Origin of the sequence: Saccharothrix sp. CCNWYY140 (genome assembly GCF_037401995.1) — a bacterium.
In the GTDB taxonomy this organism is placed as follows: Bacteria; Actinomycetota; Actinomycetes; order Mycobacteriales; family Pseudonocardiaceae; genus Actinosynnema.
The window spans coordinates 56225-103659 of record NZ_JBBEGC010000014.1 but is presented as its reverse complement, the minus strand read 5'-3'; the positions used below and the strand labels follow the sequence as shown (position 1 = coordinate 103659).

At 72.3% G+C, this 47435-nt stretch carries 36 protein-coding genes (1 of these 36 cut by a window edge); 17 read left to right on the top strand and 19 right to left on the bottom strand.

From position 1 onward, the window contains the following. The 4 genes from WBN91_RS10730 to WBN91_RS10715 form a co-directional block, all read left to right on the top strand. The coding region (locus WBN91_RS10730) for an endo-1,4-beta-xylanase (protein WP_337725655.1) at window positions 1-888 on the top strand (888 nt) is incomplete at its 5' end. A gap of 257 nt (window positions 889-1145) precedes the next feature. Beyond that, on the top strand, window positions 1146-2420 hold the full coding sequence (locus WBN91_RS10725) for an ABC transporter substrate-binding protein (protein ID WP_337725654.1): 1275 nt from the start codon (window positions 1146-1148) through the stop codon (window positions 2418-2420). Further along, a complete protein-coding gene (locus WBN91_RS10720; RefSeq protein WP_337725653.1) occupies window positions 2417-3307 on the top strand; it encodes a carbohydrate ABC transporter permease in 891 nt (296 codons plus the stop codon). The genes WBN91_RS10725 and WBN91_RS10720 overlap by 4 nt, the downstream gene beginning before the upstream one ends. Beyond that, a complete protein-coding gene (locus WBN91_RS10715) occupies window positions 3307-4122 on the top strand; it encodes a carbohydrate ABC transporter permease (protein WP_337725652.1) in 816 nt (271 codons plus the stop codon). The genes WBN91_RS10720 and WBN91_RS10715 overlap by 1 nt, the downstream gene beginning before the upstream one ends. A 5-nt stretch (window positions 4123-4127) precedes the next feature. Here the strand turns inward: WBN91_RS10715 and WBN91_RS10710 are convergent, their stop codons facing one another. Then, window positions 4128-5381, bottom strand: a complete 1254-nt coding sequence (locus tag WBN91_RS10710) for an RNA-guided endonuclease InsQ/TnpB family protein (RefSeq protein WP_337725651.1) — start codon at window positions 5379-5381, stop codon at window positions 4128-4130. A gap of 308 nt (window positions 5382-5689) precedes the next feature. Between WBN91_RS10710 and yicI the strand changes: the two genes are divergently transcribed. Then, the gene (gene yicI / locus WBN91_RS10705; RefSeq protein ID WP_337725650.1) at window positions 5690-8008 is read left to right on the top strand and encodes an alpha-xylosidase; all 2319 of its coding nucleotides are present in this window, start codon (window positions 5690-5692) and stop codon (window positions 8006-8008) included. On the opposite strand, the gene WBN91_RS10700 is transcribed toward yicI, so the two are convergent. The 4 genes from WBN91_RS10700 to WBN91_RS10685 are packed head-to-tail and all read right to left on the bottom strand — an operon-like array spanning window position 7971 to window position 11363. After that, window positions 7971-8285, bottom strand: a complete 315-nt coding sequence (locus WBN91_RS10700; RefSeq protein ID WP_337729371.1) for an STAS domain-containing protein — start codon at window positions 8283-8285, stop codon at window positions 7971-7973. The genes yicI and WBN91_RS10700 overlap by 38 nt on opposite strands. Then, window positions 8282-9694, bottom strand: a complete 1413-nt coding sequence (locus WBN91_RS10695; RefSeq protein WP_337725648.1) for a SpoIIE family protein phosphatase — start codon at window positions 9692-9694, stop codon at window positions 8282-8284. Before WBN91_RS10695 ends, WBN91_RS10700 begins: the two co-directional genes overlap by 4 nt. Then, window positions 9694-10506, bottom strand: coding sequence for an alpha/beta fold hydrolase (locus WBN91_RS10690; protein WP_337725647.1), 813 nt, complete (start codon window positions 10504-10506; stop codon window positions 9694-9696). Before WBN91_RS10690 ends, WBN91_RS10695 begins: the two co-directional genes overlap by 1 nt. A 20-nt stretch (window positions 10507-10526) precedes the next feature. Next, window positions 10527-11363 (bottom strand): hypothetical protein, encoded by an 837-nt coding sequence (locus tag WBN91_RS10685; protein ID WP_337725646.1) that lies wholly within the window; start codon window positions 11361-11363, stop codon window positions 10527-10529. A 118-nt stretch (window positions 11364-11481) separates the two neighbouring features. On the opposite strand from WBN91_RS10685, the gene WBN91_RS10680 reads away from it, so the two are divergent. From WBN91_RS10680 to WBN91_RS10670, 3 genes are read left to right on the top strand one after another with little or no spacing between them, the layout of a single operon-like run. Next, window positions 11482-12543 carry an ATP-binding protein gene (locus WBN91_RS10680; RefSeq protein WP_337725645.1) on the top strand — a complete coding sequence of 354 codons (1062 nt, stop codon included), beginning with the start codon at window positions 11482-11484 and terminating at the stop codon, window positions 12541-12543. Beyond that, the gene (locus tag WBN91_RS10675; RefSeq protein WP_337725644.1) at window positions 12540-14159 is read left to right on the top strand and encodes a vWA domain-containing protein; all 1620 of its coding nucleotides are present in this window, start codon (window positions 12540-12542) and stop codon (window positions 14157-14159) included. Before WBN91_RS10680 ends, WBN91_RS10675 begins: the two co-directional genes overlap by 4 nt. 42 nt (window positions 14160-14201) lie before the next feature. Then, window positions 14202-14747: a calcium-binding protein gene (locus WBN91_RS10670; RefSeq protein ID WP_337725643.1), complete on the top strand. Its 546-nt coding sequence runs from the start codon at window positions 14202-14204 to the stop codon at window positions 14745-14747. 348 nt (window positions 14748-15095) lie between these two features. On the opposite strand, the gene WBN91_RS10665 is transcribed toward WBN91_RS10670, so the two are convergent. Continuing rightward, complete coding sequence (locus tag WBN91_RS10665; RefSeq protein WP_337725642.1) at window positions 15096-18197, bottom strand: BTAD domain-containing putative transcriptional regulator; 3102 nt, start codon at window positions 18195-18197, stop codon at window positions 15096-15098. A gap of 193 nt (window positions 18198-18390) precedes the next feature. On the opposite strand from WBN91_RS10665, the gene WBN91_RS10660 reads away from it, so the two are divergent. Beyond that, entirely contained in the window at window positions 18391-19722 is a 1332-nt protein-coding gene (locus tag WBN91_RS10660) for a M14 family zinc carboxypeptidase (RefSeq protein WP_337725641.1), read from the top strand. Between the two features lie 374 nt (window positions 19723-20096). Beyond that, on the top strand, window positions 20097-20804 hold the full coding sequence (locus WBN91_RS10655; RefSeq protein WP_337725640.1) for a DUF5995 family protein: 708 nt from the start codon (window positions 20097-20099) through the stop codon (window positions 20802-20804). Window positions 20805-20851: 47 nt separating this feature from the next. Here WBN91_RS10655 and WBN91_RS10650 read toward each other — a convergent pair whose 3' ends face one another. Both WBN91_RS10650 and WBN91_RS10645 read right to left on the bottom strand, forming a co-directional pair. After that, window positions 20852-21628 (bottom strand): tetratricopeptide repeat protein, encoded by a 777-nt coding sequence (locus WBN91_RS10650; RefSeq protein ID WP_337725657.1) that lies wholly within the window; start codon window positions 21626-21628, stop codon window positions 20852-20854. A 9-nt stretch (window positions 21629-21637) separates the two neighbouring features. Further along, on the bottom strand, window positions 21638-23437 hold the full coding sequence (locus tag WBN91_RS10645; RefSeq protein WP_337725639.1) for a tetratricopeptide repeat protein: 1800 nt from the start codon (window positions 23435-23437) through the stop codon (window positions 21638-21640). Window positions 23438-23585: 148 nt separating this feature from the next. Between WBN91_RS10645 and WBN91_RS10640 the strand changes: the two genes are divergently transcribed. Beyond that, complete coding sequence (locus WBN91_RS10640; protein WP_337725638.1) at window positions 23586-26261, top strand: RHS repeat domain-containing protein; 2676 nt, start codon at window positions 23586-23588, stop codon at window positions 26259-26261. Window positions 26262-26374: 113 nt separating this feature from the next. After that, a complete protein-coding gene (locus WBN91_RS10635) occupies window positions 26375-27328 on the top strand; it encodes a serine hydrolase domain-containing protein (RefSeq protein WP_337725637.1) in 954 nt (317 codons plus the stop codon). Window positions 27329-27338: 10 nt separating this feature from the next. On the opposite strand, the gene WBN91_RS10630 is transcribed toward WBN91_RS10635, so the two are convergent. From WBN91_RS10630 to WBN91_RS10620, 3 genes are all read right to left on the bottom strand, one after another. Next, window positions 27339-28490, bottom strand: a complete 1152-nt coding sequence (locus WBN91_RS10630; RefSeq protein ID WP_337725636.1) for a hypothetical protein — start codon at window positions 28488-28490, stop codon at window positions 27339-27341. Between the two features lie 64 nt (window positions 28491-28554). Then, on the bottom strand, window positions 28555-31941 hold the full coding sequence (locus WBN91_RS10625) for an AAA domain-containing protein (protein WP_337725635.1): 3387 nt from the start codon (window positions 31939-31941) through the stop codon (window positions 28555-28557). Between the two features lie 97 nt (window positions 31942-32038). Next, window positions 32039-32506, bottom strand: coding sequence for a peroxiredoxin family protein (locus tag WBN91_RS10620; RefSeq protein ID WP_337725634.1), 468 nt, complete (start codon window positions 32504-32506; stop codon window positions 32039-32041). Between the two features lie 128 nt (window positions 32507-32634). On the opposite strand from WBN91_RS10620, the gene WBN91_RS10615 reads away from it, so the two are divergent. The 3 genes from WBN91_RS10615 to WBN91_RS10605 are packed head-to-tail and all read left to right on the top strand — an operon-like array spanning window position 32635 to window position 37714. Further along, window positions 32635-32775 (top strand): hypothetical protein, encoded by a 141-nt coding sequence (locus WBN91_RS10615; RefSeq protein ID WP_337725633.1) that lies wholly within the window; start codon window positions 32635-32637, stop codon window positions 32773-32775. Then, window positions 32772-33266, top strand: a complete 495-nt coding sequence (locus WBN91_RS10610) for a hypothetical protein (protein ID WP_337725632.1) — start codon at window positions 32772-32774, stop codon at window positions 33264-33266. The genes WBN91_RS10615 and WBN91_RS10610 overlap by 4 nt, the downstream gene beginning before the upstream one ends. After that, on the top strand, window positions 33263-37714 hold the full coding sequence (locus tag WBN91_RS10605) for a tetratricopeptide repeat protein (protein ID WP_337725631.1): 4452 nt from the start codon (window positions 33263-33265) through the stop codon (window positions 37712-37714). Before WBN91_RS10610 ends, WBN91_RS10605 begins: the two co-directional genes overlap by 4 nt. Before the next feature lie 470 nt (window positions 37715-38184). Here the strand turns inward: WBN91_RS10605 and WBN91_RS10600 are convergent, their stop codons facing one another. Then, window positions 38185-38634: an Hsp20/alpha crystallin family protein gene (locus WBN91_RS10600; protein ID WP_337725630.1), complete on the bottom strand. Its 450-nt coding sequence runs from the start codon at window positions 38632-38634 to the stop codon at window positions 38185-38187. Window positions 38635-38738: 104 nt separating this feature from the next. Here WBN91_RS10600 and WBN91_RS10595 point away from each other — a divergent pair, with 104 nt between their 5' ends. Then, window positions 38739-39326 (top strand): HSP18 transcriptional regulator, encoded by a 588-nt coding sequence (locus tag WBN91_RS10595; protein ID WP_337725629.1) that lies wholly within the window; start codon window positions 38739-38741, stop codon window positions 39324-39326. Window positions 39327-39346: 20 nt separating this feature from the next. Here the strand turns inward: WBN91_RS10595 and WBN91_RS10590 are convergent, their stop codons facing one another. From WBN91_RS10590 to WBN91_RS10560, 7 genes are all read right to left on the bottom strand, one after another. After that, window positions 39347-40885, bottom strand: coding sequence for an FAD-binding oxidoreductase (locus WBN91_RS10590; RefSeq protein WP_337725628.1), 1539 nt, complete (start codon window positions 40883-40885; stop codon window positions 39347-39349). A gap of 145 nt (window positions 40886-41030) precedes the next feature. Beyond that, complete coding sequence (locus WBN91_RS10585) at window positions 41031-41372, bottom strand: ferredoxin family protein (RefSeq protein ID WP_337725627.1); 342 nt, start codon at window positions 41370-41372, stop codon at window positions 41031-41033. Then, window positions 41369-42916 carry an FAD-binding protein gene (locus tag WBN91_RS10580; RefSeq protein ID WP_337725626.1) on the bottom strand — a complete coding sequence of 516 codons (1548 nt, stop codon included), beginning with the start codon at window positions 42914-42916 and terminating at the stop codon, window positions 41369-41371. Before WBN91_RS10580 ends, WBN91_RS10585 begins: the two co-directional genes overlap by 4 nt. Further along, complete coding sequence (locus WBN91_RS10575; protein WP_337725625.1) at window positions 42913-43749, bottom strand: ABC transporter permease; 837 nt, start codon at window positions 43747-43749, stop codon at window positions 42913-42915. Before WBN91_RS10575 ends, WBN91_RS10580 begins: the two co-directional genes overlap by 4 nt. Continuing rightward, window positions 43746-44552, bottom strand: a complete 807-nt coding sequence (locus WBN91_RS10570) for an ABC transporter ATP-binding protein (RefSeq protein WP_337725624.1) — start codon at window positions 44550-44552, stop codon at window positions 43746-43748. The genes WBN91_RS10575 and WBN91_RS10570 overlap by 4 nt, the downstream gene beginning before the upstream one ends. Before the next feature lies 1 nt (window position 44553). Next, on the bottom strand, window positions 44554-45561 hold the full coding sequence (locus WBN91_RS10565; RefSeq protein WP_337725623.1) for an ABC transporter substrate-binding protein: 1008 nt from the start codon (window positions 45559-45561) through the stop codon (window positions 44554-44556). A 41-nt stretch (window positions 45562-45602) separates the two neighbouring features. Further along, a complete protein-coding gene (locus tag WBN91_RS10560; RefSeq protein WP_337725622.1) occupies window positions 45603-46934 on the bottom strand; it encodes an LLM class flavin-dependent oxidoreductase in 1332 nt (443 codons plus the stop codon). Window positions 46935-47271: 337 nt separating this feature from the next. On the opposite strand from WBN91_RS10560, the gene WBN91_RS10555 reads away from it, so the two are divergent. After that, on the top strand, window positions 47272-47435 hold the 5' portion of the coding sequence (locus WBN91_RS10555; protein ID WP_337725621.1) for a three-helix bundle dimerization domain-containing protein. 82 nt of this gene lie beyond the right edge of the window; 164 of the gene's 246 nt are visible here — the first part of the coding sequence; the start codon lies at window positions 47272-47274; the stop codon falls past the right edge of the window.

Here is a 47435-nt window from a genome sequence, read left to right as displayed (position 1 = left end):
AACTCCAACCTCCAGCGCACCGGCAACGACTGGATCGAAGCCGCCTTCCGCGCCGCACGAGCAGCCGACCCCGGCGCCAAGCTCTGCTACAACGACTACAACACCGACGACTGGACCCACGCCAAGACCCAAGCCGTCTACCGCATGGTCCAGGACTTCAAGTCCCGCGGCGTGCCCATCGACTGCGTCGGCCTCCAGTCCCACTTCAACGCCCAGAGCCCGGTGCCGTCCAACTACCAGACCACGCTCCAGAACTTCGCCAACCTCGGCGTGGACGTCCAGATCACCGAACTGGACATCGAGGGCTCCGGCTCCGCGCAGGCGACCAACTACGAGCGCGTGACCAAGGCCTGCCTGGCCGTCGCACGCTGCACCGGCATCACCGTGTGGGGCATCCGCGACACCGACTCCTGGCGCGCCTACGGCACCCCGCTGCTGTTCGACGGCAACGGCAACAAGAAGCCCGCCTACACCGCCGTCCTCAACGCGCTCAACGCGGCTCCGCCGTCGTCCACCACCACCACGACGACGACCACGACGACCACCACCACTACGACCACGACGACGTCCACCACGACCACCACCCCGCCCCCGGGCGGCTGCACGGCGACGGTCGCCACGCTCGACCAGTGGAACACCGGCTTCACCGCCCAGATCAGGATCAAGGCGGACTCGGCGGTCAACGGCTGGTCGGTGTCGGTGGCGCTCCCGTCCGGCGTGACGGTCGTGAACTCCTGGAACGCCAACCGCAGCGGCAACACCGGCGCGGTCTCGTTCACCAACGTCGCCTACAACGGCAGCATCCCGGCGGGCGGCACGACCGAGTTCGGCTTCCAGGGCGACGGCCAGGCGGGCACCCTCTCCCCCACCTGCTCGGCCAACCGCTGAGCCACTCCGCTCGGCCCCGCTGAGCACCCTGCTCGGCCCCGCTGAGCACCCGCGACCCCGGTGACCGGTCTCCCCCGGCCACCGGGGTCGCGCCCGTCACGGCGTCGAAGCGTTTCACCGAATTCGACTGTCGAACGGTTCGACGAATCCGGACATTCGCGCACGTCCCTCGGAAGGCTGTTGCGCTCCCACCAGTCGACCTTCTACGGTGCACAATCGAAGCGCTTCGACAGCTCACCGTGGAGGGGACCCCAGCGATGCCCAAGCGACTCTTCGCGGCGATCGTCGCGGTCCTGCTCGTGGTGGCCGGGTGCGGCGGCTCGGACGGGGCGTCCGACAACACCTTCAAGCTCTGGCACTTCGAAGGGCCGGACAGCGCGATGGGTGTCGCGTGGGCCGAGGCGATCAAGCAGTTCGAGGCCTCCCACCCCGGCGTCAAGGTGGTGTTCGAGGAGAAGGGCTTCGAGCAGATCCAGAAGACCGGCCCCCTCGTCCTGAACTCCAAGGACGCGCCGGACCTGATGGAGTACCCCAAGGGCAACGCCACCGCCGGGCTCCTGTCCAAGCAGGGCCTGCTCACCGACCTGACCGACGAAGTAGCCAAGCGCGGCTGGGACAAGAAGCTCGGCCCCGGCATCGACACGACCGCCCGCTACGACGAGCGCGGCGTGATGGGCTCCGGCAAGTGGTTCGGCATCCCCAACTACGCCGAGTTCATCACCGTCTACTACAACAAGGACATGTTCGACCGGCAGGGCCTGGCCCTGCCCACCACGCTGGACGAGCTGACCGCCGCGATGGACAAGTTCGTCGCCGCCGGCATCACCCCGCTGGCCACCGCCGGTCAGGAGTACCCGGCGCAGCAGGTGCTCTACCAGCTCGCGCTGACCAAGGCCGACCGCGGCTGGGTGGACCGCTACCAGCGCTACACCGGCGACGTCGACTTCCACGACACCGCCTGGACCTACGGGGCCACCACCTTCGCCGACTGGGTGCGCAAGGGCTACGTGTCCCGCGACAGCGCCGGTCTGAAGGCCGAGGACATGGGGCTGGCGTTCATGCAGGGCAAGAGCCCGATCATGGTCAGCGGCACGTGGTGGTACGGCCGGGTGCGCGCGCAGGTCAAGGACTTCCAGTGGGTGTCGGCGCGGTGGCCGGGCATGACCGCCGGGTCCAGCGGGAACATGTGGGTGGTGCCCAAGGGCGCCAAGAACAAGCAGTTCGCGCACGACTTCATCGAGATCACCCTGTCCCCGGCGGTCCAGGACAAGCTGCGCGACGCGGGCGGCGTGGCCGTCGCGCCCGGCGCGTCCCCGGCCGCCGACCCGGCGATCAGGCAGCTCAACGACGACTACCGGGCGTTGCGCGACGCCGACCAGCTCGCCTTCTACCCGGACTGGCCCGTGCCCGGCTACTACGACGTGCAGGTCTCGGCGGTCCAGAAGCTGATCACCGGCGGCGCGGACCCGCGGCAGGCCCTCGACGAGCTGGCCGGGCCGTACCGGGAGCACCTCGCGAGCATCGGCAAATGAGGGCGGTCCGCGAGCGCGGGTCCTACCTGCTCTACCTGCTCCCCGGCGCACTGCTGGTGCTCGCCGTCATCCTCGTGCCGTTCGGGATGAACGTCGGCATCAGCTTCACCGAGTGGTCGGGCGTGGGCGAGCCGGAGTGGACCGGGCTGGACAACTACGGCCGGCTGCTGTCGGACTGGACGTTCTGGGCGTCCTTCCGCAACAACCTGGCACTGGTGGTGGCGATGGCGATCCTGCCCACGCTGGCCGGGCTGGTCGTCGCGGCGGCCCTGGTGGACCACATCGGCAAGCACTTCGGCTCACGCCACGCGGCCGTGCTGCGCGCGTGCATCTACCTCCCGCAGGTGCTGCCGATCGCGGTGGCCGGGATCGTGTGGGGCTGGATCCTCGCTCCCCAGGACGGCGCGCTGAACGAGGCTTTGGGCGCGCTCGGGCTGGACACGGTGGCGCGCAACTGGTTGGGCGACCCGGACCTGGCGCTGTGGAGCCTGATGGGCGTGCTGCTGTGGATGCAGCTGGGCTACCCGGTGGTGATCTTCATGGCCGGGATGAGCCGCCTGGACCCGGCGCTGCACGAGGCCGCCGAGCTGGACGGGGCGTCGTGGTGGGGCCGGTTCCGCCACGTCACCGTGCCGGGGCTGCGGCCGGAGATCTTCGTCGTGCTGCTGACCTGCACGATCGCCGCGCTGAAGGTGTTCGCGCCCATCTACGTGCTGACCCGGGGCGGACCGGGCGGCGCGACGAACGTGCCCGCGTACTTCTCGTTCCAGAACTTCTTCGAGCGCACGCGGGTCGGGTACGGCGCGGCGATCGCCACCGTGCTCGCCGTGCTGGTGCTGGTCCTCACGGCGGTGTTCCTGCGCGTGCAGCAGCGGGGTGAGCGCTGATGCGGCGGCACGCGGTGCTGTGGTCGGTGGTCGTGCTCGCGGTGGCGATGCTCGTGCCGTTCCTGATCGTCGTGCTCAACGCGGTGAAGACGCCCGAGGAGTACGCGACCGGCGGGCCGTTGCGGCTGCCCGAAGGGGTGTCGCTGGAGGGCGTGGTCGCGTTCTGGGACCGCGTCGACTTCGGCGAGAAGCTGCTCAACAGCGCGATCATCAGCGGGTCGGTGGCGGTGCTGGCGGTCGTGGTGTCGGTGTGCAACGCCTACGCGCTGGGCATCGGCCGGGTGCGCGGCCGGACGTGGGTCCTGGTCGTGTTCCTCACCGCGAACACCCTGCCGCAGGAAGCGCTGGTCTACCCGCTGTACTACCTGGCCGACGCGGTCGGGCTGTACGACACCAAGCTCGCGGTGATCATCGTGTTCACCGCGATCCAGTCCGCGTTCGGCACCTACCTGCTCACCTCGACGCTCAGCGGCTTCCCCCGGGAACTGCTGGACGCCGCGCGCATCGACGGCGCGTCGAAGTGGCAGGCGCTGGTGCGGGTCGTGGTGCCGATCAGCAGGCCCACCCTGGGTGTGCTGTTCGTGTTCTTCTTCATCTGGACCTGGAACGAGTTCTTCCTGCCGCTGGTGCTGCTGATCTCCAACGAGAACCAGACCGTGCCCGTGGCGCTGGGCGTGCTCCAAGGCCAGCGGCTGATGGACGCGACCATGACCAGCGCCTCGGCGCTGCTCGGGGTCGTCCCCGCCATCGCCTTCTTCCTCCTCTTCCAACGCGCGTTGACCCGCGGTATCACGGCAGGAGCGGTCAAATCATGATCCCGTCACCGGAGGAACGGGCTTGTCGCCCGAACCTGCCGCTCCGGGGTGCCGATAGGCTTGCTGCTGCCGTCCTGGCCGGCTGCCAGGGTGGGTGCCGCGTGTGGACGCACGACTTCGCCCCAGCACACAACCCCGCGTTGAGCGATGTTGCGTGCCGCGTTGTGGTCGGCGTGCCCAACGAAGCCGCACCGGCCACAGGTGAACGACGCTTGCGAGCGCCGGTTCTTCTTGTCCACCCATCCACATCGGTGGCATTGCTGCGATGTGTAGGCGGGATCGACCTGCACGATCACCACCCCGGCCTGCCCGGCTTTGTAGGCGAGGAACCGGCCGAGTTGGGCGAACGCCCAGGAGTGCAACGCGGCCCGTTGGGGCTTGCGAAGCCGTACCCGGTCGCGGATGCCTGTCAACTGCTCGACGGCGATACCGCGTCCGGTGCGTTCAGCCTCGGCCACGATGCGTTTGCTGATCTGGTGGTTCACGTCGGAGGCGTACCGGGCTTCCTTGCGGCGGAGCTTCTTGAGCAGCCGTCTCGCGGAGGAGGTCTTCTTGGCCTGCAACCGTTTTCGGATGTGTTGCTGCCGTGTGCGGTAGCGGTTCAGGTGCGATCCGGACATTCGGTCACCGTCGGATGTGGTGGCGATGTTGACGATCCCCACGTCGACGCCGAGGAATCCGTTCACCGGCTCGCGCCGGGGTGCCTCGGGGCTGTCGATGACGGCGTGCAGCATCCACAGACCGCTCCGGCAGATCAGATCGGTTTCCCCGATCGGCCGGGTACGCAACAGGGCGAGATGCCCGGGGTTTCCCACGATTCGCATGTTCCTGAGCCGACCGGCGGTAGTCCAGATCGACACTGTGCCCTCGCGGCCTCGATCTCCCAGGCGCCAGGACAGGCAGCGGGCGTCGAACGGCTGTCCCGCCTCCGAGCGGAACACAACCGGGGTCGCCTCGGCCTTCCGCCGTCGATCCGATCCCAGCGGCCCGTAGTTGCCGGCCCTGAGGTTGGCGCGCAGTGTCGTGTAGGCATCACAGGTTTTGCCGATCACCCGGATCGTCGGCTGCGCCGCCAACCCGAACCGCTCGCGCAATTCGGCGTAGAAGCGTTTGTGCACGTCGAACTTCCGGAACACCCCGGCGGTGTGCATCTGTTCGGACAGCCACGACGCGGCGGTGTTGCAGACATGCAGAGTGTTCCGCAGCGCGGTCGCCTGCTCGTGCGTCGGCAGCAACCTCACCTGCACGACCTGCTTCACGCTGATCATCGTAGCCCTGGTCTGTGTCGCGGCGATGGGAACCCGTCTCCGATGCACGCAGGGGAGGCAGTGTCATCCGCCGCCTGTGCCAAGAAATCTCCGTGCACATCCGCCGTTATCCGTGGGGCAGGCATTTCCGGTCCCCACGTGGTTCGCCGGGTCATGTGCGGCGCGCCGTTGTCGATCGTCGAGGGATACATCGAGCAGCAGAAGCGCCCCGACTCCCGGCCTGCCGCGCGGGCCGGGGCGAACCGGGGTCGAGTCACACCTGGCCGTGAACGGCCAGGCTTTCGCCGATTGGAGTTCGGGTGAAGTTCAGCGACGGGTACTGGCTGCTGCGGCCCGGGGTGGAAGCGACCCACCCGCTCGGGGTGCACGACGTCACCGCGGGCGACGGGGAGGTCGTCGTGCACGCGGCGACGCGCCCGATCCGGCACCGCGGCGACATGCTCAAGGGTCCCATGCTGACCCTGGGCCTGACCTCGCCGATGGCCGACGTGGTCGGCGTCGAGATCACCCACTTCTCCGGCGGGCGGCCGGAGGAGCCTTCGTTCTCGCTGTCGGCCGACGCCGGGCACGAGGCCAAGGTGGTGGAGGACGACGCCGGCGTGGTGCTCACCGCGGGCGCGCTGTCGGCCCGGGTGCACAAGGGCGAGGACTGGCGGGTGGACTTCACCGCCGACGGCCGGACCCTGACCACCAGCGGGTTCAAGGGCATGGGCTTCATGACCCTCGACGGCGCCCACTACGTGCGCGAGCAGCTGGTCCTGGGCGTCGGCCACTCCGTCTACGGGCTGGGCGAGCGGTTCGGGCCGCTGGTGAAGAACGGCCAGACCGTGGACATCTGGAACGCCGACGGCGGCACCAGCAGCGAGCAGGCCTACAAGAACATCCCGTTCTTCCTCACCAACGCCGGGTACGGGATCTTCGTCGACCACCCCGGGAACGTGTCGTTCGAGGTGGGCTCGGAGGCGGTGTCCAAGATCGGGTTCAGCGTCGAGGGCCACTCGCTGCGCTACTTCCTCATCTACGGCCCCACCCCGCGCGAAATCCTGCGCAAGTACACCGCGCTGACCGGGCGGCCCGCGCTGCCGCCGGCGTGGTCGTTCGGGCTGTGGCTGTCCACGTCGTTCACCACCGACTACGACGAGAAGACGGTCAACGGGTTCATCGACGGGATGGTCGAGCGGGACCTGCCGCTGAGCGTGTTCCACTTCGACTGCTTCTGGATGCGCGACTTCCACTGGTGCGACTTCGAGTGGGACCCGCGCACGTTCCCGGACCCGGAGGGGATGCTGGCGCGGCTGCACGAGCGCGGCCTGCGGGTGTCGGTGTGGATCAACCCGTACATCGCGCAGCGCTCGCCGCTGTTCGCCGAAGGCAAGGCGCACGGGTACCTGCTGCGCCGCCCCGACGGGGACGTGTGGCAGTGGGACCTGTGGCAGCCGGGCATGGCGCTGGTGGACTTCACCAACCCGGCGGCCCGCGAGTGGTACGCGTCGAAGCTGGAAGCGTTGCTGGACCAGGGCGTGGACTGCTTCAAGACCGACTTCGGCGAGCGCGTCCCGACCGACGTGGCCTACCACGACGGCTCCGACCCGGAGCGGATGCACAACTACTACACGTACCTGTACAACAAGACCGTGTTCGACCTGCTGCGCCGGCGGCGCGGCGAGGCCGAGGCGGTGGTGTTCGCCCGCTCGGCCACCGCCGGGGGCCAGCAGTTCCCGGTGCACTGGGGCGGCGACTGCGAGGCGACCTACGAGTCGATGGCCGAGAGCCTGCGCGGCGGGCTGTCGCTGGGCCTGTCCGGGTTCGGGTACTGGAGCCACGACATCGGCGGCTTCGAGGGGACGCCCACGGCGGCGCTGTTCAAGCGGTGGATCGCGTTCGGCCTGCTGTCCTCGCACAGCCGGTTGCACGGCAGCCACTCCTACCGGGTGCCGTGGCTGTTCGACGAGGAGTCCAGCGACGTGCTGCGGCGGTTCGTCAAGCTCAAGCTGAGCCTGATGCCGTACCTGGACCGGGCGGCGCGGCAGGCCTCCGCCGAGGGCGTGCCGATGATGCGGGCGATGGTGCTGGAGTTCCCGGACGACCCGGGAAGCGCGCACCTGGAACGCCAGTACATGCTCGGCGACAGCCTGCTGGTGGCCCCGGTGTTCTCCGACGAGGGTGACGTGTCGTACTACGTCCCCGCGGGCACGTGGACCCACTTGCTGACTGGGGAGGTCGTGCAGGGTCCTTTGTGGAACCGCGAGCGCTGCGACTTCCTCACCGCGCCGGTCCTGGTGCGGCCGAACACCGTCCTGCCGGTGGGCGCGGTGGACGACCGTCCGGACTACGACTACGCGGAGGGCGTGACGCTGCGGGCGTACCAGCTGGCTGACGGCGAGCACGTGACCGTGGTCGGCGGCACCACCTTCCGGACCGTGCGGCAGGGCGACGAGATCCGGGTGACCGCCGAGTCCGCGCCTTCGCAGTGGCGGGTGCAGTTGGTCGGGGTGGAGTCGGCCGAGGCGGTGGAGGGCGGCTCGGTCGTGTCGGACTCCGGCGGCATGCTCGTCGAGGCGACCGGCGACAGCGTGGTCCTCAGGGTTGGAGGGGGAACAGCTGCTCCAGGCCGATGAGGCGGATCATGCGCAGGGTGCGGTCCGGGACGGCGGACAGGGCTATCTCGGCTTGGGCCGCGTGCGCGTGGTTGCGGGCGGCCAGGAGGGCGGTCAAGCCGCTGGAGTCGCAGAACGCCAGGGCGGCCAGGTTCAGCACCAGGCGCTGACCCGGGCGCAGTAGCAGGGCGGCGACGGTCTTGCGCAACTGGTCGGCGGTCCCGTGGTCCAGGTCTCCCGCGACCTGGACCACGGGGCCGGTCGGGGTGTCGGCGGTGGTGATCGTCAGGCGGGTCACCGGGGGACGCCCACGGCGAGCAGGGCGGTGTCGTCGTCCAGGCCGTCGCCGAAGCCGTGCAGGAGGTCCTTCAGGACCTCGACCAGGTCCCGGGGCGAGGTGCCCGCGTGCCCGGCGGTGAAGGCGTGCAGGGCTTCCTCCCCGTAGCGGTCGCGGTCGGGGCCGGTGCGGGCCTCGGTGAGGCCGTCCGTGTAGAGCAGGAGCGTGTCACCGGGGCCGAGGGTGGTGACGGCCGGGGTGAACACCGGAGCGGGCAGGACGCCGACCAGGGTGCCGCCGGGGGTCGGCAGGACGTCGCACCCGTCGGCGCGCAGCACCAGCGCCGGCGGGTGCCCACCGGAGGCAAGGTGGACGGCGCAGCGGCCGTCGCCGGGCTCCAGGATGCCCACGACGGCGGTGCAGAACCGCGGGTCACCGGGGCTGTAGTGCTCCAGCAGCACGGTGTTCAGCGTGGTCAGCATGGCCACCGGGTCGGCGTCGTGCAGGACGGCGGCGCGCAGGGTGTAGCGGATCAGCGAGGTGACCGCGGCGGCCTGCGGACCCTTGCCGCACACGTCGCCGAGGAAGAACCCCCAGCGCCCGCCGCCCACGGGGAACAGGTCGTAGAAGTCGCCGCCGACCTGGTCGGGGGATGCGGTGTGGTAGTGGGCGGCGGCCTCCAGCCCGGGTACGGCGGGCAGCGCGGCCGGCAGCAGGCTGCGCTGGAGGACGGCCAACGCCTCCTGCAACCGCGCCCGATCGGCCTCCGACTCCGCCCGAGCCCGTTCCGCGAGCGCCTGGGCCCGCTCAGCCAGTGCCTGGGCTTGCTCCGCCTGCCCTTGAGCCTGCTCCGCCTCCGCACGAGCTTGCTCCGCCTCCGCACGAGCCTGCTCCGCCTCCGCACGAGCCTGCTCCGCCTCCGCACGAGCTTGCTCCGCCTCGACCTGAGCCTGTTCGGCCTCCGCCTGGGCCTGCTCGGCCTCCTGACGGCGGCGCAGCAGTTCCTGCTCGTAGGTCCGGCGGTCGCGAGCGTCGAACAGGGTGGTGCGGATGAGCAGCGGCTCGCCGGTCGCGCCGTGCTTGACCGTCGAGGAGACCAGCACCGGCAACCGGCCGCCATCGGCGGTCTTGAGCTCCAGGGCGATGCCGCCCAGCCGGCCCTGCATCCGCAGCAGCGGCGCGAAGTGCGTCTCGTGGTACAGCTTGCCGCCGACCGTCAGCAGGTCGGCGAACCGCAGCCGGTCCACCACCTCCTCGCGGGTGCGGCCGAGCCAGTCCAGCAGGGTGCTGTTGACCTTGGCGATCGTGCCGTCCATCAGCGTGGACAGGTACCCGCACGGCGCCGTCTCGTACAGCTCCTCCGCGCTGTCCTCCAGCAGCGCGGCGAACCCGGCCCGGTCCCCGGTGGCAGGCGGCTCCGCCTCGCACATCACCGCAGGTCCGCCAGGAACGACAGGATGGCCGCACTGGTGGCCTCGGGCGCGGACAGCTGCGGGCAGTGCCCGGTGGCGTCCAGGGTGACCAGGGTGGACTTCGGGATGGCCGCGTGCACGAACGCGCCGACCTCGCGGGGCGCGATGGCGTCGTGGAGGCACTCCAGCACCAGCGTCGGCACCCGCACCCCGGCCAGGTCGGCCCGCGAGTCGGACAGGAAGGTCGTGCGGGCGAACACCCGGGCCATGTCCGGATCGGTGGCGCAGAAGCTGTTGGTCAGCTCCTCGCCCAGCTCGGGCCGGTCCGGGTTGCCCATGATCACCGGGGCCATCGCCGCCGACCAGCCCAGGTAGTTCGACTCCAGCGACACCAGCAGCTCGTCGATGTCCTCCGCGCTGAACCCGCCCCGGTAGCCGTCGTCGTCGAGGTAGCGCGGCGAGGGGGCGACCATCACCAGCGCCCCGATCCGCTCGGGGACCCGCCGGGCGGCCAACACGCCGACCATCGCGCTGACGGAGTGCCCGACGAACACCGCTTCCCGCAGGTCGAGGGCCTCGCACACGTCCACCGCGTCCTGCGCGTAGCCGTCCAGGGTGCGGTAGCGCTCCTCCCGGAACGCCGAGGGGTCCGACCGGCCCGAGCCGACGTAGTCGAACAGCACGACCCGGTGCGACCGCACCAGCGCGGGCACCACCAGCCGCCACATGTTCTGGTCGCAGCCGAACCCGTGGGCCAGCACCACCGCGGGACCGTCCGGGTCACCGGTGACGGTGACGTTGTTCCTGCGGGGGATGTCCACCACCGACATCCTGCCGGCCGCGCGCCCGGTCAGCTCGTCGCCAGCTCGACCAGGCCCGGCCGGTCGAGCAGGTCCAGGTGCTGGTCGGCGCGGTTGATCAGGCCCCGGCGTTCCAGCGCGCCCAGCGCCTTGCGGAGCTTGTCGGTCACCAGCGAGCCCTTGCCCTTGGCCGCGAAGTCGGCCTTCTCCTGGGGCGTCAGGGTCGGCGCGACGGTCCGCTTCCACACGTCCAGCAGGTCCGCGCGGGCGACCGACGAGCCGTCGCCGGCCAGGTCCAGCAGCATCCCGGCGAGCACCCGGCCGTGGTCGTCCTGCTGGGCCGTGTGGTCCTTGACCAGCGCTTCCAGCGACGTGCGGCCGGTCGCGCCGGGCACGTCCAGCGCCGTCAGCCGCTCCCACAGCGCCCGGTCGGCTCCGCTGGGCTCGGCCCCGCCGGCCAGGACGGCGGCGCGGTGGGCGTCGATCGCGGTGCCCAACGCCACGACCAGGCTCATCAGCTCGTCGCGGACGTCCTCGCCGCGCAGGCGGCGCACCCGGGCCGCGACCAGCCGGTGCTGCTCGCGCACCAGCGACTCGAAGTGCGCGGTCTTGCGCGCCCGGTCGCCGTCGTCGGCGACCTCGCGGTCGTAGTCGGCCCGGCTGGTCTCGCCCGCCGACAACCGCGCCCGCGCGGCGTCGCGCTCGGCCCGGCGGTGGGCGCGGTCGGCCGCGATGCGGTCCAGCATGCCCAGCAGCACCCGGTCGGTCTGCTCGACGTAGGCGTCGGAGGTGAGCTCCGCCCACACCTCGGGGTCCCGGCCGCGCAGCGCGAGGTTGACGAACCGGTCCGCGGCGTGGTCGTCGTCGGGTTCGTAGGGCAGTGCCATGTTCGGTCCTTCGGTCGGGGGGCCGGCAGCGGTCCACCCCGAGCCGATCGCCTCCCAGTGTCCCAGCTCGGGAAATCCCCGCGACCCGGGGCACCGGCGTGCGGCATGCTCTCCGCTCGTGCGCGCGACCGTCTCCGTCACCCCCGTGCAGCTGCCCGAAGTGCTGCTGCACCTCGCCGTCGTGCGCCCGGTGTTCCTGTGGGGCTCGCCGGGCATCGGCAAGTCCTCGCTGGTCCGCGCGTTCGCCGAGTCGCTCGGCCTGGAGTGCGTGACCATGCTGGGCACCCAGCTGGCCCCCGAGGACCTGATCGGCGTGCCCGAGCTGGTCGACGGCCGGTCGCGGTTCGCGCCGCCGGAGGTCATCGCCCGCGACGAGCCGTACTGCCTGTTCCTCGACGAGCTCAACGCCTCCTCGCCGGAGGTGCAGAAGGCGTTCTACTCGCTGATCCTGGACCGCCGCATCGGCTCCTACGAGCTGCCCGCGGGGTCGGTCGTGATCGGCGCGGGCAACCGGGCCACCGACAACGCCCTGGCCCGCCCGATGCCGTCCGCGCTGGTCAACCGCATGGTGCACCTGCACCTCCAGGCCTCGGCCAAGGACTGGCTGGAGTGGGCGGGCGGGGCCGGCGTGCACGGCTGGGTGCTGGACTACCTCACCCAACGCCCCGACCACCTGTGGAGCCCGCCGCCGAAGGTCGAGGAGCCGTTCTCCACCCCTCGCGCCTGGCACATGCTGTCCGACGCCCTGCACTCCTACGGCGACGACATCTCCGAGGACCTGCTGGGCGTGCTCGCGTTCGGCACGCTCACCGCCGCGCACGCCTCGGCGTTCAAGGCCTACGTCAAGACCGTCCGGCACGCCTACGGCCTGGAGGCGGTGCTGCGCGGCGACGCCCGCTGGCCGCACGCCCCGGCCGACCGCGACCTGCTGTACTTCCTCGCCGAGGCGTTCCGAGCCCGGCTGGTCAAGGAGCTCCCGCACGACAAGGCGCACGCCTCCCCCGCCGGCAGGCAGCTCGCGCACCGGGGCAAGGCGCTGCTGCTGGAGCTGGCCGAGCTGTCGCTGGAGATCGCGCAGATGGTGATCGCGGCCGACGACAACGGCAACCCCGTGCTGCCGACCTGGTTCCTGGTCGAGGTGACGCGCGACCTGCCCCGCCTGGTCGCCGCGCGGACGTGAAGCGCAAGCGCGTCGACCCCGGCAAGGAAGCCTTCGACACCGCGTGGCAGGCCACCACCCGGCACCCGTTGTTCGCCCCGCTCTCCTACCGCGCCCACGTGTACCGCACCAGCGACGACCGGTGGGCGACCGTCGACACCACGGGCAGGATCTACGCCCACCGCTCGCAGATCGCCGACACCGAGGAATGGCAGTGGGTCTTCGCGCACTGCCTGCTGCACCTGGGTTTCAGCGCCACCGAGTGCGCTGAGGTGACCGACTTCCAGGAGGCCGTCCGCTTCGGCCGCCAACCGTCCACATGGGACGGACGCGCCTGCCTCCACACCGCCCCGCCCTCCCGCCACGGCACCCCGGTCAACTGGACGGACCTGTTCGCCGCCGGCTTGTCCAACGCGGCCGTGGCGGCGGTCGACATGGCCGGCGGCGCCCGTTCCTCGCTGATGGACGCCGGTCCCCGCAACGCCGAGTGGGACCTGGCGCTGGGCTGGTTCGTGTCGTCCTACCCGCTGCTGGGCGCGTTGGCGTCGGCGATGACGATCGTGGCCGACGCCGAACTGGCCCGAGCCTGGGACATCTCCTTGGCGGCGGTCAGCGCGGCGGCCGGCGAGATCTACGTCAACCCCCTGGCCAAGCTCAGCCGGGCGGAGTGGCGTTTCGTCCTGGCGCACGAGATGCTCCACGCCGCCCTCCGCCACGGCGACCGGGTGGACGGGCGCGACCCGTACCTGTGGAACGTGGCGGCGGACTTCGTCGTCAACGGCTGGCTGCTGGAGATGGCCGTCGGCACCGCACCCCCGGGCGTCCTGCACGACCCGGACCTGGCCGGCCTGTCCGTCGAGACCGTCTACGACCGCATCACCACCGACCTCCGCCGCTACCGCAAGCTAGCCACCCTGCGCGGACGCGGCACCGACCTGCTCGGCGAGCCCCTACGCGCCCCAACACACACCACAGACCTGGACGACTTCTACCGCCGCGCCCTGCTGACCGGCCTGAGCTACCACGACCCGGTCCAACGCGGCGCCCTCCCCGCCGGCCTGGTCGAGGAGATCCGCGCCCTGGACCAGCCACCCCTGCCCTGGGACGCCGCTTTGGCCCGCTGGTTCGAGGAACACGTCCCCACCGCGGAACCCCGCCGCACCTACGCCCGAGCCTCCCGCCGCCAGTCCGCCACCCCAGACATCCCCCGCCCCGGCAGACTGCGCCCGGAAGAACTGCAACACCACACCACCTTCGGCGTAGTCCTCGACACCTCTGGATCAATGGACCACCAACTGCTGGGCAAGGGCCTAGGCGCAATTGCCTCCTTCGCCCTCGCCCGGGACGTCCCCCAGGCCCGAGTGGTCTTCTGCGACGCCGTGGCCCACGACGCCGGCTACCTCCCGGTAGAGGACATCGCCGGCCGAGTACGCGTGCGCGGCCGAGGCGGCACCATCCTCCAACCCGGCATAGACCTGCTGGAACGAGCCCGCGACTTCCCCCAGGACGGCCCGATCCTGATCATCACCGACGGCTACTGCGACACCGTCCGCGTACGCCGGGAACACGCCTACCTCATCCCCGCGGCAGCCACCCTCCCCTTCCGCCCCCGCGGCCCCGTCTTCCGCATGCGCTGACCGCTAGCACCTGGCTAACACCCCTCCCGAACCCTCAAACCCATGAACACCAAAACCCGCTTAGCCACACTCACCGCCGCCCTGGCCTTCACCGCCCTGACCACCACCGCAACCGCAACGGCGAACGACAACCCACCGCCGTGGGCACAGCCGTGCGCAGGCCTGGTCCCCACCATCTACGCCCAACCCGGCGTGGTCACCACCGGCACCAACCTGCCCGACGTCATCCTGGGCACCCCGTTCCCCGACGAGATCCACGGAGCCCAGGGCAACGACGTCATCTGCGCCCTCTCCGGCGACGACAAGGTCTTCGGCGGCCCCGGCGACGACCTCATCCACGCCCAAGACGGCGACGACAACGTCGACTCGGGCATCGGCCACGACACGGTCTTCGGCGGCTACGGCAACGACAACATCAGAGCCGGCGACGGCGAAGACACCATCCTGGGCGGCCCCGGCGACGACAACCTCTTCGGCGAAGCAGGCCCCGACACCCTGGACGGCGGCCCCCACACCACCCAAGACACCGCCGACGGCGGCCCCCAACTGGACAGCTGCCCCAACAGCGAGGTAGTCACCAGCTGCTGACACCGCCCGCACCGCACTTCCTCCGCGCCACAGGCCGGCCCGCCCTCCGCACCCAAGGCACCCGCACACGCAAGCTCTTCGCGCCGCAGGCGCAAGGCAGGGCTCCCAGCCACAGGAAGGGCCTCGGTTTCTTCCCCCGTACGGCCTGGGCGAAGCCCAACCACGCTTTCCCCGGTTTTGCAACCACGCTTCACCGGTTGCGAAACCGGGGAAAGCGTGGTTGCCTCCGGCAGGCCGTACGGGGGAAGAAACCGACGCCCTTCCACCCCCGGGGGCCTGCCGCGCGGCGAGCGCCGCTTTTAATCTCTTCGCTCTTCGCTCTTCGCCCTTCGCTCTTACCCCAACCCCTCACCCCACCCGCTGCCGCAGCAACAACGCCGTAGCAGCATCAGGCGGCGCCCCAACCTGAGCCAACGCCGCCAACACCTCCCGCCGAGCAGCCACCACCCGCCCAGGATCCCGAGTCTTCAACGCCGCAGCCAACACCAACCGATGCCCCCGAGGCGAAAACGGATCCAAAGCCAACGCCCGCCCCGCCAGATACCCGGCCCGCACCGGCTCCCCCGACACCAGGCACAGCTCCCCCAACCCCAACAAGTTCCGCACGTGCTGCCCCCGCAGCCGATCCGCCTCCAACCCCAACTCCGCCACACACCCCAAGTCCGGCAACGGATCCCCCCGCCACAACTCCACCCCCGCCGCCAACAGGTCCTTGGCCCGGTCCAGATCCCCGGCCTCCCGAGCCGCCCGCACCTCCTCCTCCACCGCCTCGAACGCCCACAGATCCACCTCCAACCACGGCGACCGCACCAGCCGCAACGAATCCCCCTCGGCCCGCAGGTGGAACCCGGCGGCCCCCCGAGCCCGATCGGGTTCAAGCAGACGCCGCAAGTACGTCAACGTCACCCTCAAATTCCGCGCCGCCTCGGTAACCCCAAGATCCGGCCAGCACAACGCGAACACCTGCTCCCGCGTCATCACGGGCCGCAACACCAACGCACCCAACAACTGCCGCACCCGCAACCGCCGCAACTCCGGCGCCTCCACCTCCACCCCATCCCGCGTCACCCTCAGGGCACCCAACACCTCCACCCCGGTCCGCACCGCCGGCGGCGCAGGCACAGCAGCAAGCAACCTCCCCGCTCCCCCACCCGGCACCCTCCCCAGCTCCCCATGCACCACCGCCCCCAACGTGTCCGCCAACCACCTCCCCAACCCCAACTCCCCCACCCCCGCGAGCCGAGCCGCCAACTCCACCGACCACGGCAACGGCAAAAAACACAGAAAATGCTCCACCGGCAACCGCCCAGCCCCACGCAGATCCCCAGCCCGAGCCGACACCACCGCCCGAGCCACCGCCCGCGCCTTCTCATGCGCAGGCCCCAACTCGACCCGGTCCCAAACCTCCCGCAACGGCTCCGCCAACACGTACCCCAACGCCAGGAACCGCCGCAGGTGGCGCTCGTGAAACCGATCCGTCACCGGCCACCGAGCCAGGTGCTCGGCAAACGCCTCCCGCGCCACCGCCTCCTCCCCACGCCCCACCGCGAGAGCACACCGAGCGGCCAGCGCCAACACCGCGTCCCGGGGATTGTCGTGATCCGCCGGATCACCGCACGGAAACTCGCACCACTCCTCGACATCCCCGCAACAGGAAGCCACCACAGCCTGGAACGCCGCCGACACGAACGAATCCCGAGCCGTCCCACCCACCGGCGCACCCCGCAACCGCGGCAGGTCGACCGGGTCACCGTCAAACCACCGCGCAATCGGCCCGTTCAACCTCAAATGCTCATCCGCCCCTGCCCCCGCCAACGCCAACGCCCCGTCCACCCCAGCCAACGCCCGATCCGCCAGCTCAGCCGCCTCACCCGCCCGCCCACACATGTTCAGGCAGTGGTAGTGAAACCGAACCGTCGCCAACTGGACCGGCCTGGGCACATCCACCACCGGCGCCCGCTCGATCTCAGCCAACGCGGCCTCCGGATCCCCTCCCACCTCCGCCACCGTCGCCGCCACGCTGTGCCGCAACACCAAGGCGATCGGTGTCGGCGCACCACTCAACTCACTCCCCCGCCGAGCAAGCTCCGCCAACCGCCCCAAATCCGCCCGGGAATGCGCGGTGATCACCGCCTGCCCCAGCACCGCCGTGTGCCGCAACCCCTCCCACGCCCGATCCAACAACGGGTCGATGCGCGAATCCGTGAAGTCCGCGGCGTGCAACACCGCCGCCCGCAGCAACAGGAACGCCGGCTCCTCCCGCACCCCGGCAGGCACCCACCCCAACCACCGCTCCGCCAACACCGCCGGCAAGGCCGAGAGGGTCGTGTTCACCAGTTCCACCGACAACTCGGCGAGCAACTCCCAATCCCCACCCCGCCACGCCAACACCCCCGCTCGCGCCAGGTCCCCCCGAGCCGCCAACACCGCCGCCGCACGCCGGTGCAGTTCCCGCGCCTCCTCAGCAGGGATGTTCCGCGCCAACGCCTCCGCCCACAGCTCGTGCGCCCGGTAACGCCCGTCGTCCAACACCCCCACCAACGGCACCGCGGGGATCAACCCGTCGACCCCACGCACCCCACCCACCTCCACGACCTCGTCCTCGGTCGCGGTGTGCAACGCGGCCAACGCCGCCAACACCCGCCGCTGCCCCGGGTCCAGCCGCCCCAACACCTCCTCCCACGCGTACCGCCAGGGCGCGGCAGGCCCCGCCGCGAACGCCAACCGCACCAACGCGGGCCACCCGCGCAACGCCCCCACCAGCGCCGGATCACCACCCAACCGCCGCCCCAACGCCCGCAACTCGCCGTCGGTGAACAACAACTCCTCCGCACCGACCCGCACCACCTCGCCGGCCGCCTCCCGCCGCGCCAACGGCAACTCCGGCACCTGCCGCCCGCACAGCACCACATGTGCCGTCGCCGGCAACTCCCGTACCAACTCCCCCAGCAACACCGCCCCAGGCGACCCGGACGGCACCTCGTGCACGTCGTCCAACACCAGGCACACGTCCAACGGCGCCATCCCCACCACGGCATCCACCACCGACCGCACGCCGCCCCGCCCAAGCCGCACCCCCGGCGAGACCCCCGGCAAGGCCCCCGACCCCACTCCCGGCAAGGCCCCCGACGCCACCCCCAACTCTGCCCCCGACACCACCCCCGACACCGCGACCGACGCCACCCCCGGCAACGCCCCGGCCAGCGCCTCCAACAAGGCCTCGGCCAACGCCTCAGCGCTCTCGTGCGCGGGCGAGCAGTTGACCCACACGTCCACCCCACGCGGCTCCAGCAGGTTCCCCCGCACGGCCTGCACGAGCATGGTCGTCTTGCCGAACCCGGCCCCCGCCTCGACCACCGTCACCGGGCACTCCCAGCGCCGCGCCAGCCGCTGCACCAAGCGCAGGCGCGGCAACTCGACGTCGAGGGGCCTCGGCAGGATGGTCGTCACTCTTCGACAGATCACCCGAAGCCGCCCCGAATACACGGGCCACCACCCGGGCCGCGCACACCCAGCGCGATCACCCTGCGAATCCGGGTGACCACCGTTCGTAGGTTTCGACGCGGGTCGGAGTGCTCCATACTCGCCTCCAGCGCGGCGGCCACCCCCTGCACCGGCCGCCGGCCCAGCTGGAGGTCTGTCGATGAAAGTACGAGTCGGGAAAGCACGAGTCGGGAAAGCACGACTGCGTCTCGCGACCGCGGCCCTGGTGCTCCTCGCGCCCGGCGCCGTGTTCGCGCCCAACGCCGTGGCGGCTGCGCCGGACAGCACGCCCTACTACTGGCAGGTGCCCGGAGCCGACGAGCGCACCCTGCAAGACGCCGGTTTCGACGTCGAGCACGGCACCGACGGGGCCGTGCAGGTCGTGGGCGACCAGCGGGTGGCCGCCCGCCTGACCGCCCTCGGCTACCGGCCGACGAAGTTCGACACGGTGTACAAGCCGCTGTCGTCACCCCGGTCCTCGGACATCGGCGTCCAGACCTACTACGGCGGCTACCGGACGGTGGCCGAGCACGAGAAGCACCTGACCGACGTGGCGGCGGCGTACCCGGCGTTGACGCAGGTGTACGACATCGGTGACAGCTGGCGCAAGACGCGCGGGCTGGGCGGGCACGACATCAAGGCCATCTGCATCACCAGGAAGCAGGCCGGGGACTGCGCGCTGAACCCGAACTCCGCCAAGCCCCGGTTCGCGCTGATCTCCCAGCTGCACGCGCGCGAGCTGGCCACCGGCGAGCTGGCGTGGCGCTGGATCGACCACGTCACCCAGGGCTACGGCTCCGACCCCGAGGTGACGTCCATCCTGGACACCACCGAGCTGTGGGTGATCCCGATCGTCAACCCCGACGGCGTGGACATCGTCGCCTCCGGCGGCAGCCGGCCGTTGATGCAGCGCAAGAACGCCAACAACACCGGCGCGTCCTGCTCGGTCCCCAGCTACGGCGTGGACCTCAACCGCAACTCCACCTTCAAGTGGGGCGGCGCCGGCACGAACAGGTGCGGCGAGACCTACCAGGGCACGGCGGCCGGCTCCGAGCCGGAGACCAGGGCCATCGAGGCCTGGTTCAAGCAGCTGTTCCCCGACCAGCGCGGCCCGGGCGACACCGACCCCGCGCCGGTGACCACCAAGGGCGTCATGATCACCGTGCACAGCTACGGCAACCTGATCATGCCGCCGTGGGGCTGGACGTGGGCCGCGAACCCCAACGCGACCCAGTTGGCGGCGCTGGGCCGGAAGATGGCGGCCTACAACGGGTACACGGTCGTGGCCGAGGGCGACACCACGGGCACGACCGACGACTTCACCTACGGCAACCTGGGCATCGCCAGCTACACGTTCGAGATCGGGTCCAGCAGCGGTAGTTGCGGCGGTTTCTTCCCGCAGTACTCGTGCGTGGACAGCCTGTTCTGGCCGAGGAACAAGGGCGCGTTCCTGACCGCGGCCAAGGCGGCCAAGGCTCCTTACGCGAGCTGATCACCCAAGCGCCGGGTCCGCGGCCCACGGACCCGGCGCGCCCCATCCCCACCGCCCCACGCCTCGCCGCAAGCCGCCCTTCGCGGGCCACCACGACTCAGATCAAGCCGCTGGAGGTGGCCTGACCACGGCGATCGGCGGGCCGTAGCGGCAGCCGCTGCCCGACCCGCCGCCCGGCCTGTTACCTGGCCCGCCGCCCGTGCGCCTCGTGTCCGGGCCGTCGCCGAACGAGTGATACGGCGGCATCAAGGGCTGAAAACCCTTGCGGCACCTGTCGGCGACCACGGGCCCCGGTCGACGATCGGGGTACCGGCGCCCGGCCGGCCGGTGCGTCCGACACCGTGCCCGGCGGCGCTTCGACCGGGGAGTGGAACATGACACACGCGCCCGTCCAGGTCCCGACCTCCGTGGAGCAGGTGATCGAGCGCATGCGGGCCATCGAGCAGGAGCTGGACCCGCACGACGGCGTCGCCTGCTTCAACCGGATGTACCGGCGGGTCACCGAGTTGGTGGGCCAGAACATCGTCGACGGCTTCTTCGAGGACCCGGCCTTCCTGGAGCGGATGGACGTGATCTTCGCCGGCCTGTACTTCAAGGCGGTGGACGCGTCCCCGAGCCGCCGGCCAGTGCCGTGGCAGCCGCTGTTCAACGTGCGCGGCAACCGGGTCGTCTGGCCCCTCCAGTTCGCGCTGGCGGGCATGAACGCGCACATCAACCACGACCTGGCGCTCGCGGTCAACGCCACCTGCAAGGAACGCGGCACCACCCCGCACACCGCCCCCGTCCACGCCGACTACCTGCGGGTCAACGACCTGCTGGCCAAGGTGGAGGCGGAAGTCCGCGCCGAGTACGAACCGCTGCTGCTCAAGCTCCCCACCGCCCAAGCCGAGGAGCTCAAGCACCACCTGACCTCGTTCAGCATGTCCCGCGCCCGCGACACCTCCTGGATCGCCGCCCTGTCCCTGTGGGAGCAACGCGACAACCCCCTGACCTACCCCGCCGCGCTGACCACCCTCGCCGCCTCGGTGGCCGCGGTCAGCACCGGCATCCTCACCCCGGTGGTCCCGCCACCTCCGGCGTGACCCTCCTGCGGCGGCCGGCTCAGAGGGTGGCGGGGGAAGCACAATCCTCACCGGCCGTCCAGGCGGTCGGCGTCGGGCAGGTTCAGGGCTCGGTACAGCTCCACCGCGCGGCGGCGGTGGTCGCGGGCCGAATCCGGTGAACCCGAGGCCTCGAAAGCGGCGCACAGTCCTTCGTGGGCGCGGGCGCACTGGTAGCGGTCGCCGGCCTCTTCCGCCAACTCCAGAGCGGTGCCGAACACCGTCACCGCTTCGCCGGGTTCGCCGGTCGCGCACAACGCCTCGGCCAGACCGATCGACGCGATCAGCCGCACGGAGCCGTCCCCCGTCCCCTCGGCGATCGCGACCGCCTCCCGGTGCCGGCGCACGGCCTCGGTCGACCGGCCCACGGCGTGCAGGGCCGAACCCTGCACGGTCAGGACGTAGGCCTCGTTGACCCGGCTGACGGAGGTCTGGATGAGCGGCAGGCCCTGCGTCACCAGGTCGAGGGCCTTGGGGCCGTCTCCCAGACCCAGGTGGGCCGACGCCATGTTGGCCAGCACGTGGCCGACCTGGTCCAGCGCGCCGACGTCCTCGGCGACCGCGCGCGACCGTTCGAAGTACACCAGCGCACCCGTGTAGTCGCCGCGCCGGCGCAGGACGTTGCCGATGTTGTTCAACGCCGAGCTCGCGTTCGCGCGGTCGCCGAGGGTCTCGGCGATCTCCAGGGCCTCGTGGTGGGCGGCGAGGGCGTCGTCGTGGCGGCCGTGGCCCCAGTGGATGTTGCCGATGTTGGTCAACGTCCTCGACCGGCTCGCCGGGTCGCCCACCGCGCGGGCCAGTTCCAGCGCCTGCTCCTAGTGCTCCAACGCCAACGACAGCCGGCCGTGCCGCTCGTGGATCACGCCGATGTTGTTGAGCACCCGGCCAACCACCGCGCGGTCGTCCAGCTCGCGGGCGATGGCCAGGGCCTGCACGTAGTGGTCGAGCGCCTCGGTGAACAGGCCCTGCCGCCAGCACGTCGCGCCCAGGTGGTTGAGCGCGCGGCCCTCGCCGGCGCGGTCGCCCACCAGTCGGGTCGCGGCCAGTGCGCGCTGGTGGAAGGCCAGTCCGGTCGTGCCGCGGCCGGTGTCGAGCAGGTGTCGCAGCAGCAGCGTGGCGAGGTCGGCGGTGTGCTGGGGGCGCTCGTGGTGGTCGGCGACGGCGAGCAGGTTCGCTTCCTCCGCGTCCAGCCAGGCACGGGCGTCTTCGGGTGTCGGCACGTCGACGGGCACGGTCGCGGGCGGCACGTCCGGCCGGCGGTGCTTCTCGTACGGGTACAGCACGTCCATCGCGACCGCCGTCCCGTGCCGGTAGTGGTCGGCCAGCCGCAGCAGGGCCTCGCGGGTCCGGGACGGCGGGTCCTCCAGCCGCGACCGTTCCACCGCGTAGGCACGGACCAGGTCGTGGAAGGCGAACCGGTCCGGCGTCGGGCACTCGACCAGGTGCGCCGACACCAGGCCGCGCACCACCTCCCGGGTCGTGTCCGGGTCGAGGTCGGCCACCGCCGCCGCGGCACGCAGGTCGAGGTCTTGCACCGGCTGACGGGCCAGCAACCGCAGCACGCGGGCGTGCGCGGCGGGCAATCCTTCGTAGGACAGGGCCAACGCGGCGCGGACACCGCCCTCCAGCGCGAGCGCGGTCAGCGGCGGCAGGTAGTCGGCGAGGGTCCAGTCCGGGTGGTCGCGCAGGTGCCGGCCGATCACCGACACCGCCAGCGGCAGCCTGCCCAGCAGGTCGGCGATCCGCGCCGCGACCTCCGGGTCCTGGGCCACCCGCCGCGCGCCGGCCGTGCGGCGCAACAACACCGCGGCCTCCTCCGGCGTGAACACCGGCAACACGAATCCCGGCAGGCCCGGCAGCTCGGTCCGGCTGGTCACCAGCGTCCTGCACTCCGGCGAGCCGGGCAGCAACGGCTCCACCTGCGCCGCGTCACGCGCGTTGTCCAGCACCACCAACGCCCGCGCGGCGGCGGCCCGGTCCCGGTACAGTGCGGTCCGCCCCTCCGGGGTGCGCGGCAACGCGTCCCCGCGCACGCCCAGCAGCCGCAGGAACGCCTCCACCACGGCGTTCGGGTCGGCGGGCGGGCCGTCCGGGTCCACCCCGCGTAGGTTGGCGACCAGCACCGCCCGCGCCGGGTCGCCCGCCAGGACGCGGTGCGCGAGGTGGACGGCCAGGGCCGTCTTGCCCACCCCGGCCATCCCGGTGACCGCCAGGACCGGCCCGTCCCACGGCGGCAGGTCCGCCCGCTCGGTGAACTCCGGCACGTCGTCGGGCAGCCGGCCGCGCACGCCGACGTGCCCGGCCGCCTCACGCTCGCCCAGCACCCGGGCCAGCGCGTGCTCCCACCGGGCCACCACGTCGGCGTCGTCCACCAGCGCCCGCACGATGCCCAGGAGCAGTTCGGCGTTGGGTCGCCGCCGCCCCACGCGGAAGCAGTCGCCGACGGTCGCGCGGGCCGGCCACTCGCCGCGCGGGCGTCCGGCGGCGTGCCACTGCTCGTGGACCCGCTTGGTCAGGGTCGTGATCGACGGGTCGCCCACCACGGCCTTGAGGTGCCGCAGCGCTCCGATGAACTCGTCCAGGGACCGGGCGTGGTCGGGGTCGGGCGGCAGCACGCGGCGAATCGTAGGGAGCCCGGCCGCGCGGCCGTCCAGGTTCGTCCAGGTTTCACCCGGACGCACGCCGGCCGCGCCAGGGTGATCACGGGCGGGCGCCAGGGGGATGGACGTGCCGGGGCGCCCGCCCTCGACGAGGGGAATCGACATGGCACAACTACGCAGACCCGGCTGGGTCGTCGTGATCACGGCGGCCCTGCTCGCGGGTCTCGCACCGGTCGGCGTCGCCACGGCCCAGATGCAGGTGGCCGCCGAGGAGGACCCGGTCGCCGGGCACAGCAGGGAGCCGCTGCCCGGCCAGTTCTACACCGCCCGCGCCCGCGTGCTGGACAACGTACGCATCGAGGCCGGCGCCGAGACGACCGTCCGGATCGCCGGCGTCGGCGGGCTGCCCGCGGCGAACCTGGCGTCCGTGGCGGTCAACGTCGCCGCCAAGGGCGCGTGGTTCAACACCGGGTCGCTCGCGGTCCGCGCGTCCGACGCGCCCGAGCCGACCACCACCGCGCTGGACTACAACCCGAACACCAACCAGGCGAACCTGGTCACCGCCGCCGTCGGCGCGGACGGCGCGATCAAGGTGCGCAACCGCGGCAACCAGGCCGCGAACGCCACGCTCGACGTCCTGGGCTACACCCTCACCACCCCGGACGCCCAACTGGGCCTGGGCGGGTCGTTCGTGCCCCTGACCCCGGCGAAGCTGCTGGACAACCAGGTCGTCGCGGCGGCCGGGAACGTCGAGCTGACCCCGCTGGGCGCGGCCGGCATCCCGACCGAGGGCGTCACCGCCGTGGCGCTGGACGTCGTGGCGAGCAGCCCTCGCGACGGCGGCACGGTGCGCGTCTACCCGGCGGGCGAGGCGTGGCCGGTCGACGCGACGCTGGAGTACACCGCCGGCCGGACCGCCCGCAACCTGGCGATCACCACGCCCGGCGAGGACGGCAAGATCAACGCCCACAACCTCGGGTTCGGCGCGGCCACCCTCACCGTCACCGCGGTCGGGTACTTCACCGACACACCGGTGTCGCCCGGCAAGGGCGTGCTGCGGACGGCGGCCCAGGCGCGCGTGGCCACCGACGTCACCGTGCCGGCCGGCGGCGAGGTCACCCTCGACCCGCGCGGCCAGGGCAAGGTGCCCGCGGGCGCCGACGCGGTCGGCCTCAACGTCACCGCCAAGAGCAGCGGGACCGGCGCGGTGGCCGTCCGCCCGGCCGGCACCGCCGACACCGGCGGCCAGACCGCCGCGTACGCGCCGGGCACGCCGTCCAGCGGGTTCGCGCTGACCGGGCTGGGCGCGGACGGGCGGGTCACCGTCCGCAACTCCGGCTCCGCGCCGGCCGTGGTGTCGCTGGACCTGTACTCCTACACCACCACCATCGCCTCACTGGAGCTCGACCCGCACGCGGCGGCCCCCGGCGACACCGTCGCGGTGCGCGCCAACGACCTGCCCGCGTCGGTGACCACGCTGACGGTGACCTCCGACGCGTTCACCGGCCCGGTCACCCTGACCCGGGCAAGCGCGAACGCACCGCTGACCGGCACCGCCACCGTCCTTCCGGCGCTCAAGCCCGGCACGTACGGCGTGGGATCCGGGACCGTGGCCACCACCGTGGACGTGACCAGCCCCGGCGAGGTCGACCCGGCCACCGGCGCGTTCCGGGTCGACTCGTTGGCCCTCGCGGCGGACGGGATGCTGGTGACCCCGGCCTACGGCGTCGGCCAGACCGTGCTGGACCGGCCCGACCAGAAGGTCCTCGGCCCCGGCTGGCGGCCCCAGCTGCTCGCCGGTCTGACCGGCCAGCAGCTCGCCGACCAGGGCGGATCGGTGCAGATCAGCACGCAGGACGGCGAGACCCGGCGCTACGACCGCGGCGAGGACGGCACGTTCCGCAGCGCCGAGGGCGGCACGCTCACCAAGGACGCCGCCGACCGGATCACCGAGCACGACTCCTCCGGCGTGGACTTCACCTGGTCCCGCGCGGCGACGGGGTGGCTGGTCACTGCGGTCGGCACGGCCGACGACGGCACCGCCCGGGTCGTGCACGACGACCAGGGCCGGGTGGCGAAGATCGTGGCGCCCCTCGCGGACAACCTCATCCCGCCCACCTGCGGCACCGACGCCGGCTTCGGCTGCGCCGCGCTCACCCTGCACTACGCCACGACCACCACGGCCGGCGACCAGCTCGGCGACTTCGCGGGCCGGCTCAAGGAGATCACCCACACCGCTGACGGGGTGCCGACCACCACCGCGCAGAGCTTCCGGTACGACGCGGCGGGCCGGCTGCGTGACGCGACCGCCGACACCGACCGGGAGGCCTACCAGTACGACGAGCGCGGCCTGATGACCGAGCTGACGTCCACGGAGACCGGCGGCTGGCGGTTCGAGTACGACCCGGCGGGCCGCCTGGTGCAGCAGAGCAGGACGTCCTCGGGGCTGTCGGCGCAGGCCGCGTGCCTGTACGCCTCCCAGTACGCCTTCGGCGAGTGCTGGGCCATCCCGGTGTGGAAGGGCAGCAAGAGGTACTACCCGGGCTGGCGCAAGACCCCGAAGGGCAAGTGGGTCGTCGGGGTCGACTTCGACCGGTGCAGCATCCCGAAGAAGCTCGGCGGACCGCCCGGGGACAAGCGCTTCTGGAAGGCGTGCGACATGCACGACTACCTGATCATGGCGCACGACTCCGGGAAACTCCCGTCACGCATCAAGAAGAGCGCCGTGGACGCGGTGTTCTACACGGTGATGAAGACGTACAGCTGCGGCAGCGCGTACTGCAAGGCCAAGGCGTGGGCCTACTACAAGGCCGTACGCCACCACCGCCCCAACTGGTGACGACCTGTGGCCCCCGGATCCGTCCGGGGGCCACACGCGGCTACACCAAAGTCGCACCACCGGTAGCCGAAGGTCTCCTGTGGACCGGTCCACACCGGCTTACTGTGTCGGGCGTGCACGGTGATGCGAAGCTCGCGGAGAAGTTGGTCCAGCGCCTGGGTTCCCGACACCCGGTGGCCGCCGTCGCCACGGTCTCGTCGGAGGGGACGACCGTGGCGAGCGTGGGCACGCCGCTGGACGCCGATTTCGAGATCGGCTCGATCTCCAAGGGCGTCACCGGCTTGCTGTACGCCGACGCGCTGGAACGCGGCGAGATCACGACGTCCACCACCTTGGGCGACCTGCTGCCCCTGGCCGGGTCGCCGGCGGCCGACGTGACCCTGTCTTCCCTGAGCACCCACCGCTCGGGCCTGCCCAGCCTGCCCGGCCCGTTCCTGCGCAAGTCGCTCGCCCTGTGGCTGCACGGCACCAACCCCTACGGCGAGACGCTGGACGAACTGCTCACCCAGACCCGCACGGTCCGCCCAGGCCCACCCCGCCCCAAGTACTCGAACCTGGGTTTTCAACTCCTGGGCCACGCCTTGGCCGCCGCCGCCGGCACCACCTTCACCACCCTGCTGGACACCCGCATCGCCACCCCGCTGGGCCTGACCACCTGGTACGCCCCGGCCACGGCGTCCGACCTGCGCCCCGGCGCCCTCACCGGCAGGACCAGGTGGGGCCGTCCCCGCCGGCCGTGGACCGGCGAGGCACTGGCCCCGGCAGGCGGCATCCGCACCACCATCACCGACCTGGCCCGCCTCGCCCACGCCCTCCTGGACGGCACCGCCCCCGGCGTCGACGCCCTGAACCCGGTAGCCGACTTCACCGGCAAGGTCGTCCGCATCGGCGCGGCCTGGATCACCCTGGACCGCCTCGGCCGCACCATCACCTGGCACAACGGCGGCACCGGCGGCTTCCGCACCTGGCTGGGCATGGACCGCGCGGCCGGCGCCGCGGTGGTCCTGCTGTCCGCCACCGCGGCCTCCGTGGACCAGCCCGGCTTCGCCCTGCTGGCCGACCTGTGACGCCGTCGGGTCAGCCCCGCACGCTCAGGTAGACCGCACGGACGGCCAGCGTCCGTTCGACCTCGTCGATGATCGGGGCGAAGAACTGCTGCCGGTGGTCGGCGTCGCTCATCGACGTGATCGCGAAGTACATGCTGCCGAAGGCGGCGAACAGGGTCGCGTTGCGCAGCAGGGCCACCGGCAGGTCCGGCAGCAGCTTGGAGGAGATCGGCGGGCTGCCGATCCACTGCTCGGCGGTCTCCGGCGTGACCACGATCAGGCCCAGCAGCAGGAAGAACGCGAACAGCGCGAGTCCCACCACGGCGGCCTGGACGAGTTGGCGGGTCGCGAGCATGAGCAGCAGGTTGCGGTTCTGGCGGCCGTTGAGCGGGGTGGCGCGCAGCGGTTCGGTGATCTCGACCGCGGCCAGCGGGGTGCCCTGGCAGGCGGCGGTGAGGCGGTCGGGGCGCAGGTCCTGCTCGACGCGGCCGATCTCGTCGCGCAGGCGGGCGGCGGCGGCCAGGACGGTGATCGCGCTGAACAGCAGCACCACCAGGGTCAGCCGGAACCAGCCGAGGTTGTTCATCGCCTGCCACAGCTCGCCGGTGAAGAACAGGAACAGGGTCACGAACAGCATCGCGGGCAGCGCCCGGCCCAGCAGGCGCACGCTGTTGCGCAGGTCGTTGACGGTGCGTCGGACGGCTTTGCCCAGCAGCGTGCCCAGGCCGTAGGTCGTGGCCAGCGCCGTGCCGACGAAGACGGCGGCGAAGAAGATCAGGAACCCCAGGAGCCCGACCGCACCGCCACCCGGCGGCGTCACCGTGTCGTCCACCGCGAGTTGCAGCAGCGGAACGGCCACCGGCATCACGGCGTAAACCCCGAGGATGACCCGCGTGGCCGCCCGCGAAAGCCGAGGCAACCGCCGCACGAACAACCGCAACGCCACCCACGTGACCACCGTCGCGGTCACCACGCCGGCCAGCAACACCCACCGCTGCGCCCCGGCGGACCGCAACGGCACCAGCCACGCGAGACTCGCCAACGTGACCAGCCCCAACGCGGGCAACATGCGCGGCAACACGTGGGTGAGGAACCCGTACCCCTCGATCATGGTCGGCGTGCCGTCCCGCACGAACCAGTTCTCGGCGGCACGCACCCGGACCCGGACAGAACTCGACGGCATGCCGCGGATCATTCCACCGTGGACACCCGCACTCGAACCCGCAGTGGGTCGCCGCCGCTCGAAATCACACCGGCAGCTTCGCCGACAGCACGTCGAAGTAGCGTTGCGCCGACCAGGCGGAACGGTCGCCGATGACGTAGAGGCGGCGTTTGGCCCGGCTCACCGCCACGTTCAGCAGGTTCGGCGTGCTCGCCGCCCAGCGCCGGGCGCCGGGACGGGCGGGGTCGCCGCCCAGGACCAAGATCACGACGTCGGCCTGCTTGCCCTGTGCCCTGTGGACGGTGCCCGCCACCAGGCCCGGGTAGCGGTGGGTGCGGGCGGCCAGGCGGCGGGCGATGTCGCGGAACGGGGTCACGGCCATCACCTCCGACATGTCGAAGCCCAGGTCCGCCAGGGTGCCCAGCACGCGGTCGAGCCGTTTGCCCTCCTCCGGCACCCAGTGGCCGCGCGAGGAGCCGGTGACGACGTCGATCCACTTCGACGGCGGCAGCGACGGGTAGGTTCGGGCGAAGCGCTCGCCGGCCGCGTCGCCGGTGCCGTCGATCATCAGGCCGTCGTAGGCGATGCAGTTGACGATGTCGAACATCGGCTGGTCGCAGCGCCGGTGGACGGTCAGCGGCACCCCGACCCAGGTCACGCCCTCGCCGTCGGGCAGCGAGGTGCCCAGCGGGGTCAGGCGGTCGGCCAACCGCTGCACGGACGTGCGGCTCGCGGACCACTCCTCGTCCACGCCCGCCTGCGTCCTGATCGCCTGTTCGGCGCGGAACGGCAAGGTGGTCACCGGCTCCAGTTGCAACGGGTCGCCGACGACGACCGCGCGCCGGGTCCGCCACAGCGCGCCGACGGCGTTCTGCGGGGTCGCCTGCCCGGCTTCGTCGACCAGGAGCCAGCCGAGGGCCTCGGGCCCCAGGTGCCGGAACAGCCGGGCGTAGGAGGCGAACGTCGTGGACACCACCGGCACGACGAAGAACAGGCTGCGCCATGCCTCCAGTGCCGCGTCTTCGGCGACGTTGTCAGGCGCCTCGCCCGAGACGAGGTCCAGGGCGGCTTGCAGGTTGCGCCGCATCTCGCCGGCCATGTGCCGCAGGAACGCCTTGTGCAGGGCCAAAGCGGCCAGGAACAGGCCACTGCGGGCGGTGTTCCACTCGGGGTCGGTCCACAGCGCGACGGATTCGCGGCTTTCGCGGTCCTGGTACCACTCGTCGCCCGGGAAGTGCTTGCCCAAGGTCTCCGCGCCGGCGTCCACCAGCCGCTGCACGGAGGCGAGCGCGGCGGCACGGTCGCGCAAGGCGCGTTCGGCCTGTTCCGCGGTGTGTCGTGCTTCCTCCACGGCTTGGTGCGCGGCGGCGACCTCGTTCCTGGCCGCGGTCAGCGCCGCCGGCGTGCCGGGCTTGCGGGGCAGGCTGGGTCGCGGGGTCTGCTGGGCCGCCGCCAAGCCCGCCTGGGCTTCCTGCACCTGACCCCGCAGCCACGCGTCGTACTGCTTCCACTGCCGGCCGAGACGGCCGAACGTGCGCAGCGACGCCCACAGGCCGGGTCGGACCCGTTGGTGCTCCTGGTGGGCCTGCCACCGGACGGTCACCTGCGCCTGCCACGCCTCGATCGCCTTGTCCGCGGACGCGCGGTGCTCCTGCGTGATCCGCTCGACCTCGGCCTGGTGCGCGGCGAGGACCGCCTCGAACTCCTCGCCGTGCCGCCGTTCCGCGACGACCGCGGCGGTGTGCCGGTGCCGCGCGGAGGTCAAGCGGTCCTCGGCGTCACCCGCCGACCGCCGCAGGGACGCGACCTCCTGGCTCAGCGACCGGTGCCGCAGCGCTGCCCGGTGCACCTCGTCCCGGCGCGCGCGGATGTTCTCGACGAGCGCTTCGGCGGCGCGGAACTCCCGCACGGCGTCCTGCCACGTGGTCTCCGGCGCGGTGTTCTCCCAGTGCTTGAGGACGTGCAGCAAGCCGTCCCACGACCACGGGTCGTCGTCCTTCCTGGTCTCGTACCAGAAGGCGTTCACGAACCGGCTCCGGTTGGCCTTGTTGCCCAGCCGCGCCGCCACCAGCGCCCACGCGGCGCCCCCACCGGCTTCGGGACCGGTGTCGGCCGCCAGCAGGCCGCTCGCGATCTCAGGGAAGTAGCCCACGGCGGCGGCGCGGTCGCGCCACGACCCGTCGATCGCGTCGGCGGCGGGGATCTCGTCGGTGACGTTCTGCACCGCGCCGTTGTTGGACGACGCGACCACCATCTCGAAGCCGACGAGCGTGGGCTGCCACTCGCTGACCACACGCGTCCGCTGGCCGCTCTTCCACCGCATCTCCCTGCCGGTGAACGCCCGTCGCGGGTCGCTCAGCGTCGACAGCCGGCGGGCGCGTTCGACGACCAGCGCCGCGACCAGGTCGCGCAGCATCGTCGTCTTGCCGGTGCCGGGCGGTCCGTTGACGCCGGTCACGCCGGCGTCCGGCATGGCCAGCGCGGTGCTGACCGCGAGCTGCTGGTTCAGCGCCAGGGCGTGGTCCGGTTTGCTGGGCCACCGCCCCGCCGGGACGTGCTCGGGCGCGGTCGCCGCCAGCACGGCGTGAACGTCCTCCCGGACGTCGACCCGTCTCGCGGTGGGGATCGAGCGCTCGGGTAAGAGGTAGTCGCTCAGCGCCGCGCCGAAGTCGCCCTCGGCGAGCCGCTCGGCCACGGTGCCCAGGTCGTCGACGATGAAGCTGTTGAGGAAGTCGTGGCCCGCGGCGGTCGTGCGGCGGGACACGATCCGGCTGCTGACGCGGATCTCCTCCGGCCGCAGGACGACCTCGGTGCCCGTGGCGGCGACGGCGGCGGCCAGGCAGGCGGCGAGCCGGTCGTGGTCCAGGACCACGGGCGTCCGAGTGGACGAGCGCTTCACGTCCTCCTCGCCCGTGAAGTCGTCCTCGTCGTCCTCGTCGGCGAAGTCGTCCTCCGTGACGACGTCCTCGGTGGTGACGATGTCCCGCCAGGCCAGGAAGAACGCGTCGACGGCCTTGTCGAAGTCGGACAGCCACTCGACCCCCTGACCGCCGTGCCGGACCACCTGGCCGGTCGCCCACGCGCAACTGGACAACACCGCCGAGTCGAGCAGCGGCTGACCGCTCTCGTCCACCACGAACGCGGCGACCGCGCTCTCGCCCGCCGGGCGCTCGTCGTAGCTCTCCCCGTCGGCGGTGAACACCCGCGACAGCGCGTCGAAAACGCCGTCCAACTGGTAGATGCCCAGGTAGACGACGTGCTGCCAGGCCTGCATGGGGTGGAGCGTGCGCCGGGCGAGCGGGTGGCCGCGCTCCCACGGCAGCGGCTCGTCGGGCTGCACCGCGTAGACCATCCGCTCGCGGTCGACCTTCTCCGCGCTCTGCGGGCTGAACATCTCGACCGTGCGCCAGAACTCGACGACACGGGACTTCTCCACGTCCTCCGACCGCACGACGCCCGGCCCCCTCACCATCCGCAGCAGGCAGGGCGACAAGCTACCGTCACACCGTTTCCGAACGATCATCACACCGAGGCGACCGACAGGACCCGCCGGTCGCCTCGGGTGTGGGTCAGGCCGGGGCGTGCAGCGCCGCGACGGCCGCCGCGATGCCCTTCTTGTCGTAGGCGGCGGTCGGCAGGGTGGAGCCGTGGGCGTGGCGGACGGTGCCGGTGCTGTCGACCAGCACGCTGCCGGACTGCTGCATCGAACCGAACACCTTCCGGCTCAGCCCGACCATCTCGTGCGGTGTGCCGTCGAGGGCCGTGAGCACGGGGAACTCGATGCCCCGCTTGGCCCGCCACGCCGCCGCCGTCTCCCGGTCCTCCGGGACCGCGATCAGGACGTGGACGCCGGCCGCCGCGAACCGCTCGGCGTCGGCGGCGAGGTCCCGGACGTGCCGGTTGCAGACGGGGCACGTCGTGGACCGCATGAAGTACAGCAGCACCGCGTGCGCGCCGACGTGGTCGGAGAGGCGGACGGTGTGGCCGGTGGTGTCCTGCAACACCATTTCCGGAGCGGCCGACCCGGGTGTGAGCACAGTGGACCTTCCCTTCGCACGGTTGTGGCCCACACAAGAGGCGCCGGAGCCGCGAAAGGATTCACGCCCGCCGCAGGACCCGATATTCAGGCCCGCCGCGGGACCCGGCGGAAGGCCATAATCGAGGTATGGCCACCGATCCCGCCGACGAGCCCGCAGCCGAGCCGCCCCAGCCCCCGCCCGCCGACAAGGCGTGGCTCGAAGTCGAGAACGTGCGCGGGGAGGACATCCCCGAGGAGGGCTCCTGGCCGTTCGAGCGGCGCGGGTGAGCGACCAGGGCAAGACCTACGCCGGGTTCATCGAGGCGGAGGTCAAGGCCGAGCGGGAGCGGCGGGCGGCGTTCGACGCGCGCGGGCAGGCGCTGATCACCACCTCCGGGGTGCTGGTCACGCTGCTCACCGGGGTGGCCGCGCTGGTGAAGACGGCCGCCACACCGCGCTTCCCCGTGGCCGTGACCGCCACGACCGGCGCCGCGCTGCTGCTGTTCGCCGCCGCCGCGGCGTGCGGGGTGGTGGCCGGGTGGAACCGGCACTACGCCGTGACCGCGCCCAGGACCCTGGGGCGGATGGTGGCCGACCACTGGACCGACGACGAGGTGGACGCCCGCAACAACGTCGCCACCCTGATGGTCCGCACCCTGGAAACCCTCCGGCACAGCAACGGTTTCAAGGCGCGGTGGGTGGCGACCGGTCTGGTCGTCCAGGTGGTCGCGCTGGTCGTGCTGGGGGTCGCGGCCGTGCTGACGATGGCGCACGTGTGACCGCGCGGCGGGCGGACGAACTCGCCGGCCTCGGCCGGTGGCGGGACGCCGTGGCCGCCTACCTGGACCACCTGGGGACGCACCCCGACGACCTGGACGCCCGTGCCGGCCTCGGGATCGCCCTGCGCGCCGTGGCCGACCCCGCCGGCGCGGTGGCCGCGTTCGACCGGGTGCTCGCCGCCGACCCGGACCGGTTCCCGCCCCGCTACCAGCGCGCGCTGGCGCTGGCGGAGCTGGGACGCGACCGGGAGGCGGTCGAGGACCTGGACCGGTTGATCTCGGGTCACCCCGACGTCTGGTACCTGTGGTCGGACCGCGGCGGGCTGCACGCCCGAGCGGGTGACCTCGACACCGCCTTGCGCGACCTGGCGGAGGCGGCGCGGTTGGCGCCGGAGGAGCCGTTCGCCCGGTTCAACCTGGGTCTGGTGCTGGCGGAGACCGGCCGGCTCGTCGAGGCACACCACCACCTGGCGCGCGCAGGCCCGGACGCGGCGCCGGTGCGCGACCGGGTCCGCCGGACGCTGCTGGCGCGGGCGACGCCGGACGACCTGGACGAAGCGGTGTTCGCGGTGTTCGACGCCGGGTCCGCCGAGGAGGTGGCTGCCTTCGCCGAAGCGCACCCGTTCGTGCTCACGGAAGCGTTCGTCGACCTGGTCGGCGAGGTCGCCGCCACGCCGCGACTGCTGCTGCCCGCGCAGTCCTGGCGGCGGGTGGAGGACCTGCGGCTGCTCGCCGACGACACGCCCGGAGAAGCGCCGCCCGGCTCGTTCGGCGGCCTGTCCGAGCGGATGGCCGCCCTGCACGACAGCGGCGACCACGAGGCCGCTCACGCGCTCGCGCCGCAGGTGGCGCGTCTGGCAGAGGAGGAGTTCGGCACTGGGTCGGCCCAGCACGCGCGGCAGGTCGGCAGTTGGGCGGTGCTGGCCCTGCGGGTGGGCGCGCCGGACGCCGACGACCTGGTCGCGACCGCGCACGACCTGCTGTCCCGCGTCGATCCCGCCGCGCTGACGGGGCTGCTGGTGAGCGTGGCCACGCTCCGCCCGGGAGAAGCGGACCGGGCGCTGGACGACGCGCTCGCCGTGATCCGCGACCCCGCCGTGGCGGTCGACGCGGAGGACGCGGCGCGCGTCTACCGGGCCAAGGGCCTGCGGCTGCGGGAAACCGGGCGGTACGCCGAGGCCGAGGACGTGCTGCGCGAGGCGGTCGCGGTGCCCGGCGTCGAGGGCGATCGGCTGGCCGAGCTGTGCACGTGGCTCGCTGAAGCGGTGTTCCAGCAAGGGCGTCCGGCCGAAGCCGTGCCGTGGTGCGAACGCGCGCTGGAGATCCGGCGCGCCGAGCACGGGGAGACGCACCACCTGGTCGCCACGGCGATGCGCGACCTCGGGCACGTGCACCAGGCAGTGGGCGATCTCGGCTCCGCCGAGGCATGGCTGCGGCGCGCGGCGGAGGTCTGGTCCCGGCTGCCCGGCCACGACGGCGACGCGGCCGAGGCGGAGGCCGACCTGGCGGCCCTGTTCGAGGACACGGGGACGATCGGGGACGCGCCGGACGTGGACCTGGCCGCGGCGAAGCACCAGCTCGCCCTCGACCGCCTGCAACGCGGCTCGCGGACCGGTGTCGTCCCACTGCTGCGAGAAGCACTCGCCCTGGCCCCGGACAACGACCTGATCCGCCTCGACCTGGCCGAGTCGCTGAGCGATGACGACGAGGTCGAGCGCTTGCTGTCCGACGTCCTCGACCGGGGTGACCAGCGGCACCGCGGACGGGCGTTGGTCGGGCTGGCGGCGGTGGCGCAACGCCGGGGCGACCCGGCGGGGGCACGACGGCTCCTGCGCGAAGCCGTGGCCCTGGCCGACGCCGACGAGTCGGTGGAGAACCGGGTCGTCGGCCGGCAGCACCTGACCCTGGCCCTGGTCCGCGCGCACGACTTGGCGCAGGCGTACGAGACCGCGCGGCAGGCCGTGGCCCTGGCGCTGGGCGCGTTCGGCCCCGACGCCCCGCTGACCGTCCTCGCCGAGCTGACCCGGGCGCGGGTGCTGACCGAGGACGGCCGCCACGCCGAGGCCGAGCCGGTGATCCGCCGCGGCATCGCCACGCTGGAACGCCAGGTGCGCCCCGAGGACGGGACGCTGGTGTCGGCGTACAACGACCTCGCCCACTGCCTGCTGCACCAAGGACAAGCGCACCGCGCGGTCCCGGAGTTCCGCCGCGCGCTGGCCGCCGACACCGCCCTGAGCCGCACGGCCACCGCCACCATCGCGAAGAACCTCGCCTTCGCCCTGGCCGACCTGGGCGACTTCGCCACGGCCCGCGCGCTCGCCGCCGACGCCGCCGAGCGCGTCCGGGTCGAGCGGGGCCCCGACGACCCGCGCTACGGCTCGTTCCTGGCTACCCTCGGTCAGCTCGAACGGGCCGACGGCGACCTCGTGGCCGCCGCGGACCACTTGGTAGCCGCGTGCCGCATCCTCGACCACGGTTCCGACGACCGATCCCTCATCGCCGCCCAGGGCGACCTCGCCGACCTGTACCTGACCATCGGCGCGAAGGACACCGCGCTGTCCTTCGCCGTCGCGGCCGAGGTCGCCGCCCGTGCCCGCTACGGCGACGACAACCCGCAGCTCGCGCCGGTCCTGTCGCACGTGGCGAAGTGCCGGGCGGCCACCGGCGACCCGGACGCGGCCGAGCGGCTGTACCGGGAGGCGCTGGACCTGGTCCCGTGGTCGCGAGCCCACCTGATCGACCTGGCGGAACTCCGGATCGCCACCGGCGAGTACGAGGGTGCGTTCACGATCCTGGAACGCCTTGTGGCGCAAGAGGACGCCGACCTGCCCGGCGTGTTGGCCGACGCCACGGGGCCGGTGCGGACGGCGCACCTCCGGAGGCTCCAGCGCACGGTCACCGACTACCTCAACCTGGTCGTGCTGGGCCACGACACCCCGGAGGTGGTGCGGCGGGCGTGGGAACTGAGCGTGCGTCGGCGCGGGCTGGACGCCGAGTACCTGGAACTGCGCGCCACCGCCCCGAAGTCGGCCGACCTGCGCGCCGAACTCGCCCGGGTGGACACCGACATCAGCCGGGCCGTGCTGGTGGGGACCACCGACGACCTGCCCCGGCTGCGCGCCCGACGCGACGAACTCGAACACACCCTGGCCGCCCGCGTGCCCGTCGCGCGCATGGGGTCGGTGGACGCCGACTCCGTGCTCGCGGCCCTGCCGCCGGACACGACCTTGGTGGACATCGTGCGCGCGGACGCCGTCGACTACGCCAACACCGTCCTGGGCGCGCCCGCCGGCCCGGTCGAGTACGACCACAAGTGGCGTCGGCACCCGGCCCGCTACTTGGCCTTCGTCATCGGCACCGCCCGGGACGTCCGGTTGGTCGACCTCGGGCCGACCGAGCCCGTGGACGAGTTGGTGCGGGCGGTCCGGCGCGGGATCTACCGGCGATCCCCCGACACCGCCGCCGCCGAGGCTCTGGCCGCGTCCCTGACTCCGGTGCTGAACCTCGTGTCCACCAACAAGCTCCTGGTGGCCTTGGAGGGACCGCTGGCCCAAGTGCCCTGGCAAGTCTTGCCCGCCCTGCACCGCCTCCTCCTCGACGACCACACGATCAGCTACCTGTCCACGCCCCGCGAAGTCCTCCGATGGGACGCCGACCGGGCCACGACCGCGCCCCTGGTCGTCGGCGACCCGGACTTCGACCTCGGCGGACCGCCGGGCCGGCTGGACCGGCTGCCCGCCACCCGGACCGAGTGCACGGAGATCGCCGACCTGCTGGCCGTGGAACCGCTGCTGGACCGCGCGGCCACCAAGGCAGCCGTGCTCGCGGTCCGCTCACCGACCGTCCTGCACCTGGCCACGCACGGCGTGTTCCTGCCACCCGCCGCGCCACCGCCGGACGACCACGTCTACGACACCGTCAACCTGCTCGAGGTCCCCGGCGAGGGCACGTTCCTGGTCGACGCCAGCCGCCGCTCCCCCACCCGCCCGGACATCGACCCGCTGCTGTCCTCCGCCGTAGCGCTGACCGGCTTCAACGCCTGGATCACCGGCCGCCCAACCGCGCCGGAGGTGGACACCGGCACGGTGACCGCGCAGGAGGTCTGCGCGATGGACCTGCGCGGCACCCGGCTGGTGGTGCTGTCCGCGTGCGAGACCGGACTCGGCGACCACAGCCCCGGCGAGGGCGTGCTGGGCCTGCGGTGGGCGCTGCGGGTGGCCGGCGCACGGACCGTCGTCACCGCGCTGTGGAAGGTGCCCGACGAGTCGACGCGGCAACTGATGGTCCTGTTCTACCGACGACTCCTGGCGGGCGACCCCGCACCGGACGCGTTGCGCACGGCCCAGCGGACAATGCGCGACCGCGGGCTGGACATCGGCGTGTGGGGCGCTTTCGTGCTGCACGGCCGACCAACGGGCATCCTGACCACCGCGTCCTGGCCCGGCTGAGCCGAGGCCTACCCGGCGGCGATGTGCTGCTCGGCCGGATGCGCGTGCCCGCGAGGGCGGCGTGGGTGGTCGCGGTGCGACGGTGGCGGACCCTTCCGGCAAAGACCGCGCCCGGCCCCACGAGTGCCAGGACCGGGCGCGGCTGTGTGGTGAACGCTCCAAGCGTGCCGGACCGCTGCCGGGCGGAACCGGCCCGCCGGTCGATGGCTGCCGGTGGGGAGCGTTGGCGGGCGTGGTCCGTGCGCCGGTCGGTGTCCGGTGCCGGCGGGACCGGCTCGGGGGCCGGTGCCGGGCGACGGGCGCGGTGCGGTGGCCGGCGGGGGCGGCTCGCGGGTGGGTCGGTGTCGAGGTCGAGGTCCCACACGGCCGCGATCAGGGCGTCGAATTCGGCGCGCACCGCGTCGACGTCCGGCACGACGTCGGCCACCGGCTCGGCGACGGTTGGGGCGCTGGGCACGAGGCTCACCGCCTCAGGATTCGATCACCTTGCGCTCGCCGCGGTCGCTGCGCTCGCTGGAGACGGCGATGCGGCGGGGCTTGGCCTTCTCGGCGACGGGGATGCGCAGGGTGAGCACACCCGCGTCGTAGTCGGCGGTGATGTGGTCGGTGTCCAGCGTGTCGCCGAGGAACAGCTGCCGGGAGAACACACCCAGCGGGCGTTCGGAGACCTGCATCTGCACGTCGTCGCCCGAGGGCAGCGGACGGCGCTCGGCCTTGACGGTCAGCACGTTGCGTTCGACGTCCAGCTCGATCGCGCCCGGGTCGACACCCGGCAGGTCGAAGCAGACCACGAACTCGTCACCCGCGCGGTACGCGTCCATCGGCATCGCGGCGGGCTTGGACCAGGTCCCCGTGGTGGCGCCGAAGAACTGCTGCGCCAAGCGGTCCAGGTCGCGGAACGGGTCGGTGCGCATCAACATCGGTGGTGCCTCCTCCTTCTCTCCTGCGGACCTTTGTCAACACGCACCTCCGTTGTAGCATGTCATCGGAACGTTGACAAGAGGGATGTCATCGGAAGGTTGACATGGACGATCCGGTGCACGGCATGAAGGCACTCCACGAGGCGGTCACCACCGCCCGCCGGGGCGCGCCCACGGACCTGCTGACCGCCCTCCACACCCTCCGACTCCTCCGCGACACCCTCACCGCCTGGGAACCCGAGCTGATCGCCGCCGCCCGCCTGGACGGCACGAGCTGGGCCGCCCTGGCCCCCGCGCTCGGCGTGACCAGCAGGCAGGCCGCCGAACGCCGCTTCCTGCGCCTGCAACCCACCGCGACCGGCGAGACCACCGGCGAGGCCCGCATCGACGCTCAACGCGACCGCCGCGCCGGCGACCGCGCGGTGGCCGACTGGGCGAAACGCAACGCCGCCACCCTTCGCAAACTGGCCGGCCACGCCGCCACCACCCTGCCCGGCACCGACACGGCCGACCGCCTGGACGAAGCCCTGGCCCACCACGACCCGACCACCCTCCTGGCCCCGCTGGCCGCCGCCCACCCCCACCTCGCCGACCACCACGGCGACCTGGCCGACCAGATCGACGCCATCACCGACCACACCACCACCCTCCGCCGCCAAGCCGGCGAACAACGCCGCCACCGCCGCACCTGAGTCGGCGCAAACGGCCGCCGTTACCGCCGCACGCCCTGCGGGTAGCGGAACAGACCGGTCGGGTCGTAGCGGCGTTTGACCTCGGTCAGGCGGAGGTGGTTGGCGCCGTAGTAGGCGTGTTCCCAGTCGGACAGGTCCGGGTCGGGGAAGTTGACGTAGGCCGCGTCGGTGCCCAGGTGGTGGCGCAGGGTGCGGTGCGCGGCACGGGTCTGGGCGAGCAGCCCGTCCACCTGGTCGGGTGGCGTGCCGGGTGCCCAGTGGGTGCCGATGTCGATCACGAAACGCGCCCCGCGGTGCGGGTAGGCGGTCTCGTCGGGCCTGGGTTCGCCGCTCGCACCGCCCATCGCGAACAGCGTCACGTACCCGGTCGCGCGGGACGGTCCGGGCTCCCACCGACGGGTCCACTCGGCGACCTCCGCGACCGTCTCCGGGCGCAGCCACCGGTCGGGGACCAGGGACTTGTTGGCGTAGCAGTCCTTCTCGCCCGGGGTGTCGAGCAGGAAGTCCTGCGCGGACCAGAAGTCGCGTTCCTGCACGAACGCCGGCTGCCGGGCCAGCCGGAGCAGCGGGGCGAACAGGCCCTCCAGGACATCCCGTGGACCGAGGCGCTGCCCGAGCACCGCCAGGCGGGTGCCGCCGTCGCCGGAGTGGCTGAACGCGATCCGCACGTCGAGGTCGCCCGCGCCGTCGTGGTCGAGCAGGTCCTGCAACTCCTCCACCACCAAGGGTGCCGCGTCCAGGTCGAAGGCGAGGGAGAAGACGGTGGCCCGCAGGTGGTTCACCGGCACGGCGTCGAACACGAACGCCGTGTTGACGCCGAAGTTGCCGCCCGCGCCGCCCCGGCACGCCCAGAACAGGTCGGCGTTCTCATTCTCCGCCGCCCGCACCAACGTCCCGTCGGCGAGCACGACCCGGGTCTCCACGAGCCGGTCGCAGGTCAGGCCCCACTTGCGGTCGTTGAAGCCGAGCCCGCCGCCTAGCGTCAACCCGGCCACACCGACACCGCCGCACCGCCCGCCAGGGAAGTACAGGCCCGCCTCGCGCGCCGCGTACACGTCGGAGTTGGTGGCCCCACCGCCCAGGTGCAGCCGTGTCCCCCTCGGCACGACGTGGTCGATCGCCCGCAGGCTGATCACCAGGCCGGTGGTCGTGGAGAACCCGGCGTAGTTGTGGCCGCCCGAGCGCGGCGCGAAAGGCACCCCGTGCTTGGCGCACCACCACAACGCGGACTGCACGTCCGGTTCCTCTGCGCAGGCCAGCACCCCGGCCGGGCGCACGGACGCGAAGCGCTGGTTGTCCACACTGGCCTGGGGCGCGAAGGACGGGTCGCCGGGCAGGACGAGCTGCGCCGCCGGGCTCAACGCCTGCCGCAACTCCTGCCACGCGGCAGGGTCCACCCCCGCGAGCCCGGTGGCACCGCCCGCTGCGGTGGTGCCGCCCGCCGCGGTGGTGCCACCGTGCGCGAGCGCGGGCGTGGCGCTGCCCGTCCCGGCGCCGAGCGCGAGCGCGGCCACCCCGCCCGCGCCGGCCCCGAGCACGATCCTCCGACTGACCGGCATGGCTGTCCCTCCTGTTCGGCTCTCCCCGCCCAGGCTCGAACAGCCCCGCACCGCTCACCACGAAGTTCACCGCCTGCGGTGTCCCCCACCGCACCACCGGTTGACGCCGGCACGGCCCGTGACGGCCTTCAGCAGATCACCGCCCTCACGAGATCAGGGCGGGGCCGCCCGCCAACCCCGGCCCCACGGCCCGCGCCGCGCCCGGCGTGCGCCCCCGGCCCCAGCCGATCTGCTCCCGGTAGCTGCCCAGCAGGCCCGACCGCTCCAGCTCCCCGATCTCGGGCGGCTCCGGCAGGGGCTGCGTCCGGGGTGCGACGAACAACGCGTCCACCGGGCAGTTCGCCTCGCACTGGAAGCAGGTCTGGCAGTCCTCCTGCCGGGCGATCACCGGCACCCCGTCCGCGCCCCGGTCGAAGACGTTGGTGGGGCACACCTTCACGCACTTGTCGCAGGCGATGCACCGCTGCGCCGACACCAGCTCGATCACCGCGCCACCTCCGCGCGCACCCACACGTCGTCGAGCCCGCCGGTGACGATCCGGTGGTGCTGGGCCGGGTCCTGGTCGGGGAAGTCCAGGCGCTTGGCCATGCCGCGGGTCTCGGTGCGGGCCAGCGCGGACCGGTACATCCAGCGGGCGTGGGCGAGCATCGCCGCCGCCTGCCTGGACCGCACCACGTCCTCGTCGTGCAGGGACTCCCGCACGTCCAGCCAGGCGTCGTCCAGCAGTTTCACCGACCGTTCCAGGACGTCCCCGTGCCGCAGGTAGTTCTTGTCGTACGGCGCCACCTCGGCCTGCACGGCCCGCACCACATCCCGGTGCGCAACCCTGCCCGCCCGACCGGTCGGCCGCAGACCCGCACCGCCCACCGGCCGGACCGCCCGCACCGAACCGACCCCGCGAGCGTAGGAGGCCGCCGCCCGGCCCGCCCACGTGCCCGACGACATCGCCCACGCCGCGTTGTGGCTGCCCCCGCCGGTGAACCCGCCGCAGATCGGCTCGCGCGTCGCCGCGTCACCGGCCGCGTACAGGCCGGGAACCGTGGTGGCACACCCGTCGTCGACCACCCGGATACCGCCGGTCCCGCGCACGGTGCCCTCCAGCAGCAGGGTCACGGCGAACCGCTCGGTGAACGGGTCCACGCCCATCCGGTCGAAGGGCAGGAAGAAGTTGGGCTGCGCCAAGCGCATCGCCCGCCGCGCGGCCTCGTCGGCCCGGTCCAACCGGCAGAACACCTTCTCCGACAACAAGGTCCGCGCGATCACCGACCGGCCCCGCGTGCTGCCCGCGCCCTCCAGCACGCTGCCGTCCTCGCGGTAGAAGGTGGCGAAGCTGTAGAACGCCGTCTTGGTGACCGACGTGCCCTCGGGCGCGATGCCGTAGGCGTTGGAGAACTCCATCCCGGACAGCTCCGCGCCCGCCTCCGCCGCGAACAGCGCCCCGTCCCCGGTGTTGACGTTGCACCCCAACGCCCCGCTGAGGAACGCGCACCCGCCGGTCGCCAGCACCACCGCGCCCGCCCGCACGGTGTAGTCCTCGCGCTCCTGCCGCCGGTACCCGACCGCACCCGCGACCGCGCCCGCCGAGTCGGTCAGCAACTCGGTGACCGGGCTGTGGTCCAGGATCCGCACCCCGGCCCGGCGCACCAGCACGCGCATCCGCCGCATGTACTCCGGCCCCTGCAACCCGGTCCGCAGCTGAGTCCCGTCCGGACCCACCGGGAACGGGTAGCGGACGGAGACGGCCAACTCCTCGATGTTCGCGTGGGTCTGGTCGAGCACCCGGGCCATCCACCGCCGGTCGGCCAGGTACCCGCCCAGCGCCTCACGACTGGCCATCGCGGCCTCCCGCGCCTCGGGCTCCGGCGGCACGTACCAGACACCGGTCCCGACCGACGCCGTCGCGCCGCTCGTACCGCAGTAACCCTTGTCCGCCAACACAACGTCCGCTCCGGCCTGCGCCGCCTTCAGCGCCGCCCACGTGGCCGCCGGTCCCCCGCCGACGACCAGCACGTCCGCGTCCCAGGCACTCATGCGTTCCCCTTCCACGACGTGGCCCGGCGCTCCAACGCGACCAGCACCTGGTTGAACAGCAGGCCGATGGCCGAGATCGTCACGATCCCCGCGTACATCTGCGGCACGGCGAAGTTGTACTGCGCGGAGTTGACCAGGAAACCCAGGCCCGCCTTGGCCCCGACCATCTCCGCCGCCACCAGCACCAGGATCGACACCGCACCCGCCAGCCGGATGCCGGTGAACACCGCGGGCACCGACGCGGGCAGGATCACCTTCTGGAACAGCCGGTGCGGCGGCAGGTCCAGCGACCGCGCCAGCCGCAGCAGCGTCGGGTCCACGTCCCGCACGGCGCTGATGGTGTTGAGCAGCACCGGCCACGTGCAGGCGTAGAAGACGATGGAGATCTTCGACGTCTCGCCGATCCCGAGCAGCAGCACGAACACCGGCAGCAACGCCAGCGCGGCCGTGTTGCGGAACAGCTCCAGCAGCGGGGTGAGCAGGTCCGCCAGCCGCCGGTACCAGCCGATGAGCAGCCCCAGCGGCACCGCCGTGGCCACCGCCAGGCCGAACCCGGACAGCGATCGCACCAGGCTGGCCTGCACGTGCGTGGCCAACTGCCCGTTGCCGACCAGCGTCCACCACGCGGCGGCGACCTCCGAGAACGGCGGCAGGAACGTCCGGTCCACCAGGCCCAGGCGCGGCGCGAACTCCCACAACACCAGCAGGGCCAGCACGGCGACACTGCGCCGGACGACTCCCCACAGCAACCCGGGCCACGATCGCTTGCGCCGAGCGGGTGGCGGCGCGGGTGGCGCGGGTGTGGGCGGTTTCTCCAGGACCACGGCACTCATACCGCGACCACCTCCTTTTGGGCACGGGCGACCTCGTCGTGCAGCAACGTCCAGATCTCGTGGCGGTAGCGGCCGAACTCCGGGCTGGAACGCAGGTCCACGGTGTCCGCGCGCGCGCCCAGGTCGATCGGCACCACCTGCTTGAGCCGCCCCGGCCGCGAGGTCAGCACCGCGACCCGCTGCCCCAGGTACACGGCCTCCTCGATGCCGTGCGTGATGAACACGACCGTCTTGCCCGTGCGCTCCCAGATGCGCAGGAGTTCGTCCTGCAACGACTCCCGGGTCTGCGCGTCCAGCGCGGCGAACGGCTCGTCCATCAGCAGCACGCCCGGGTCGTAGGCCAGGCTGCGGGCGATGGCCACGCGCTGCCGCATCCCGCCGGACAGCTCGTGCGGGTGGCGGTGCTCGAACCCGGTCAGCCCGACCAGGTCCAGGAAGTGACGGGCGCGGTCGGCGCGTTCCCGGCGCGGCACGCCGACCGCCTCCAGCCCGAACTCCACGTTGCCCTGGGCCGTGCGCCACGGCAGCAGCGCGTACTGCTGGAAGACCGTGCCCCGGTCCAGGCCCGGCCCGGTGACCGGCACGCCGTCGACCAGGATGCGGCCGGACGTGGGCGTGGTGAGGCCGCCGAGCAGGTCCAGCAGCGTGGACTTGCCGCACCCGCTGGGCCCGACGACCACGACGAACTCCCCCGCCGCCACGTCCAGGTCGATGCCGTCCAACGCGGTCAGCTCGCCCCGACCGCCCCGGTCCCGCACCGGGAACTTCTTGGTGACGCCCCGAAGGCTGATGTGCGCGGTCATGTCAGGACCTCAGCTCGTTGAAGTCGTTGGTGTACGCGTCGGACAGCGTCAGCCCGTCCTTGCGCACCTCGCCGCGTTCCGCGAGCCAGTCCACCCAGATCGACAGCTCCTGGTCGGTGATGAGGCCGCCCTTGCCTGCCACGCCGTAGGACTTCCAGTACTTCAGGGTGGAGCTGTCCTCGTTGCGCCCGCGCCGGCCGATGATGTCGGTGAACCGGGCGATCACTTCGTCGCGTGGCGTGGTGCGCGACCATTCGATCGCCTTGGCCACGCCGGTCACGAACGTCCGGACCGTGCCGGGATTCTGCTGGATGAACTTCTTGGTGAGCACGTAGGTGCCCGCGGTGAACGCGCCGAGCAGCTCGAAGTCGGTGAACAGCGGCCGGATGCCGCCCGCCGCCACCGCCTTGTCGCGCAGGATGCCGCCGAGCACGGCCACGTCGATCTGCCCCTGCCGCAACGACTGCTCGGTGTTGACCGGCGGCAGGGCCAGCGCCTCGACGCCCTTGGCCTCGTCCCGGCTCACGCCGTTGCGCTGGAGGTAGATGCCGAGCATGGCCTCCGAGTGCGCGCCGAGGGTGTTCATGCCGACCTTCTTGCCGATCAGGTCGCGGGCGGAGCGGATCGGCGAGTCCTCCAGCACGTAGAACCCGTTGAAGGTGTTCTGGTCGATGCCGTAGTAGCCGATCACCGACCGCACGGGCGCGCCCGCGCCGACCAGCTTCACCACGGCGCCGTTGAACGCGCCGCCGAAGTCGACCTGGCCGGTGGCGGCGGACTGGATGTCCTGCGGGCCGCTGGTGGTGTTGCCGACCCACTCCAGCGTCACGTCGCCGAGGTAGCCGAGGTCGGCGGCCAGCTCGGGCGGGGTCACCTGGCCCGCCCAGCCCTGGTAGCGCAACGTCTTCGTCTCGGCGCCGCCGTTGCCGGCCGCCGTGCCGCACCCGACCGCCGCCGTGGCGAGGCCGAACAGGCTCAGGGCGAGGAAGTCCCTCCGGGAGGGGGTCATGGCAGTCCCTTGGGTTCGTCGGTTTGTGCGTTTTTCCGGCGTCATACGGGCAGTGGGGCGGCGAACCGGCTGCGCGGCCGGGCCAGGCCGTAGTGCTCGCGCAGGGTCGTGCCGGTGTACTCGGTGCGGAACAGGCCACGGCGGCGCAGCAACGGCACCACGTGGTCGACGAACTCCTCCAGACCGGAGGGCAGCAGCGGCGGCATGACGTTGAACCCGTCCGCCGCGCCGCCGCGGAACCACGTCTCGACGTGGTCGGCGATCGTCTCCGGCGTGCCGACGACGACCTGGTGACCGCGCCCGCCGCCCAGCCGGCGCAGCAACTGCCGCAGGGTCAGCCCCTCCCGTTCGGCCAGGTCGCGGACCAGCTCGAACCGGCTCCGCGCGCCGTTGACCCGGGTGACCGGCGGCAGCGGCGGCAGGCGCTCGTCCAGCGGGTGGTCGGTGAGGTCGACGCCGATCAGGTCGGTCAGCTGCGCCACCGCGCGGGTCGGGACGATCAGGTCGTCCAGCTCGTCCGCGAGCCGCCGCGCCTCCTGCTCGGTGGACCCCAGCACCGGCACGATCCCGGGCAACACGACGAGCTGGTCCTCGGTGCGGCCGTGCGCGGCGAGGCGGCCCTTGAGGTCCCGGTAGAACGCCAGCGCCTCGGCGAAGGTCTGCTGCGCGGTGAACACCGCCTCCGCGTGCTGCGCGGCGAACGCCTTGCCGTCCTCCGACGACCCGGCCTGCACCAGCAGCGGGTGGCCCTGCGGCGCGCGGGTGGCGTTGAGCGGTCCGCGAACCTGGAAGAACGTGCCGCGGTGGTTGATCTCGTGCACCTTGTCCGGGTCGGCGAACACGCCTGACGCGGGGTCCACCACCAGGGCGTCGTCCTCCCAGCTGTCCCACAACGCGGTGACCACGTCGACGAACTCGGCGGCCCGCTGGTAGCGCTGGGTGTGCTCGGCGTTGGCGTCCCGGCTGAAGTTCTGGGCCGCGCGGTCCCCGGCGGTGGTGACGATGTTCCAGCCCGCCCGTCCGCCGCTGATGTGGTCGAGGGAGGCGAACAAGCGGGCCAGGTTGTAGGGCTCGCTGAACCCGGTGGAGGCGGTCGCGATCAGCCCGATCCGGCTGGTAGCGCCGGCCACGGCGGACAGCAGCGTCAACGGCTCGAACCGACCGGCGGCCGTGTGCCGGACATCGCCCCACACCTGCACCCCGTCGGCGAGGAAGACGGAGTCGAACGCCCCCCGCTCGGCGATCCGCGCGAGCCGCTGGTAGTGCCGCACGTCCTCCACGGCGGAGGGATCGGTGCGGGGGTGCCGCCACGCGGCCTCGTGGTGGCCGACCCCCATCAGGAAGGCGTTCAGGTGCAACTGGCGTTCCGGCATGGACACTCCAACGTCGTTGGTCCGCAAGGGAAGTCAGCGACGTCGCTCGCCGTTCCCGCGGAGCCAGGATGTTCAGCCCGGAACGACAGGGTCAATTTTGCGACGAACGAAAAAAATCCCTTCCACCAGGTGGGAGCCCTTTACACGCACTCCCGGGTGATCACGGCCGGCGGCGGGCGGCGGCGTGGTGGGCGGGCGGCGTGGCGGGCGGGCATGATGAGCGGACGTTCAGCCGATGTCCAGACTGTCTTAACGTGGCGTTAACCCTTACGGTCGATCCGAAGTGCGGTCCGAACCAGGCCCGACAGGCGGCCTGGCGCACCCGCTGGAGGCTGCGATGGTCGACAGGCTCGAAGGGCACGTGATCAGGGATCCGCACGACCTGCACGCCAAGGTCGAAGTTCAGTTGGACCAAGCGGCGGCAGAGGTGACCCGCCGGTTGGCGGACACGGTTTCCTACGAGGTGGTCCGCGAGGCGGTCGTCGAGTCGTACGAGCAGCT

Coding starts and splice junctions, on each gene's coding strand:
- WBN91_RS10725 (WP_337725654.1), top strand. CDS start 1,146: ATGCCCAAGCGACTCTTCGCGGCGATCGTCGCGGTCCTGCTCGTGGTG.
- WBN91_RS10720 (WP_337725653.1), top strand. CDS start 2,417: ATGAGGGCGGTCCGCGAGCGCGGGTCCTACCTGCTCTACCTGCTCCCC.
- WBN91_RS10715 (WP_337725652.1), top strand. CDS start 3,307: ATGCGGCGGCACGCGGTGCTGTGGTCGGTGGTCGTGCTCGCGGTGGCG.
- WBN91_RS10695 (WP_337725648.1), bottom strand. CDS start 9,694: ATGTGCGAGGCGGAGCCGCCTGCCACCGGGGACCGGGCCGGGTTCGCC.
- WBN91_RS10690 (WP_337725647.1), bottom strand. CDS start 10,506: ATGTCGGTGGTGGACATCCCCCGCAGGAACAACGTCACCGTCACCGGT.
- WBN91_RS10685 (WP_337725646.1), bottom strand. CDS start 11,363: ATGGCACTGCCCTACGAACCCGACGACGACCACGCCGCGGACCGGTTC.
- WBN91_RS10670 (WP_337725643.1), top strand. CDS start 14,202: ATGAACACCAAAACCCGCTTAGCCACACTCACCGCCGCCCTGGCCTTC.
- WBN91_RS10660 (WP_337725641.1), top strand. CDS start 18,391: ATGAAAGTACGAGTCGGGAAAGCACGAGTCGGGAAAGCACGACTGCGT.
- WBN91_RS10655 (WP_337725640.1), top strand. CDS start 20,097: ATGACACACGCGCCCGTCCAGGTCCCGACCTCCGTGGAGCAGGTGATC.
- WBN91_RS10640 (WP_337725638.1), top strand. CDS start 23,586: ATGGCACAACTACGCAGACCCGGCTGGGTCGTCGTGATCACGGCGGCC.
- WBN91_RS10630 (WP_337725636.1), bottom strand. CDS start 28,490: ATGCCGTCGAGTTCTGTCCGGGTCCGGGTGCGTGCCGCCGAGAACTGG.
- WBN91_RS10625 (WP_337725635.1), bottom strand. CDS start 31,941: ATGGTGAGGGGGCCGGGCGTCGTGCGGTCGGAGGACGTGGAGAAGTCC.
- WBN91_RS10615 (WP_337725633.1), top strand. CDS start 32,635: ATGGCCACCGATCCCGCCGACGAGCCCGCAGCCGAGCCGCCCCAGCCC.
- WBN91_RS10600 (WP_337725630.1), bottom strand. CDS start 38,634: ATGTTGATGCGCACCGACCCGTTCCGCGACCTGGACCGCTTGGCGCAG.
- WBN91_RS10595 (WP_337725629.1), top strand. CDS start 38,739: ATGGACGATCCGGTGCACGGCATGAAGGCACTCCACGAGGCGGTCACC.
- WBN91_RS10590 (WP_337725628.1), bottom strand. CDS start 40,885: ATGCCGGTCAGTCGGAGGATCGTGCTCGGGGCCGGCGCGGGCGGGGTG.
- WBN91_RS10580 (WP_337725626.1), bottom strand. CDS start 42,916: ATGAGTGCCTGGGACGCGGACGTGCTGGTCGTCGGCGGGGGACCGGCG.
- WBN91_RS10575 (WP_337725625.1), bottom strand. CDS start 43,749: ATGAGTGCCGTGGTCCTGGAGAAACCGCCCACACCCGCGCCACCCGCG.
- WBN91_RS10570 (WP_337725624.1), bottom strand. CDS start 44,552: ATGACCGCGCACATCAGCCTTCGGGGCGTCACCAAGAAGTTCCCGGTG.
- WBN91_RS10565 (WP_337725623.1), bottom strand. CDS start 45,561: ATGACCCCCTCCCGGAGGGACTTCCTCGCCCTGAGCCTGTTCGGCCTC.
- WBN91_RS10560 (WP_337725622.1), bottom strand. CDS start 46,934: ATGCCGGAACGCCAGTTGCACCTGAACGCCTTCCTGATGGGGGTCGGC.